Raw genomic sequence first — 46,133 nt, forward strand, 5'->3', positions numbered from 1 at the left:
AGTTGGGCGGCGTTTGAGTCGAAGTTAAGTATTTGCTCTGGCTGGGGTTGGATAAATGTGAGCGGGGGCAGCAAGGGCAAGGGGTCGCAACCGCAACTGGTATCGGGTTCGGGTACTGGGTTGAATATGGGGGTTGGTTCTGGCGTCGGTGTTGGTTGTTCGGGGGCGGGTGTTGGTTGCGGGGCGGGTGTTGGTGTTGGCGCCGGTGTTGCAGTTGGTTCCGGTTCCGGCCTGGGTATGGGCGTCGGCGTGGGTATGGGCGTCGGGGCTGGTGGCGCTGCCGGTGTGGGTGTTAGTGCCGGTGTGGGTGTTGGTTCCGGCGCGAGTGTTGGAGTGGGTGTTAGCCCGGGTATGGGCGTCGGGGCGGGTTCCGCTGCGGGTATGGGCGTCGGGGCGGGTGTTGGTGTGGGTGTTGGTTCCGGCGCGGGTGTTGGTTCCGCTGCAGGTGTTGGTGTTGGTGGTGTTGGTGTTGGCGCGGGTGTCGGCGTCGGTATCGCTTCCTTAAGGGGGATGAGAGAGACAGTGGCGACTGCCGCACTGGTGGCGCCGAGGTTATCTGTAGCGCTGTAGGTGAAGTTTGCCCCTGTGAAATTGCCGGACGCCTGGAAGAACAACTGGGTAATTTGCTCGGGTGTCAGGATTTGACCTGCCGTCACCCGCACTCCCTGGCTGGGGTCGCCCAATAACAGCGTGCCTTCATTGGCTGGTGGCAAGGTGTTTACGGTAAAGGAAACCACCGTGCCGTCGGGGTCGGTTCCTCCGAGTCCGGGGATGTTCACGATTGTTTCCAGCAACAAAGCGACGCTGGAGTTGTTGGCGACGGGCGGCTGGTCGGTGGGAGGTAATAGTGCTAGCAGGGAGGCTGTAGCGGGGGCTGGACTAATGGCGCCGCGGCTGTCTGTGGCGCTGTAGGTAAAGTTGGTGGCTGCGAATTCGCTGGTTGCTTGGAAGAATAACTGGCTGATTTGAGTTGCGCTAAGTCTTTGGCCTGCCGTGATCCGGATTCCCTGGCTGGGGTCGCCCAAGAACAGCACGCCTTGAGTTGCCGCCGGCAGGGTGTGGATAGTGAAGAATTCGATCGAGTTTTCGGGGTCTTTTGCCGTGAGATCTGTGAGGTTGACGGTGCTGTTTGGCGCCAGTGTCTTGCTGATGTTTGTGGGTACCGGCGGGTAGTTGAACGCCAGGGACACGAGAGAAACGGTGGCGGCAGGACTGCTGTCACCGAGATTGTCCTTGCTGCTGTAGGTAAAATTAGCTCCTGTGAAATTGCCGGCCGACTCGAAGAATAACTGCGTCATTTGCTCGGCTGTCAGCGTTTGACCTGCCGTGACAGCGATTCCCCCTGTTGCGGGGTCGCCCAAGAACAGGACGCCTTGATTTGCCGGCGGCAGGGTGCTGATGGTGAATGTAACCACTGTGCCGTCTGAGTCTCTGCCTCCGAGCCCGCTAATTTGGACAACGCTGTTGGGCGCGATCGCCACATTGCTGCTGTCGGCTGATGGAAGCTTGTTGGGTGTTGGCTGCGCGAGTAAAATGGCGGTGGTGACAGTGGCTCTGGACTCGGAACCGTTGTTATTTCTGGGTTCGGGGTCAAAAGTGGTCGCTCGACTCTGGGAAGTATTGCTAATGGTGCCCGTCGCTGGAACGACTACTGTTACTTCGCGGTTGATGTTGCTGCCGCTAGTCAAACTGGGAATTGTTGGGAAGGTGACAACCCCTGTCACTGGGTCGTAAGTGCCGTTATCGGATGCGCTGACTCCCGTTAAACCGGGAATGATGCTGTCTGTAATCACTACGTTTTCAGCAGCATTCGGCCCATTGTTTGCGGTAGTTATAGTATAAGTCACGGAACTACCAGCAGGAGCAGATGTGAGACCGCTTTTGGACGTAACCAGGTCGGCTACAGCATCGATCGAGGTAATGACTCGCCCCCCCGCCTGACCGGGCAATGCGACTGTCGAGCCGTCGTTGTTGGTTAAGTCCGGGTCAAAAGTGGACGCTCGACTCAAGACAATGTTGGTGATGCTCGTCAGGGTAGGCGGCGGTACAAACATCAGGGTGCGGGTGACGCTGCTGCCGCTGGCTAAAGTCGCGATCGCTGGGAAATCGATCGCCCCTGTGTCTGGATTGTAGGTTCCTTCATCGGACACGCTGACATTAGTTAAGCCGGGAATCAGGCTGTCGGTGATGACTACGTTGGTCGCGGGACTCGGTCCTAAGTTGGTAGTAGTAATTGTATAAAGTAGCGTGTCGCCCACCTTGATGCTGGCCGGAGCCGTTTTTTGGGTGACAACATCGGCCACAGCATCGATCGAGGTAATAACTTGCCCCCCCGCCTGACCGGGCAATGCGACTGTCGAGCCGTCGTTGTTGGTTAAGTCCGGGTCAAAAGTGGACGCTCGACTCAAGACAATGTTGGTGATGCTCGTCAGGGTAGGCGGCGGTACAAACATCAGGGTGCGGGTGACGCTGCTGCCGCTGGCTAAAGTCGCGATCGCTGGGAAATCGATCGTCCCTGTGTCTGGATTGTAGGTTCCTTCATCGGACACGCTGACATTAGTTAAGCCGGGAATCAGGCTGTCGGTGATGACTACGTTGGTCGCGGGACTCGGCCCTAAGTTGGTAGTAGTAATTGTATAAAGTAGCGTGTCGCCCACCTTGATGCTGGCCGGAGCCGTTTTTTGGGTGACAACATCGGCCACAGCATCGATCGAGGTGGTGACGGTGGCGTTGGGGTTTGTACCGTTGTTGTTGGCCGGAGTGGAGTCGGGAGTGATGGAGGTACTTCTGGCCGTGTTGCTAATGGAAGTTAGGCTGGGCGGTACTGTGAAGCCGATCGTCCGGGTGAGTGTCTCCGCGTTGGCGATTGCCACCGGCCCAAAGGTGACAATGCCTGTCACTGGATCGTAAACGCCACCGTTAGATGCCGTGACTCCGGTTAACCCCGGAACTATGCTGTCAGTGATGGTTACAGCTTCTGCAGGACTCGGCCCTAAGTTGACTGTAGCGATTGTATAGCTGACCAAGCTACCGGCGCGAGCATCCGTAGAGCCGGTTTTGGTGGTTGCCAGATCCGCGTTGGGCGCAATACTTGTTGTAACCGTAGAGTTAGTGGGAGTGCCGTCTTTGTTGGTTGTCGAGCCGTTGTTGTTAGTGGCGATCGGATCGAAAGTCGCCGCGCTACTCCGGGCGGTGTTGCTGATGTCGGTACGGGTGGCTGGGGCAATGAAACTGATGGTGCGGGTCGCAGTAGCCGCATTTGCCAGCGCCGTCAGTGCTGGGAAGGTGACAATGCCCGAAACAGGGTCGTAAGTGCCGCCGTCCGATACGCTGACTCCTGTTAAACCCGGAATAATGCTGTCAGTGATTGTCACATCGGCAGCGGGGTCTGGCCCCCTGTTAGTCGTAGTCAATGTGTAGGCGACGCTTGACCCTGCCGAAGTAGTCACAGGGCCACTTTTGGTAGTAACTAAATCCGCGACTGTATTGACAACTGTGGTAAAGACTACACCAGGCCCCTCGATTTGCCCAGGTGCAAGCACACCGCTGTTGTTGCTGAGGTCGGGGTCGAAAGTCGAGCTAGTGCTGAATGCAACGTTGGCAAAACTGCTACCGCTGGTTAAACCGGGCGGCAAATCAATTGTCAGTGTGTAAGTCAGAGTCTCGCCGGCATTTAGAACCGGAATTAACGGCCAGGTGACAGCCTTGGTTTGGTTCACGTAAGTGCCGTTGTTGGAGGCACTGAGAACCGGGGGCAATCCGCCCGGACGCAGCAGTTCTAAAGGTATTTCGTCTTGAATCAGAACATTTGTAGCAGGCGCTGGCCCCCTGTTTACAGTAGTAATCGTGTAGGTAATGCTGCTTCCGGGCTTGACGAACTGCGGGCCGGTCTTAATAGTGGCAACCTCTGCGGTGATACTGGGAGGATTGATAGTTTCAACTACGAGGTTTTGAAGTTCGTGAATGTTGTTGGCGGCTCCTGTGGAACTGCCAAAACCAAATTTGAAAATTGGCGGTACTCGGCCGTTTTCGGTTGCCAAGTTGGGGATATCGATCAATGTAGTTTCGTAGATGTCGTCGAAATTTTCATCGAAGGCAACGGTGAGGCGAGAGGGTTCCACCGGATCATTAGATGGATTCAGCGTAATTTGAACGGATCTTTTGGCTAAATTGCGCTCGCTCGTGAACGTATTGCTGAAATTAAAACTGCGGCCGGCAATAGGGCCACTAAAGTCAATGCTCGTAGGAATGTTATCGATGCCGAAGGGAACGATCGCATTTGTTAAAAACTGATAACCGTCTGCTTGATTTCCTCTAACAGTTACTGAATCAGGTCTGAAAGAACCAATAGAGGAGCCGGGAATCGGAGGCGGCTCTGGCCCAGAGCGCCCTTCTGTGGATGTTGAAAAATTGCCAAACTCGTCAAGCCCAATGCCTAAATAACCTCCCTCAATACCGGGTATACCCGTTCGTGGAGCGTAAGCCACAGAACCGCCATAACCCCCAGTCCTTGTTGGGCTAACAGTGCCGTCAATCAAGAAGAAACCCAGCCCGTCCCCTGGCTGAGGGCGAATATTGGGTTGCGGAGCCTCAAATTGCTCCCTTGAACCGTAAGAATAAAAATCAAACTGAACTCTGAGACCGTCGGTTGAAGGAATGGGGTTGTTGTAGATAACGAAGGCTTCCCGAAGGTTTACTGCTGGAGTTAATAGCAGAGCGCCATCGCCGGGACTTGCACCGCCCAAAGCCGGAAGTACGCCGGATACTGTGCCTCCGGTAATGCCGGGGATAAGTTGATCGGCTGCTGGAAGGTTACTGCTGGGATCGAACAGTGCCCCGTCGTTTCCCCCGTAAATCCAAGGCCCCCTAACTGTGGAGTTTTTGAAGGTTTCGTTAACTAATGTGCCGAGGGCGTAAGGGTAGGCTTCGAGCACTTCTTTTTCAATGGCGATTCTCGCCTTTATTTCCCCGGTCGCAAATTTTAATTGCCAGTCGCCGCCGAGTGCCGCACTCCCCGTCAAGTTGTCGGAAGCTGCAATATCTGCACCGACAATCAAGCTCAGCCTCCGCACGAAGGCCTCGCCGTTTTCCCCCGCTGCGACGCTGCACCCGAATAACAAGATATCTCCTCTCTCGCTGAGGACTTTTCCCCACTGCTGTAACAAATGGCTGTAGGTTTGTAAGTTGTCGTTGCAGAGTTCGATCGACCCTAGCTGCACCCCCGCTTCTCGACCGTGAGAAACTATCTGAAGGCTGTCTAAATCGCTGCAATTAGCCAGAATTCTAGTAATTTGCTCGACTCCATCCCGCGTCGAGTCCAATACAAATACCTCTGTGTCGGCTGTTGCTCCTCTTGCCAAACTGTCGAAGTTCTCTACTCTGGCATCGAGAAACAGTACATTTTTTAGAGTCCGGGCGCCCACAGACTCGGTTGATCGTAAAAATTCTCTGTGGGGATGCCCAATTCCCGCGTCGCCACCAAGTTTGTGAGACAGGAAACACTCGTCTGCTTTTACTTGTTTTATTGGTTTTTTCTGAGGATAAGTAGTTGTTGTTCGGAACTTTGTGCCAGCAATCCTTGCGGTGGAGTCACATATTTTTTTGGTTAGAAAGATTGATTTCTTGCAGATGCTTTGCATGGTCAAATTGTCTCACGGATTGTAGATGATGTACCTAGTTCAAGATGATAGTTATCACGTCTTGAAAAGAAGGTTGAATTGCAGACTAAGAGGCTCTGCTGCTTGACTTAAATCAAGAGCAAAAAGCGAATTTTACTCACCAAAAAGCAGTGCTATATTGATATTTGATAGCATTGAAAATATAGCCGGCAGAAGCGCTGATGATTGGGGGTTTAAATCCCAATAACCTTTCTATCGGGTGACATTTTGCCTTCGGCTTTTTTCTGTTATGTTAGCGAGTGTATCTGTTACACGCCTAGCTCTGACATCGCGCAGTAGATAAGAACACGAGTTCTCAAAAATTTACTTGATGAGGTTTTCTGTACCTCGTCTAATGCACTTTAGTTTGCAGATAAAACTCTCTATTTCTAGACGTATAAACCTGGTTTGAGGGACGAAAAGACTTCTTTGCAGCCCTCGCTCCCGGTAAACAACTCGGTTTCTTTGGTGTTGGTGTGCAAGCCCTGTTCACAATAGCAACCACACATTAATTAGGGAGTGATAGCCGTCACATAATTATGCCGACCGTGCCCGAAGTGTCATTCAACTGAGATCTTTTACCATTATCAATAACCCTTCTATGGGGGGGTTCTCCTGCCCAGCCCATAAGAAAATTCACTTGTTGTGGAACAGACCAGAAAGCCTATTCTTGAAAATGGTGCAACATATGAGATTCAATTGAAATCGGCATACCCTGTATCGACGAAGCGTCTTAAAAATTCATGACTTGGAGTCTGGAGATAGCAATCTAGGTTTGAGACTGTTTCGCTACGATCGCAAAAACAGATTCGTGCAGCCCACAACTAACTTCTCACACTGTCAACTTAGAGTCTTCGAGCAGGTTTCTGTTTAAGATAAATGCTCGGGACAATGTTTCGTGCAGAATTTTTCATGATGTTTTGGAGAAACTGATTTGGAGATTTGCCCCTCAGCTACTTACGATTTTTGTTGGCTAATTTTCTTAACTGCAGGAGTTACGACCAGGAGACTAGAAACCCAATTTATTCCTAGATTTCTCGCCGCCCAACCAAAATTTATCATCTAAACCTGGTTTCTGATCGTAAGTCCTCAACTAGAAAAACACCCAACGCAATTCCCCTGTTATAGCAACTGTAACCAAGCAATAATGCTCGATTAGGTTTTAACTGCTGAGTTTGGGCGTGGGTCGTCCAAAACAAGCTTCAACAATAATCCTTACACGTAAGTACATCTTAACTCATTGATTATTACATCCGCAAATAGACGTAGATACAAGCACCAATATAAGCTATATCTTTTGATCCCCAACGTCAAGTGTTCTGGCTTGGTAATACCGACAATCTTGACAGGGCCCAGAAGGATTGACAGCGCAGCGAATGTAATTTGAGCGGGCGTTATACTCGCAAGTGATATCGCCGATCGAGTAACCGAGGCTTTGTATGTAAGTGCGATCGGCAGTTGGTAGTGGAGTTCGCATGGGTCTATTCGCTACCGCAAGTCTGGCCGCTGCAATTCTGTCGCGGGCTTGGCTCTGGGCAGAGCGCATCACCCACAAAGACAGCAGCGACGGAGCTAAACCTATGAAAATAATCAGGAGAGCAGTTAGCACATTTTCAGAGCTTATGTGGAGAATATGTTTGTTGATTTAGGCGATGGCAACAGAAAATCCTCCCATAAAAGACGGTTTTAAATAAGAAAAGTTCCCGATCAATTCTCAAACTATGCCGCCCGTGTGTTAACCGTTAGCTGGCGGCTGAGTCGGGCGATCGCGCGCAGCGCCAGGGTTCAACAAAGCCAGAAGTGCTGATATGATGTGATATTATGTCAGGTCAATTATCAGCAATGAAATAGGTTTGTAGTGACGAATGCAAGTCCTGATAAAAATTAGAGGACTTGGATTAATCACTACAAACGCGAGAGCGATTATTTTACAGGAATACATATGAGAAACCGAGTCGAGTTCAAAAACAACCAAGCCAGAACATGGGGTAGCTATTGTTTGAGAAACCCGGTTGCTCTCCAAAACCAAAACGGTTAAACCTTAGCAATATCCCCCGCTAAATCCATCAACGAACCCGCGCCCTCCACCTTAGCAACATCTAACAAAGTTTTCAAAACCGAATCGGGATTCAAACTCATCGAATCAATTCCCAACTCAACCAAGAAACGAGCAAACTCCGGATAATCGCTGGGCGCTTGACCGCAAATCCCAATCTTGCGATCGTACTTCTTGGCAGCTTTAATCGCAATTGCTACCATTCGCTTGACAGCTTCATTCCGTTCGTCAAAAATGTGTGCGACTAAAGCAGAATCCCGGTCTAATCCTAATGTTAGCTGAGTTAAATCGTTAGAGCCGATCGAGAATCCGTCAAAAACTTGGGCGAATTCGTCAGCAAATATGACATTGCTCGGCAATTCGCACATCACATACACTTGCAAGCCGTTCTCGCCCTTAACTAAACCGTGTTTTGCCATCTCGGCTAACACTTTTCGCCCTTCATCTGGGGTGCGACAAAATGGAATCATCGGAATCACATTTGTCAAGCCCATTTCGTCGCGAACTCGCTTTAATGCTTTGCATTCCAAAGCGTAAGCTTCGCGGTAATTCGGGTCGTAATAACGAGAGGCGCCACGCCACCCGATCATCGGGTTTTCTTCCTTGGGTTCAAACTGCCGACCTCCCAAAAGATTAGCATATTCGTTGCTCTTGAAATCGCTCATCCGCACGATAACTGGATTTGGATAAAATGCGGCGGCAATTGTGGCAATTCCGTGGGCGAGTTTGTCGGTGAAGAAATCGGGTTTGTGTTGGTAAAGTGCTGTGAGTTCTGCAATTTCTTCCTTGACTGATTCATCCACTAATTCATCAAAGTGAATTAGTGCCAGTGGGTGTGCTTTAATGTGATTTGCAATGATGAATTCCAACCGCGCTAAGCCTACGCCGTCGCAAGGAATTGCTGATAAACCAAAGGCTTCTTCTGGGTTCCCGACATTCATTAAAATTTGAGTGCGGGTGCGGGGTAAATTCTCGATCGCAGTTTCTTGAATTTCAAAAGGAAGCAAACCGGAATAAACTTTGCCTTCGTCTCCTTCGGAACAAGAAACAGTGATTTCTTGATGATTTTTCAAGATTTGAGTGGCGTCGCCGGTGCCGACAATGGCGGGAATTCCCATTTCTCTGGCTATGATGGCGGCGTGACAAGTGCGGCCGCCGGAATTGGTGACGATCGCACTTGCTTTTTTCATAATCGGTTCCCAATCCGGGTCGGTTTTGTTGGTAACTAAAACTTCTCCTGATTGAAATTCAGCGATTTTGTGCACATCTAAAATTATGCGGGCTGGGCCTTGTCCGATTGATTCGCCAACGGCGCGTCCTTTTGCTAAAACTGCACTGCTACCTTGCAATTTGTAGTTTCGCAAAACTTTAGCAGACTTTTGAGATTGTACTGTTTCGGGTCGCGCTTGGACAATAAACAATTCGCCCGTATTGCCGTCTTTGGCCCACTCAATGTCCATCGGGGTATAAGTCCCGCGCACTTTAGAGTAGTGTTCTTCGATGACTACTGCCCATTTTGCTAGTTGCAGAATTTCATCATCTTGTATGGCAAATTTATTTTTTTCGGCTGCTATCACGGAGACGTTTTTGGTGTATTTAGAACCGCCGATGTCGTACACCATTTTGAGTGTTTTGCTGCCGAGGCGTTTGTCTAAAATCGGGCGAAAACCTTGTTTTAATGTTGGTTTAAAGACGAAGTATTCGTCGGGGTTGACGGTTCCTTGGACGACGTTTTCGCCTAATCCGTAGGCGGCGGTTACTAATACGGCGTTTTTGAATCCGGTTTCGGTGTCGATGCTGAACATGACGCCGGAGGATGCTAAGTCCGATCGCACCATTTTTTGGACACCGACTGATAGGGCGACTTCAAAGTGGTCGAAACCCCGCTGTTGGCGGTAGGAAATTGCGCGATCGGTGAATATGGAAGCAAAGCATTTGTGACAGCATTCGAGGACGCCAGCGCAAGCTTGGACGTTGAGGTAGGTTTCTTGCTGTCCCGCGAAACTGGCGTCGGGTAAGTCTTCGGCGGTGGCGGAGGAACGCACTGCTACGTCTGTACTGTCGCCGTAGCGATCACACAATTTTTCGTAAGCATCCGCGATCGCCGCTTGGAGTTCTCGCGGAAATGGTGTGTCGAGAATCAGTGCCCGCGCTTGCTTGCCTTTTTGTCGCAGGTTCTGCAGATCTTCTACGTCTAAATCGGCAAAAATTTCGCGCAATTTAGCTTCTAAACCCGCTGACTGGATAAAGTACCGATAAGCGTGTGCTGTAGTTGCAAATCCGTTGGGAACTCTGACTCCTTGGCCAGTTAATTGTTGAATCATTTCGCCCAAAGAAGCATTTTTACCGCCTACTAATGGGATGTCGGCGATGCCGACTTCATCAAATAACAATACTAAGGCTTTTTCTTTCGGAATTAAACCGGCTTTTTGTTCAATTGCTAAATTGTCGAGCATTGCTTTTTACCTCTCAACTTCCTCTCAGTTCTGCCCAAGGACAGAAAACAAAAGACAGCTTATTTTTAATTGTAATTTTGTTACCAAAATTCTCTGATTTTTTCCTAGGCTGTATCAACCGACTTTTCGATTGCCTCTATTTCAAGATTATCACTTTTTGGCTAAATAGCAAGGCCTGTTGAGATATTTTATTTGATTGCAAAAAGTAAAGAAATCGCAGTAATGAGTTTATGTAAGGTATCATAAAAGAACTGGTAAAAATATGAATAGTGAAGATAGATCCCACCGCTTTTTTGGCGTTGAGCGCTCATTGGTGCGGGGATATCGCTCGGATTGTGTTGGTAGCGGAATCCAAGGGCAAAAAAGGGTGGGGTTCGATCGCGCGATCGGCTGAACCCGCCCAAAAACCGATACTTATTTTCCGACAAGAGTCGTGAGTCGCCCAAAATTTGAGATTCTAGTTCAACCTCCCCGATTCATCGGTGGACTACATCTAAAATCTAAAATCGTGTCACAGGGGCGATCGCCCAAAAAAATACTAAGCAGCTTAGTTTCCTCCTGAAACCCAGCTTCTAAAAACCTTAAAAAATTTCCCCCTGATGGCGTTAGCCTACTTAGAGGAAAAACACAATCGCATAGATATCAGATATTGTACCATTTTCAAGAAGCCTTTTAAGGGCTGGTTAGAAGAACCCCTCCCAAGAAAATTTACTCTTGGTGAAATGGGCCGGAAAGCCCGTTCTTGAGAACCGTTCAACATCTGAGATAAAGTGCATTGTAATTGTTGAACCAAAGAGTTTTTAACTGGGAACGGCGGGATTTGTGGCTATACAATTCTTTATATGCTATAATAGTTGGCTAAACTGCCTTATGACAAAAAACAAGGTATATGATATCAGTTTTGAGCCCACCCGCAAAGCGAAACGGCTTTAAAGTTCTTCTGGTCGAAGACAATCAAGCAGAAGCCGATCTGATTGAAGAATTATTATTAGAAACAAACCTCAGTAGAGCCGAACCCCAGAGGCTATCAGTAAGTTGTACAGACCGTCTCAGCAAAGCGCAGCAACTTTTGGTCAGCGAACATTTTGATGTGATTTTACTAGATCTTTCGCTGCCCGACAGCCAAGACTTAAATACAATTGTCAAAATACAAGAATATAGCCTAAATACTCCGATTGTCGTACTGACTGCCCGCAACGATGAAGAGCTTGCCGTGCAGTCAATCCAAGCCGGAGCTCAAGATTATCTAGTCAAGCGAAAAATTGACAGCGAAGTGTTAATTAGATCGCTTCGTTATGCAGTCGAGCGACAGCACAACCAAGAAGCTTTACGAAAAAGCGAAGAAAAATATCGCTCGGTAGTCGAGAATTCTCTCGTCGGCATTGCCATTCTGGCTCCTCCGAGTTGCCCCTCAGCACCAGAAAAATGCGAGTGGTTGGAAGTAAACGATGCTTTGTGCGATTTGCTGGGATACGATCGCCAGGATTTTTGGCATGAGAATTGGGAGAGGTGGGTTTTTCCTGAAGACTTGCAGTCGAGTTTAGAGCAGTTAAATAAAATTTTGGCAGGGGAGAGTGAAGGCTATGTTTTAGACCAAAGGTGGCGCCGAAAAGACGAAAAAACAGTTTATACTAGAGTTTCCCTGCGCTGTATTCGCGCCCAAGACGGCTCGATAGACCGCCTGATTAAAGTAGTCTTGGACGTGAGCGATCGCTACCGTTACGAAGCTCAATTAAAAGCATCAGAAGAGTTTTTAAATCACACGATTAATTCGACTCCTGACCCGATTTTTGTTAAAGATGAGCAGCACAGATGGATCGTATTAAACGATGCTTTTTGCAATTTGATAGGAAAAAGGCGATCGGAACTGATTGGCAAGTCAGGATACGATTTTTTCCCCCCAGATCAAGCGGCTTTTTTTTGGCAACAAGACGAGCAAGTATTGCAAAGAAGTCTTTCTCAGGAAACAGAAGAAAATTTTACCGATCGCGGCGGAAAAGAACGCATTATATCTACCAAGAAAACAGTTTTTAACAACGCCGACGGTCGTAAAATGTTGGTCGGAACAATGCGAGATGTTACCGAATACAAACGCCAGCAAATTGCGTTGCAGGAAAGCGAAGCTCGATTTCAAATAATGACCGACAACGTGCCGGGAATGATTTATCAATATCGGCTTTATGTAGATGGTAAAATATCTTTTACTTACGTTTCTTCTGGCAGTTTGCAGATCTACAATTTAAAACCAGAACAAATAGAAGAAAATGCCACTTTGGCTTTTGCAACAGTTCACCCAGACGACATCTCAGACTTGCAGCGATCGATCGCAACTTCGGCGGCGACTCAGCAAGCTTGGCAACACCAGTGGCGGCAAGTTATGGGAGATCGAGTGAAATGGCTGCAAGGCGCGTCGAAGCCAGAAAGGCAAGCCAACGGTGATATAGTTTGGGACGGTTTGGTGATGGATGTTACCGAATTGAAACAAACCCAGCAAGACCGCGATCGATTTTTTAATCTCTCGCTGGATTTACTTTGCATTGCAGGTTTTGATGGGTATTTTAAACGATTAAACCCCGCTTGGTCAAATGTATTAGGTTATAGCAGTGATGAAATCTTAGCCAAACCTTTGATAGAATTCGTCCATCCAGAAGACCTAGAAATTACTGTAGCGGAATTAGAAAAACTTAAAAATAGCCACCCCGTTATTAGCTTAGAAAACCGCTATCTTTGCCAAGATGGTACTTATAAATGGCTGTCGTGGACAGCATCGCCGTTTGCAGAAGAAGGTTTGATTTATGCAGTTGCCCGCGACGTTACATTTAGCAAGCAAGCTGAAGCTGAATTGCGTAAGAGCGAAGCCACTAACCGCGCTCTTTTAAATGCGATACCAGACATGATATTTCGCTGTCGGGCAGACGGCACTTTTGTAGACTTCAAGCCTGCCAAAGATTTCGAGAAAATCATCCCACAAAAAACACTAATTGGCAAAAAAGCACAAGACATATTGCCGGCGGCTTTTGCTGAAAAAATCTTGTCGGGCAATCAACAAGCGATCGCCACGGGCGAGATTCAAGTTGTAGAATATCAAATGCCCGTTAATGATGAACTCTACGATTTTGAAGCGCGAATTGTTTTCTGCACGGATGACGAAATTATCGCGATCGTCCGCGACATCACCAATCGCAAACGTTTTGAGTCAAAACTCCACAGGCAAGCAGCGGCAATGGCTGCCGCTTCCGAAGGTATAGCCATAATCGATACCGACGGACTTTTGATTTATTGCAACGCAGCCCGACTAAAAATCTACGGTTACGACTCTCTCGAAGAACTGTTAGGCAAAAGTTGGAAAGTATGCTACGAAGGTGCAGAACTGCAAAGGTTTGAGCAAGAAGTTGTGCCTACTTTAGTGCAGAAAGGTTGGTACATGACCGAAGCAGTAGGATGCCGCCGCGACGGCTCGAAGGTTCCTTTAGATGTATCGCTGACAATGCTAGCCGGCGGAGAAACTATTTGCGTTGTTCGCGATATTTCCCAAAGAAAACAAGCAGAAGCAGCACTGCGAGAGAGCCAGCGATTCATTCAACAAATTGCTGGAGCAAGTCCTAATATTTTGTATGTTTGTGACTTAATTGAAAAAAAAACTATCTATGGAAACGCTTCTATCTACAACATTCTTGGCTATAGAGTAGAAGAGATTCAGGCAATGGGGCCGTGGATGATGTCAACTTTAATCCATCCCGAAGATTCAATCAAAATGCCTGATTATTTACAGCAAGTGGAAACAGGCAGCGAAGGGGATATCTTTGAAATTGAATACCGAATTAGGCACAAGGATGGTTCTTGGCGCTGGATGGTCAGCCGAGATACTGTATTTGCGAAAACAGCAGACGGTAAGTTAAAACAAATTCTCGGCACGGCAACTGATATTACAGAAAGCAAGCAAGCAGAAGATGAAATAAAGCTGTTGCTGGCAGCAACTCAAGCCATTAGTCAGTCCGCAGATTTTCACAGCGCCCTCCCACATATCCTGCGGTTGCTGTGCAATGCGATCGGCTGGAATTTTGCGGAAGCTTGGATACCGACTGCTAACGGTACTTTTTTGGAACACAGCGAAACTTGGTACGCTAGCCATCACGATTTAGATACGTTCGGCCGCGAAAGTAAAAAAATTAGATTCGCCGCCGGAGTGGCAGTACCTGGACGGATTTGGTCAACCAGAAAGGTAGAATGGATTGAAGATATTTCTCTAGCCACAAATCATCTTTTTGCCCGATCGCAAATGGCGGCATCAGTCGGATTGAAAGCTTGTTTCGGAGTGCCAATTCACGCTAGCTCAGAGGTGCTGGCAGTTTTAGTATTCTGCAAGCGCGACCGCTCAATTATGGAACCGCGTATAGTAGAGTTGGTCAAGGCTGTAGCGACTCAATTGGGCGATCATATTCAGCGCAAACAAGCCGAAGAAGAATTGCGTAAAAGTGAAGAACGCTGGCAGTTAGTTCTCAAAGGCAATCAAGACGGAATTTGGGATCTGAATCTTCAAACAAATGAAGCTTTTCGATCGGCCCGCTGGCAAGAAATTATCGGTTACACAGACGGCGACATCGACAGCAACTACAGCGCATGGATCGATCGCATCCATCCAGACGATCGCTCACGAGTCCAAGCAGCGATCCAAGGTTATCTCGATCGCCAAACCCCCAATTACGCCGCCGAATACCGCTTGCAGTGTAAAGACGGTAGCTATAAGTGGGTGCTCGCCCGCGCTCAAGCCGTTTGGGATCAAGCCGGAAACCCTCTGCGGATGGTGGGTTCGATGACGGATATTAGCGATCGCAAAGCAGCAGAATTAGCTTTACTCAAGGTCACTCAAGCCGTCGAAAGTACCAGCGATGCGATCGTGATCGCCGACTTGAAAGGGCGGTCTATTTACCACAATCAAGCCTTCATTCAGCGCTACGGCTACACAGTGGAAGAACTCAATGATATTGGCGATATGACCGCGCTTTATGTCCGGCATAAAAATTACAAACAAATCTATAAAAGCCTTCGCCAAGGTCGCTCTTGGTCTGGCGAAGCTTCCCTGCACACTAAGAGCGGCGAAGCAGTAACTGCTCTGGTGCGAGCCGACAGTATTCAAGATATTAATGGAAATTACATCGGCTTAATTGCAGTGATTACCGATATCACAAAACGCAAAGAATCAGAGCTGATTTTGCGGCAAAAGTTAAAGCGCGAACAGTTGGCAGTAGCCATGCTGGAACGCATTAGATATTCTCTCAATCTTGAAGAAATTCTTACCAAAAGTGTCGAAGAAGTGCGACATTTTTTGCAAGTAGACCGTACTATTATTTACCAATTTAATCCGGATTGGAGCGGGTTTATCGCTGTCGAGTCGGTTGCCGAAAATGTCCGACCAATTGTAGGAATGGAAATTTATGACCCCTGTTTCGGGTCAGCCTACGTTCCTCTTTACCAAGAGGGCAGAATTAGAGCCATAGAAGATGTTCAAAATGCCGGGCTGGCCGACTGCCACTTGGGTTTGTTGACTCGGCTCGATGTGAGAGCGAATCTGGTAGTGCCGATTTTGCAAGGCGAAAACTTGTGGGGGCTGTTAATTGCCCACCACTGCACGGGCCCGCGTCCCTGGCAGCAATTGGAGGGAGAGTGCCTAAAACAATTGGGGGTGCAGTTGGCGATCGCCATTCAGCAATCGATGCTCTTTGAGCAAGCACAAACCGAAATTGCCGATCGCAAACTTGCAGAAGCCGCCCTGCAATTAGCTAAAGAAGCCGCCGAATCCGCCAACCGCGCTAAAAGCGACTTTCTCGCCAACATGAGCCACGAATTGCGGACGCCTTTGAACGGGATTTTGGGATACATTCAACTGCTCAAAGTCGATAAAAACTTTACCGCCGATCAACAGGAAAGTCTTAACAACATTCACCAGTGCGGCAACCACCTGCTGATGCTGATTAATGATGTTTTAGACCTCTCAAAAATCGAAGCTAGTAAAATGGATCTGTCGCTGACAAACGTGCATTTTTCCAGTTTTTTGAAAGGTATTATTGATTTGTTCCAGATGCGCTCAGCTCAAAAAGGAATTGCTTTTAATTACGAGCAGGTTTCAGCGCTTCCAGACGGCATTTTGGCCGACGAAAAAAGGTTGCGTCAAGTTTTGATTAATTTGCTCAGCAATGCCGTTAAGTTTACGAACAGCGGCAGCGTTACATTCAAAGTCGGTTATGCAGAAAATTTCCCGGCTAATTATCCTCCAACCAACGGCAAAAAATCTAGTTTGACAGCGGAAATTGCCCCTCAAATAATCAATTTGACCGCTAATTTAGACGCGCAGCAAATGTCTAACCCGCCGCTAGGAACAACAGAAGCGCCCGAGGGGATAATAGCAGACAATACCGGCCGTACCCCTACCCCTAAAATTCGCTTTCAAATCGAAGATACCGGCATTGGCATCGGGCAGAATAAATTAGAAGAAATATTTTTGCCTTTTCATCAAGTGGGCGATCATAACAATTTCGTCGAAGGTACCGGACTGGGACTTTCCATCAGCCAAAAATTAGTCAAAATGATGGGCAGCCAAATTCGCGTCCAAAGTAGCTGCGGCAAAGGCAGCATATTTTGGTTGGATCTAGACTTGCCAGCAGTCGCCCAGTGTTCGGAACTCCCCTCCCGCCAAGAAAAAAGCCGGCTTGTAGGTTTTATCGGCTCTCAGCGGAAAGTGCTAATCGTGGACGATCACGAAGTAAATCGCGCCATGTTGCACAGGCTGCTTTTTCATTTAGGCTTTGAAATTGCAGAAGCTACAGACGGCGAAGACTGCTTGCACAAAGCACAGGAATTTCTACCGGATATAATTTTAATGGATTTGCTGATGCCGGTAATGAACGGTTGGGAAGCTACCAGGCGGCTGCGACAGTTGCCGGAATTAAAAGATACGGTTATCCTTGCTTTGTCCGCTAACGTTTACGAGACTACCAAGCAAGAGAGCATACTTGCAGGTTGCGATAATTTTCTCACCAAACCGATTCAAACTAATGAGCTTTTAGAATTATTGCGCCTGCATTTGAGACTAGAATGGGTTTACGAAGAAGGATCACAAACCAAAAAGCGGACAGATCAAACTGCAAAAGCATCTTCTGAGATTGCTGCTGCTGACTCAACGATGGTGTCTCCTGCCTCAGAGTCAGTCTTGGCGTTGTTAAGATTGGCTGCAATGGGCGATATTGAAGCTATTTTGGAAGAAACTGCTAAACTCGAACATTCTGACCCGACATTAAGGCTTTTCGTTCATCACCTGCGCCAACTTGCTAAAGGATTTCAGCTCAAGCAAATTCGAGATTTTTTGAAGCAACATTTGTCCTAAAATTGACGGTAGCTAACAGACAACTCAAAATCAGTTAAATCTCGCGCCCAGAGTACCATTCTCAATTAGGTGTTCTGGCCTCCCGCGAAGCGACAACTTAATTTGCTTGGGCGGCCCGGACTCGTAGCCGGCTCCTCAAAGGGTTATTGCAAATAGAAGCCTCTAGGAAGCAACCGGGTTTCTAGAGTCGCCAAAAATTCATTGAATCCCATTTAACCTCACAACCCACAACTCAAAAATCAAAAATTTGAATGTTTCCCTTGAATATGAACGATAAGAATTCCGAAAGAAGCATCATACTAATTGTCGATGACAACCAAACAAATCTTGACGTACTTTTCGAGTTGTTAAGGAATTACGGGTTTAAAGTATTAGTGGCTCTAGACGGCGAAAGTGCGATCGAGCAAATTGACTACATCCATCCAGACTTGATTCTTTTGGATATCATGATGCCAGGAATTGACGGTTTTGAAACTTGCCGACGTTTGAAAGCAGACCTGTCAACGCAAGATATTCCCATCATATTTATGAGCGCCCTTTCCGATACGCCGGATAAAGTAAAAGGCTTTCAGACAGGAGCCGTTGACTACATCACTAAGCCTTTCCAGCACGAAGAAGTTTTGAGCCGGATTCAAACCCACTTGACAATCCGCAGCTTGCAAAAAAAACTCGAAGAAAAAAACCTCGAACTTGCCCACCTCAACCAAAACCTGGAAAGACTTGTTGAACAAAAAACCAAGCAATTAATAAACCAGGAAAAAACAGCCATCATCGGACGTTTAACTCAGGGCATGGTTCACAATCTTAAAAGTCCGCTGCAAGTGATCCAGACTAGCGTCGATTTGATTGAAACAAAAGCCACACAACTTCAAGAAGACTCTCTGTTTAACTATACTAAATATATTTTTCAAGCAGTCACAAAAATCAATCAGATCATGGATACTCTGATGATGAAAAGCCGAAACGAGCAAAAGCAAGATTTGCACCCGGTGAATATCAACGATTTAGTGCAGCGAGAAATTCAGCTATTGGAAGGCAACCTGTATTTTAAAAATAAGATTAGAAAAAAATACTTTTATGACGAAGAAATTGCTAGTATTCCATTAATTTATTCCTATCTTTCTCAAGTATTTTATAATTTAATCAATAATGCAATGGATGCTATGTGGGAAAAGAAAAGCAGAGAAATAACTATCGTGACTCGGCAAGATGACTCGAACATATACATGGATATTGCAGATACGGGATGCGGCATATCATCTGACGATTTGCCAAAAGTTTTTGACCCTTTTTACACCTCCAAGCCGCCTAAAGGTGAGGAAAAAACCGAAGGCGAACCGACAGGAACAGGTTTAGGACTTTATACTTGTATTGAACTTTTAAAACCTTTTAACGGTGAGATTGCTATTAGCAGTAATGTCGGTCAAGGCAGCGTGTTTACAGTTGTGCTGCCCAAACCGCAGACAAATTGAGCGACTCAACTGAGTTAAATTGTGTCCGGTTAGACAACCCTAACTAAGTTGGTAATTAAATTTGTATTGAGCAATGCAAGTCTTGGTTACTTGCTCAAGAAAAAACTTGCATTGCTCAATACAAATAGGCGCTAATTGCGGGTCATTAACCGAACACAATCTCAGCTCGTATTTTGTAAATCAACGGTAATTATTGTAGCTTAGTAGTAATACCATCTTGCTATTCCCCTGCCAAAGGTTGTAAATTAAAATAGAGTTGAGTGGCAAGATTGGTAAGAGTATAATAGTTTTGGGCCACTAGGTTTGGGGCGAGGCGGAAAACTTGCAGCGAACAACTCAATTCTATAAATAAATCTGCGTGGTCTGCAAGCACACAGCCCACTCTCAAGCGTGTGGTTCAAGTTCCCCAATCATCAGCTAGGTAGCTGCATCCGCTGCTGACATTTTATAATTACTAAAAAATAGCAAAAGGATAGCAGGAAAAAAAATGCCACTGTACGCAAAAACCCAATTGCGATAGTCATCAGTCATTCCAAATCTCAAATCAAAAATATAAAATATAAAATGGTATGACATCTGTTTTTGAGTCAACTTTAACGCCTGCTTGTTTGAAAATTCTTTTAGTAGAAGACTGTGCAGAAGATGCAGAACTCATTCAAGAACTGCTGTGTGAACCCCAACTAGGAAAGTCAATTGATCTGACCAATGTAGTTCGCCTCCGGGAAGCTATAGAAATTTTAAGCGACAAAATTTTTGATGTAATTTTATTAGATCTTTCACTTCCTGACAGCCTAAAATTTAATACTTTTTTCCGACTTCAAGATTGCTGTATAAATACTCCGATCGTCATTCTGACAGCGGCCGATGACGAAGAACTAGCTGTCGAGTTAATTGCCGCCGGCGCCCAAGATTATCTGGTGAAAAGACAGGTAGACAGCCGGCTGCTGGTACGGACGCTCAGGTGCGCGATCGCCCGCCAGAAACGGCAAGCAGAATGGCAAAAAAGTCAAGAAAAATACCAGCAGGTTGTTGGCAATATCAAAGAAGTCGTTTTTGAAACAAATACTGCTGGCAATTGGACTTTTCTCAATCCGGCTTGGACGGAAATTACCGGATTTACCGTTGATGAAAGCTTAGGAACTTCCTGTTTGAGCTACATTCATTCTGAGGATCACCACCAATATTTAAATTCGTTTAAAGGTCGGAGATCCAATCAACAAATATCCTGTTGTTACCAAAGTCGATATGTTACCAAAAATGGGGAAATTCGGTGGGTGGAAGTGCAAGAATTTTTAATTTTTGGCGGGAACGGCGAGGCGCAGGGGACGACAGGAACTATTAATGATATTACAGATAAGATTTTAGCACTTTCCGAACTAGAAGCTAGTAAAAAGTTTTTGAATTATACAATCGATGCAGTTGCAGACCCACTTTTTGTCAAGGATGAACAGCACCGCTGGATACTGTTAAATGATGCTTTTTGCAAGCTGATCGGGAAGCAGCGCGAGGAACTGCTGGGCAAATCGGATTATGACTTTTTCCCAAAACAAGAAGCTGAAATTTGTTGGCATACTGACCAACAAGTCTTTAGGACGGGGAAAGAAAACGAGAGTGAGGAAATATTTACGGACGCCAACGGTGCAAAGCACATTCTTTCTACTAAAAAAACTGTCTTTGAAAATACCGATGGCAGTAAAATTCTCGTGGGAATAATTAGAGATATCACTCAGGATAGGCGCAAACAATTAGCGCAGCAAGAAAGCGAAGCTAGACTGCGGCAACTTGCTGCCAACTTGCCGGGAATAATTTATCAATTTCGTCTCTCAACAGACGGTCAAAAAAGTTTTCCTTATATTTCTTCTGGCAGCCGCTATTTATTTGAATTGGAACCAGAAAATATTCAGCAGAATCCTCAACTAATTTTTAATTTAATTCATCCAGATGATCGTCAAAAATTTGAAGAATCTATTGCTGTCTCTGCGGCAAATATGCAGCCCTGGCAGCAGGAATGGCGCGCGATTGTACCGTCGGGGAAACTTAAGTGGATGCAAGGGGTTTCCAGACCGGAACGAGTTAATTGTCCGACGGAAATAGGGCAGGAAGGGGATATAGTTTGGGAAGGCATGGTGCTGGATATTACTGATTTAAAACAGGCCGAGGCAGCTTTGCGGGAGAGTGAAGCCAGATTTCGATCGCTCGTTGAGAATATCCCAGGCGCTATCTGCCGCAGCTTGTATGATGCTGAGTGGAGGATGGTATTTATTAGTGATGAAATTGAGGTCATTAGTGGGTATCCTGCTGGGGATTTTATTGGCAACAACGGCTTGAGTTTTGCCAGCATTGTCCACGAGGCAGACAAGGAAATGGTCGATCGACAAATCAGCGCAGCAGTAGAGTCGAAACAGCCGTACAATCTAGAATACCGGATTGTTCGCGATGACGGGGCGGTGCGGTGGATGTCGGAAAGAGGTAGGCCAACTTACAATCTAGAAGGGCTTGTTTTGTGGCTCGACAGAGCGATTTTTGATATTACCGATCGCAAACAAGCCGAAATGACTCTGTGTCTGGTAACTCAAGCTGTAGACAGTGCTAGTGATGCGATCGCGATCGCAGATTTGGATGGTTATTCCGTTTATCATAATCAAGCATTTATTCAGCGCTACGGCTATACAGTTGAAGAACTAAATAATGCTGGCGGCCCAGCAGTAATGTATCCCCGATCTCAAGACTTGAGAAAGTTATTTAGGGTGCTGCGGAAAGGTTTTTCCTGGGAAAGTGAAATTGAAATTAAGAGTAAAAATGGCGCTATTATAGAAACTTTTTTGCGAGCTAACTGCATTAAAGATAGCGCTATGCAACCGATAGGAATGATAGCTATCATTGCCGATCTCACAGAAATAAAACGCACCGAGTCGGCATTAAAACTCAGTCAAGAGCGATTGCAGTTGGCAGTTTCAGGCAGCTCTTTGGGGCTGTGGGATTGGAATATAGCTACTGGCGAAACTTATTTCGACTTTTATTGGAAATCAATGCTAGGCTATGCAGAAACCGAAATTGAAAATAACCTCAAAGGTTGGGAAAGTTTGGTGCATCCAGAAGACCGAGTAAAGGTAATGGAATGTTTAAATTCCTATTTGGAAGGTGAGACTGATATCTATGAATTTGAATTTCGGATGCTCAACAAAGGGGGGAATTGGCAGTGGATTCTGGCGATGGGCAAGGTAGTCGAGTACGACGAATGGGGTGCGCCGTTGCGGATAACAGGCACTCACAAAGATATCAGTGCCCGCGTTGCAGCAGAAGCAGAAAAAACTCAGTTGATCGCATCTTTGCAACAACTTGCCGAACAGTTGCAAGCAGCGCAAAAAATAGCCCGCATCGGCAATTGGGAATTCGATAGGGAGGCAGGAGTTATTACTTGGTCGGAGGAACTGTTTCGAGTTTACGGTCGAGAATTGAATCTGCCACCGACAATGGAAGAACTTTTCGAGCAAATTCATTCCGATGACAAAGAAAGGTTTGCAGAAGTTGTAGAAAAAGCAGTGACTGAAGGGACAGCTTACGATATCGACCACCGCATCTATTTTCCATCAGGAGAAATCAGGCACGTCAACTGTAAAGGACAAGCTATTAAAAATGAGTTGGGTCAGGTGGTGCGGCTGTTTGGCACGGCAATGGACATTAGCCATCGCAAAAAAGCAGAAATTGCTTTACAAGAAAGCGAACAGCGATTTCGCGCTGTATTTGAACAAGCGGCAATTGGCATTGTTAAAGTGTGGCCAGACGGTCAATTTTTGAATGCAAATCAAGGGTTTTGCAATATTGTCGGATACTCGGAATTGGAGCTGAAATCACGAAATGTTGGGGATATTTCTCACCCCAAAGATCTAGCAGCCGATGTCGAGTCGCGCGACAGACTGTTAGCTGGGGAAATTTTTAATTATTCCCTTGAAAAACGCTTTATTCGCAAAGACAGTTCATTTGTTTGGACTAATATGACTGTATCTTTAGTGCGGGATGGGTTTGGGGAACCTAGCTATGTAATTGGTGTGATTGAAGATATTAGCACTCGCAAACTTGCTGAGGCTATATTGCGCCAGCAATTAAAGCGAGAACGCCTGGTGGTAGGAATGCTGGAACGCATTCGCTCTTCTCTCAATTTAGAAGAAATTTTGACAAAAACTGTTGCTGAAGTACGGCATTTTTTACAAACAGACCGGACAGTAATTTATCAGTTTAATCCCGATTGGAGCGGTTTTGTAAATGTCGAGTCAGTGGGCAAAAATTGGCTGGCTATTCAGGGAATAACTATTGACGATTCCTGCTTTGAAGACCGCTATGCTTCTGCTTACGAACACGGTCGTACTGTAGCTGTGGATGATATTTACCAAGCTGATCTTTCCGAGTGCTACATTAATTTATTAAGTCAATTTCAGGTGCGAGCTAATTTGGTAGTGCCAGTTTTGCAAGGCGAGAAGTTGTGGGGGCTATTGATTGCTCACGAGTGCGCGGGCCCCCGTCACTGGCAGGAAATTGAGGTCGAGTGTCTCAAACAAATTAGCGTGCAGTTGGCGATCGCGATCCAGCAATCAATGCTGTTTGAGCAAGCACAAAGTGAAATTGCCGATCGCAAACAAGCCGAGTCAGCTTTGCAGGAATCGGAAGTGCGAGAACGTTCAAAAGCGCTAGAGTTAGAAACCGCTATTAACAAACTGCGAACGACTCAAGCTCAGCTCGTTCAAAATGAAAAAATGGTGAGCTTGGGTCAGTTAGTTGCTGGCGTTGCTCACGAAATTAATAACCCTGTTAGCTTTATTCACGGCAATCTCAATCCGGCTCGCAATTACACTTTAGATTTGCTGGAATTGATTAAAGTTTACCAGCATTACTGTCCTAATCCTCCAGCCCAAGTCTTGGAGAAAATTGATCAAATAGACTTGGATTATATCGCTGAGGATTTCCCGAAATTGTTTAATTCGATGCAAGTAGGAACCGAGCGAATTGTCGAGATTGTGAAATCGTTGCGTAATTTTTCACGATTGGACGAGTCCGCAGGGAAGTCGGTTAACATTCATGAGGGCATTGATAGCACGTTGATGATTTTGCAAAATCGGTTAAAATCTCACAGCAGTCATGGAGAAATTCAGATAGTTAAAGATTACCAACTATTGCCACAAATTGAATGTTTCCCTGGCGAGTTGAATCAGGTATTTATGAATATTTTAATTAATGCGATCGATGCTTTGGAAGAACGGGACAAGCAGCGTTCGATCGAGGAGTGCGATCGACATCCCAGCACGATCGCTATTCGCAGTTATCAGGCGGCTGCCGACTTCGTAGCGGTATCTATTGCGGATAACGGGCGAGGGATACCGGAGTCGGTGCGATCGAGGCTGTTTGACCCGTTTTTCACGACTAAACCTGTGGGCAAGGGTACGGGTTTGGGATTGTCGATTTCTCACTCAATTATCGTCGATCGCCACGGTGGCAGATTGAGCTGTATTTCGACACCGGGAGAGGGAGCGGAGTTTTTGATTGAAATTCCAGTCCGACCGAATTTAACAACTACAAATTCAAATTTGGGGCAATAAATTAGCAATTGGCAATTGAAATTTGGAAGCGAAAATGGGTAATATCTCACATCTGGCACCCTTCTCAAAAACAGGCAATATGCCTGTTAAACACCGAGTAAATTTTCTGGTGGAACAGGCATATTGCCTGTTCCTCAACAAGTAATTGAGAAGGCTGCAACATCTCAGTAATATCAAATACCGTAATATCTGAATTATACCCTGCAAGTGAGCATTCTCCTTACTCCATGTCACTCGATTGCATCCCACGGGCAGTGCACTCAGAAAATAATTATTCTGATGCAAAGGTCAACAATATGAGTTAGGAGTTGTGAATTAAAAATTAAACACGATATTACAAATTACAAATTACCTTCAACTTTTACATAAAAATCGGGGAAGATTCCGAGTTACTGCTGGCGTGACAAATGCGATTTTTGCCTTCGGTTTTGGCTTGAAAAAGGGCGCTGTCAGCGCTGCGAATTAGGGTGTTGGGAGATTCCTGGGCAGAAGGAATCGCTGTCGCAATGCCGCAACTGAGGGTAACGTAGGGGCCGATCGACGATCGCGCGTGGGGCAGTTTCAAGCTGGCGATGCCGTCGCAAATTTTCCGGGCGACAGCGTTTGCCCCTTCGGCGCTAGTGTTGGGCAGCACTAGGGCAAATTCTTCGCCACCGTAGCGGGCAGTCAAATCCCCAGCCCGCTTGGTGGCGCTGGCGATCGCCCCGGCAACTTGGCGCAAACAATCGTCCCCGCCGAGGTGCCCATAAAACTCGTTGTAAAGTTTAAAAAAGTCGATGTCCAACATAATTAAAGACAGCGACAGTTTCTCTCTTGCCAATCTGCGCCACTCTAAGTTCAAAACCCGATCGAACTGGCGGCGATTGGCAATGCCAGTCAGTCCGTCAGTAGTTGCCAGTTGCTGCAATTTTTGATTGGCTATTGCTAGCTTGCGGTAAAGTTGAGATTGTTCGATCGCGATCGCCACTTGATTTGCCAAGTGCTGTAAAAAATCTATTTCCCACTGCTGCCATTCCCTGACACCGCAGCAATTGTATGCTGTCAACATTCCCCACAAACTATTGCCATTTTCTGCGATCGAATCCGGCAAATTTTTACTGTGCGCCTGCGGTTTTCCACTCGCGTGGTGCCAGATATAATTTTCCGCTGCATCTTGATTGTTCTCGACTTCCCAAACAGTGGCTTCTGGTGTTTCTTTTGCCGTTTCCCAGTCGCCTGATTGCCAAATTGGTACGCTTATAACTGCTGCAATTTCACAATCTGTCAACAATTCTTTGCAACTGCCAGCCAAGGGGGCAGTGCTGACATCTGCTATTGCTTGTACCGACTGGGATTCGACTAAAATAAAGCATGACACCGCCAAAGCAGCACTAATATTTTGGTTTTCAATATAACCTTCTGGCAAACCGTCACCTGCGACGATCGCACCTTTTTGCTCTTCCCCGTCCAATTGAGACACCCAATCCTGACAGCGATAAATTAAAACGCGGTCTGTTTGGAGAAATTGGCGCACTTCTGCAACGGTACTTTGGAGAATGCTTGCCGGATCTATTGACGATCGAATATGTTCGATCATTTTGCCCAACAGCCGCTGTCGAAGAGCCTGCTGCCGCAATTGTTCTTCGATTTGCTGGCGTTCGATCGCGTAATGGATTGCCCGCACCAGCAGAGTTCTGTGAAATCTTCCCTTTACCAAACAATCTTGAGCGCCCCAGCGCAATACCGACCGGGCAATATTTTCATCGCTGATATCTGTCAGCACCACAATTGGCAATGTGGGCCATCGCCCTTTCAAAACTGCGATCGCCTCGCTTCCCCTCAAGCTGTCTGACACTGACAAATCTAATAATACGGCGTCAAACTTTTCTACTTCCAGACACCCGACTCCTCTCTCCAGAGAGGTAACAGTTTGGAGGAGAAATAGAGACTCGCTGAATGACCCTAGAAGGTCTTCGATCATTGTCGGAGCTCCGAGGTCATCCTCAACCAACAAAATTTTCAGACATTGGTGACGTGTTAACACAACTATAGCGTTCGGAGCGCGTCGAAGGCAACTTTTTTGTTTTGAGAGCGATACTTGCGATAAGCCAATATTTCGGCTTATTAAATTCACTATACACTCAAACTAGGCATTTAGCGCTCCATTAATGCTTACATATCCGGCGGGAGTGAAACGATTTCAAACCAATACTCACATAAAGTCTTCATTACTTCAAGCAAGCCTTCAAAAGTGACTGGTTTGGATATGAAAGAATTGGCTCCCAAGCGGTAGCAAAGCAAAATATCTCCTCTGCGGTGGGAAGTTGTGAGCATTACAACTGGAATTTGTTGCAAATGGGGGTCAGATCTGATCAAAGTTAGTGTTTCTCGCCCGTCCAGCCTCGGCATATTCAGATCCAAAAGTATCAAGTCTGGCTGATGCCAATTGCTGCTACCAAGATATTGACCGCGACGGTACAAGTAGTCTAGCACTTGTTCTCCATTTTCCACAAATTCGCTCGTAATTGCTAATCGAACTTCTCTCAGTGCTTCCTTCACCAAAAAGCGCGTGTCCTCGTCATCGTTTGCTATTAAAAGAGTAAAATTTTTCTTTTGATAATTCACGGCTTTGCCTCACTACCAAATTCTTTTGTGAGGTTACGGGACTTTGAGCCGTGTCTGACTACCTGCAAAGAATCTCTTGCCATCATCCGGTAAATCTGGCTGAGAACACTGAAATTGTGTTGCTGTAATTTACCGTTTTTCTCCATTTGCAAAGGTTTGCGAATCATGCTTGTTTCACTTGGCAGCCTGTCCGAGAACCGGCCAACTGCAAACACATCACAAATCCTTCTGGGCGAACTACTAGGGAAAGTATTGCATCCCAAAGCAAGATGCTCTGGATACAGTTGAAAAAAATTAACAAGTCTTGCGCGCACCGCTGATTTATAAGTTGTATAAGGATAGAGCTACTAGATTTATAGTGATAGATTAATCGCTCGATGTCATCAGTGAATATGCTACAGTTTATAAGCATTTTTGTAAAGAAAAGATAAAGCTATTTAAAGCTTAAGTAAAGGACGGGTGACAATCAAGCAATTTGGTGACAAGCGCCCGGATTCATCCGTGGAACGAGAAAAAAGCTCCCAATCCTCATCACAAGCCCCCGGATTTATCAGTAAGGTCGCTTTCTTCAATTCTAAAATCTAAATTCTAAAATCTAAAAATGATTGACTGCTTCAGGCGAACTGCTGACTTCACTTTGGTATAGGAATAGAAAAATAAAAAGTCGAGCCTCGATTGGGTTCTGATTCTACCCACAGGCTGCCACCGTGCCGATCGACAATTCTTTGACAAATCGCTAGACCGATACCAGTTCCCGAATACTGTTTTTGGGTGTGCAAGCGCTGAAAAATCTGAAAAATTCGCGGATGGTACTGTGAGGCAATCCCAATACCATTATCCTGCACTGAAAACACCCAGCTATCCCCCTGATGCGAAGCGTCCACCTGCACCACCGGCGCCTCACTGCTGCGGTACTTAATGGCGTTACCAATTAAATTTTGAAACAGTTGCAGCAGTTGAAAAGAGTCACCTTTTATCCTTGGCAAATTCCCCCTAGTCACTGAAGCTTGATTCTCGCGGATGGCCAAATGCAAATTAGCACAAGCATCCTCAAAAACCCGATTGCAATCTATCATCTCAAAAGGTTTCTGACTGCGACCGACCCGCGAATACTCCAGCAAGTCATCAATCAGCGCCTGCATCCGCTCGCAAGAATGAACAATATTGCGGATAAATTTATTCCCTTGGGCATCAAGTTGGTTGGGAAAGCGTTTTTCTAATAGTTGAGCGTAGCCAGCAATCGTGCTCAAAGGCGCTTGCAAATCGTGAGAAGCCACGTAAGCAAACTGTTCTAGTTCGGCATTAGAACGAGTTAATTCTTGAGCGTAGCGGGTTTGAGTGTCTAAACTCTCTTGCAGTAATTCTTGTACCAGCTTGCGTTCGGAAATATCCTCGATCGCACAAATCAAATACTGCAGCGTCCCCTTGACATCGCGCATTGCCGAAACAGTAACATTTGCCCAGCGCACTGCCTCATCTTTGCATAGCAAACGCTTTTCGACAGAAAAAGTTTGAATCTGCCCGGATAACAGCGAGCGCAGGTATTCTCTGTCCGCTTCTCTGTCATCTGGGTGAGTAATTGCCTCCCAATTTTGCTGTAACAATTCGGATTGTCCATAACGGACAATTTGACAAAAGCCGGGATTTACCCGCATAAATTTACCACAAAGCGCGGTTTTAGCTATGCCGACCGCAGCTTGCTCGAATATCGCGCGGAAGCGTTCTTCGCTGTCTCGTAGGGCAATTTCTGCTCGTTTGCGCTCGCTAATGTTACGAAATGTTACTGCCAGACCATCATTTAATTTGACCGCCACAATGTGCAGCCAAACAATTGTATCTCCCTCCTGTTCGTAATAAAATTCTTGGTCTACAGTTTCTCCTGTTTCTACTACAGAAACATACAAATCAAATAACCTTTTATTGCTAACCTGGGAAACTTTGGCTAACAAATTCTTGCCAACTATCTCATGTAATAGCAGACCATAAAATTTCTCAGCGGCAGGGTTGATTAAGAGCCACTGGAAATCTACAATATTTTCCTCACTGTTGCGGACAGCAGAATAAGCCACCACACAGTCTAAGGAACTATTTAATATGCTAGCAAGCAGCGACTGTGACTGTTGCAGTTGATAATTTTGTTCTTTTAATTGCTGTTGCAGTTTTTGCAATCGGACTTGCTTGTCGATGCGCGCTAAAACTTCTTCTACTTGAAATGGTTTAGTAATATAATCGGCGCCTCCTACTCGAAAAGCTTGTAGTTTATCGTTCATTTCATCTAATACGCTTAAAAAAATTACCGGAATTTGTTCAGTTTCTGGTGTCGCTTTCAGTCTCCGACAAACTTCATAACCGTTCATTTCCGGCATTCTAATGTCGAGCAAAATTAAATCGGGGCAATGGGTGCTCGCAACATTCAACGCCAGTTGACCGCAAATAGCTCGATAAACTTGATACCCCTGGGAGGTTAGCAGTTTGGATAAGAACCGCAGATTGCTTGGTTGGTCATCAACCACCAATACTTTAATTTCGCTATTATCCATTTATTTTAAACTCGATTGAGTTAAATCCATTATCTTGTCGAGTCGGTAATCGGCAAGCAAATCTTTTAAAGCCTCAGCTAAAGTTGGATGACTTTCCCAGATGCGATCGACAAGTTGAATCGCCAGCTCTTCATTAACATCATTAGCTGCGTCATAGAGTTCCTTCACCCAGCTTTGAGGCATCTGATCCAGCAGCCCTCCGAAAAATGAATCGGGTTTTTCGTTCACAGAATAACGCCGTAAAGCCCCGATAGGGAGTCGGGGCAACTCTTGATAAAGATAGCGCACTCCCAAGTAGCAAGCCATCTTATCAAAAAGGATTTGTTCTTGAAAAGGTTTCCGCACAAAATCGTCGCAACCTGCGGCGATAATTTCGCCTTTTTTTTCCTCAAAAGTGCTAGCAGTCAGAGCAATAATTATAGTTCGCCACTGAGTTTGTTTCTCTTTCGCTCTAATTTTTCGGACAGCTTCAAAACCGTCCATTACTGGCATTCGCGTATCCAGCCAAATTAAATGAGGCTGCCAAGTTTCCCAAAGTTCAACCGCTTGGTAGCCATTTTCCGCTTCTCGGACTTCAAAACCAATTGGTTGCAACATTTTAACCAGCAGCAGCCGATTTTCTTGATTGTCGTCAACTGCTAAAATCCGATAAACCGGTTGATCTGCTTCTAGTCCGATCACCCGCTGCAATGTCGCCATTGTTATTTCAGACGAAATAGCGGCAAATACTCGGATATTAAATTTAAAACTGGTTCCCTCACCTAAAACACTTTTAACCCAAATATCCCCACCCATTATCTGCACATATTTTTTAGTAATTGTCAAACCCAATCCCGTACCATCAGCAGCTTTTCTCCCGACTTGTGTTTGCACGAAAGCATCAAATAAAGTATCAATTTCTGCTGTTGCTATGCCAACACCCGTATCTTCAACTTCAAACAAAATTAACAATGGCTCGACTGAGGTAGAGTTAGGATGAATTTCCGATTCTGCAGGCTGTGACTGGTTGCTTTCCACGCTCACGCGCAGCCAAATACGGCCCCCGTCGTGAGTGAATTTCATGGCATTTGCCAGCAGGTTAATTAAGCAAACGCGCAGCTTTTTTTCGTCAGTTTTTATATATTGGGGAACATTTGCCTGGACGGAAAATCTCAGTTGCAGTTTTTTTGTTTCAGCTTTGATTTGAAACATTTCTTCGAGAGTGTCGAGGAGTTGATAAAGGTCAAAGCTGCGTTGATCTAAGCCAATTATCCCTGCTTCTATTTTCGACAAGTCTAAAACATCGTTAATTAGTTCCAGCAAATGTTGACCGCTGCGATTAATAATTCGGAGATTTTCGAGATTTTCGTGGCTGAGCAAAGAGTCGCGGCTCATGACTTGGGTAAAACCCAGGATGGCGTTCAGGGGAGTCCGCAATTCGTGGCTCATGTTGGCAACGAATTGACTTTTTGCTAGCGAAGCAGCGGCCGCTGCTTCTTCGGCTTTTTTGCGTTCTATTATTTCTTCTTGCAGTTCTTTATTGCGATCGAGCAATTGTTTTTTCAGTCTCTGGATAGTCAGTTGGTGTTCGATTCGCGCTAAAACTTCTGCTACATGAAACGGTTTTGTGACATAATCAACCCCTCCCACTTGAAAGGCGGTTAGTTTGTCCAATACTTCATCTAAAGCGCTGATAAAAATAACGGGAATGTCGGATGTCTTCGGATCTTCCTTGAGCTGTGTGCAGACTTCGTAGCCGTCCATTTCGGGCATTTTGATGTCGAGCAAAATCAAATCGGGAGAACCAGAGCGCGCGGCCCTGATTGCCATTTTGCCGTTAATTACGCCGCGGACTTTGTAGCCCCGATCGGACAGCGTTGCTGATAAAACTTGCAAATTTTCTGGAGTATCGTCAACAATTAATATGTTGCCTTTATTTTCTTCTATTTGATTGTTGGTCATCGAGCGCTATTTTGTGTTGATTTAAGAAGTGGTGAAATTATGAAAACTGGTTAAATCATCATTATAGCACTCCCTCCTCAATCAACTCCTTTTATATTTACAGAACTTATCCTAGTTAAGATTTGAGATTTGACCTTAAAGAATGAGGAATGACTGATGATTACGAAGGTGTGGAGCTGGCCTACAAGTAAATTAGTCTATCGGCCGCAGGCGAGTTTAGAAATAGGCGATCGACCTACATCATCAATAATCCTGAACCTGCCCCTATTATCCCTTGTTATTTCATCCTTCAACAATTTCTAAACTCGTCAATCAAATCGAGAATCCGATCGCACCGGAAGTTATTCGCCAAATCGGCGATCGCGCTGCGGAAACTCGCATTAATAGGAGGAATCGACAACAGCCGAAAAATCTCCTCGTTATCAACCGCATCCGCCGCAGAATACAATTCATCAATCCATTCAGCAGGCATAGCTTCCAAAAATGAAGTATTGAGCGTAAAAGCCAAATCAGCCGTTTCAGTTGCCGTGGAAACCTCGGCGGACACCGCAGCATCAGAAGTTAGCGAAGCTTCTCGATCGTAAACATAGCGGACTCCCAGATACTTAGCCATCTTTTCCAGAATCACTTGCTCCCGAAAAGGCTTCGCTACAAAATCATCGCAACCAGCAGACAAAATCAGCGATCGCTCCTCATCAAAAGCACTTGCAGTCAGAGCAATAATCACCGTTGCTTGACCTTTCAAATGCGCTTTAATCTGTTTAGTAGCTTCGTAACCGTCCATCACCGGCATCCGCATATCCATCCAAATCAAATGAGGTTCCCAACTCGACCACATTTCCACAGCTTGAACGCCATTTTCAGCTTCCTGCACCGCAAAGCCGAGCGATGTCAGCATTCTGACCAACAGCAAGCGGCTTTCCAGGCGATCGTCAACAGCTAAAATCCGGTATTCTGGCTGTCCGGGTTCCAGACCCACCACTCGGCGAGCTGTTTGAGCCACCTGAATTTCCACTGCATTAGGGAGCCAAACTTTAACATCAAACCTAAAAATGCTGCCGCGACCGAGGGTGCTTGTTACCGTCATCTTCCCTCCCATTAACTTAACGAACTGCTTGCTGATTGGCAAGCCCAAACCTGTTCCTTCTTGAGCTTTTTTCCCGCTTTCTGTTTGTGCGAAAGGTTTAAACAAATTATCCATTTCTTCCGCAGAAATTCCTGAACCAGTGTCTTCCACTTCAAATAGCAAACAGCAACTTTCATTTGGAGGAAATTCGGGGGAATTTTTGTTACTTAGCAGCTCATGTTTGAGTCTCACATTAACACCCCCTTCCGCAGTAAATTTAATAGCATTCCCTACAACATTGATCAAGACTTGTCGCAATTTGCTTTCGTCACTTTCTATATATTGAGGTAGATCTGGGGGGCAATCAAAAATTAACTGCAACCCTTTTTTCTCGGCTTGCAGCTTCAGCATATTTTCAGTATTAGTTAGCATTTTGTGCAAGTCGAAGGTGCTGTTATTAAGTGTCACCAGCCCGACTTCAATTTTTGACATTTGCAGAATATTGTTGATCAAAACGAGCAAATGTTCCCCGCTCTGGGTAATAATTCCTAAGTATTGCTGTTGGTCGGCATCGAGGTCTGGGTCGCGGGCTAGCAGTTGGCTAAAACCGAGAATTGCGTTGAGGGGAGTTCGCAATTCGTGGCTCATATTCGAGAGAAATTCGCTTTTTGCCCTGTTCGCTCTGTCGGCTTCTTCTTTAGCTTTTTGCAGGACTATTTCAGCTTGTTTGCGTTCGGTAATATCGCTAGCAGTGCCTGTGGTGCCGATGATGTTTCCTTCAGCGTCCATGCGCGCGATCGCCTTGGTATTTACATCAATCTTTCTGCCGTCTTTTCCTAATACTATATTTTCGTACTGAAACACAGTTTTCCCCGTCAGCAAGCGCTGCTGAAGTTCCCATTTCCAGTCTATTTCTCCTGGGGCTAAGAAATCGCTAAAAGAACAGCCGAGCATTTCTTCAGGCTCGTAACCGTATATTTGTTTAACTGCTTGGTTGACAAAAGTAATGTGTCCTTGAGCATTGCAAGACCAGATAATATCTTGGGAAGTTTCAACTAAATGACGGTATTTTTCTTCGCTCTCTGCAAGGGCTATTTCTGCCAGCTTGCGTGGGGTAATGTCCATCAAAGTTGTGAAAAGTTTTGTCACTTGACCTTGTTGGTTGACAACTACTTCTCCTCTGGCTTCAATGTAGCGGATGAAGCCGGCTTCACTTATTTGTGACGGGCAATTATCTGCAGCAATTTTCGGTTCCGGGCGCAGAATTCGATATTCCAAACTGTAAGATTGCCCGCTAGCAATAGCAGTGTGGATCGTTGTTTGCCACTTTTGTCGATCGTCGGGATGCACGTATTGCGAAAACTCAGTGAGTGTTGGCGCAGGCTGGGTTGGATCGAGCCCAAAAATCCGAGATAATTCTTCCGACCAAGTAGTTGTGTTGGCCGATAAATCGCATTCCCAATTACCGACACGGGCGATTCTTTGCGCTGCTGCTAAAGAAGCCGCTACAGCTCGGAGTTTTTCTTCGGCTAATTTGCGCTCGCTAATATCTTGAATCACAGAAATCACGCAGGTTTCGCCATGAATGTCAATGATTTCTGCTGACAGCAGCCCGGTTCTGATTTCCCCTGTTTTAGTGCGAAAATCCAATTCGTAGTTGAGAATAATTTGTTTTTCATCTAACATTTTAAACAACTCGGCGCGGGCTTGTATATTTTCCCAAAGATTCAAATCAAGCGCCGTGCGATCGATAATTTCTGCAGCCGAATAACCGATTGTCTGGCAAAAAGCCTCATTAATTTCTAAATAACGACCGTCATTAAATCTGGTAATAGTAATCGGATTGGGAGAAGAACGAAAAGCTTTAGCAAACTTTTCCTCAGACAATCGCAGTTGTGCAGTCCGCTCCTCGACTAAAGTTTCCAGTTCTTGATTTAGCTTTTGGAGTTGAGCATTTTGTTGCGCTAATTGCTTCTCCCTAAAATAGCTGTTAATCGCTTCTTTTACCGTCAACTTCAAATCTTCTGACTGCCAAGGCTTCGATATATATCGGTACAATTTAGCATATTTAATAGTATTCGCCACTGCTTCTAGGTCTGCTTGCCCAGTCAGCATAATTTTGATAGTTTTTGGCGAAATTATGTGAATCTGCTTGAGCAATTCGTCCCCTTTGATATTCGGCATCAGATAGTCGGAAATCACTGCTACGATTTCGCACCCCTCTGCCAGTAATTCCTCGATTAACTCTAAAGCATCTTCGCCACCTTCAGCGGTTTCTAATAAGTGTTCTTCGCCCAGGGTTTTTTTTAACTCAATTTTCAAACTTTCAAGAATTATTGGTTCGTCATCCACACAAATAATCACAGGTTTATTGTTCATATTTTTGTCAAACCAGATTTTATAGTTTCTACTAATTCTTTGCGTTCCCACGGCTTGTACAAACAACGGTGCAAGTTTGCTTGCTCTTTCACCCGTGCTATTGCTACTTCGTCTGCTTGCCCGGTCAGCATAACTTTCACAATTTTAGGATATTTGTGGTGAACCATAATCAAAAAATCATCTCCTTTAATCCCTGGCATTAACCAGTCAGATACTATGACTAAAATATCACTCTCATCTTCGTTTTGAATTTCCTCCATAATTTCCAGAGCTTCCTCTGCATTTTCTGCTACTTCATAGAGGTAAGCATCCCCAAATTCTTTTTTAAGTTGAATTTTTAAACTATTTAAGACCACAACTTCATCGTCAACGCACAAAATTACTGGTTTAGACATAAAACTTTACTGCTATTAAATTTTATAAATAGGGGCATTTTCCTCTTTTTTTTATTGCTATCAAGGGATTCCGACGGGCAAGGATATAGTAAATTTTGTTTGGCCAGGCACGCTTTCTACTTGCAGTTCACCTTGGTGTTTTTCCAGAATTTTTTGAACTATATCTAATCCCAAACCGCTGCCTTCCCCTGGAGGTTTAGTTGTGAAAAACGGCTCAAAAATTCTCGGCATAATCTCTGGAGGGATGCCGGGACCACTGTCGGTAATACTGACTGATATTGCGTTCGCTTGGTGTTTGACATCAATTTTTAACACGCCTTTGTTGCCCATCGCTTGTAAAGCATTGTGAACCAAATTTGTCCAAACTTGATTGAGTTCATCAGGATAGCATAGCACAGAGGGCAAATTAGTACCATAGTTTCTGACTACTTCCACACCGTGTTTGATTTGGTAGTGGTAAAGCGTTAAAACAGTATCAATACCGTCGGTAATATTAGCGATTACTTTGGAACCCGACTGGTCATAACGAGAGTAGCTTTTTAAAGCAAAAACGATTTTGGCGGCCCTATCTGTAGCAGTAGCAATATTTTTAGTGCTTTTTTGTACCGTAGCAAATTGGTAGGCGGTTTGTACAATGTTTCGACTTTGGTTGTCTTTCAATAAAGGTAAAAAAGGTTCTATATTATTACCGATGCCGATATCTAATAAAGTACAGGCAAGACTGGCGGCGTCGTCAATTTTTTCTGATTCTAATTGCCCCTGCAAAAGTTTTTTTAACTGACGTTTTTCTTTACTAGATAATGTATCTGTTTCTTGGCTAGACTTGTGTAGCAAAGCAAAGAAATCCTGCCGCCGTTCCGGGGATAGTTGTTGAAAAAATATCGGCAACTGCTGCAACTGTTCCGTCCAGAAATCGGCGATGTTCTGCACAGAAGAGCGAATCGCCCCTAAAGGAGAATTGATTTCATGAGCAACTCCGGCAATTAACTGTCCGAGGGCTGCCATTTTTTCAGATTGAATAAGTTCTTTTTGAGTCCGCTTCAGTTCTTCTAAGGTATGAGATAACTCTGCATTTTTTTGGCAGAGAGCTGACTCGGCTATTTTGCGGGCGTTGATGTTGCGGGCAACCCAAATGACTGCATCTTTTGAGAATAGAGAAATGCAGGCAGAAAACCAAATTTCGCGATCACAAACTGTTAAGCTGTAGTCAAAATTGATAGTTTGTTCGGTCTCTAAAACTTGCTGAACTAACACCCACCAATCATCCGGGTTGTTATCGTCAAGAAAATGTTCTATAGTCAAGCTGACTATATCGCAATCAGGCTCAGACACCGCTGCCACATTCGTTGGCAAAATTTCTATGTTCCGCTGACTGTCTAGCACGAGAACTATGTCGGTCATTGCTTCAAAAACGGCGCGGACTTTCCTTTCAGAAAAGTGCAATTTTTCTTCTAGCAGTTTCCGACCACTAACTTGTTGCTGCAATTCTTCGTTACTGGCTGCTAGTTGAACCGTGCGGTCTAGAACTCGCTGTTCGAGTTCGGTGTTGAGGCGGCGAACTTCAGCTTCAGCCGTGGTGCGGTCTTGTATTTCCTTTTTTAACTGACTGTTGGCATTAATTAATTCTAAAGTTCGCTGTTTTATTTGTTCTTCCAAATTATCATTTAAAATTCGCAATTTTTCTTCGACTTCTGTTCTCCGCAACGCTTCTTTTTGCAATTCTTCGTTCATTTTGTTCAACTCCTGAATTTTGTCGGCAACTGTTTCCTGCAAAAGCTCGACATTTGCGTGCATTTCTACCGGATCTAAAGCCTGCAGCAGGCTAATTTCAGTCACAATTCCGGCTAAAAATCCTTCCTCGTCCACCACCACTAAGCGCCGGATGCTGTGCTGCTGCATTAACTGGTGAGCCTGCCACAAGGTGGCTTTTACCTGCAACGGTATCAGCGGAAAACTCATCCTGGCGGTGATGGGAGTACGTGCAAAATCTAGTCCAGAAGCTTGGAATTTAACAATGTCGCGTTCTGTAATTATGCCCACAGGTTTCTGATTTTTGTTGTCGCTGTCAGTGCAAATGACTATGCAGCTTTTGCGCTGGCTTCTCATCTGTTTTGCGACTTCTAAAACTGAGGCGCTGCTTGAAGTAACTATTACTTGTGTGGTCATAATTTCTTCGGCGCGCCACATTTTCAGCAAGTCGGCCGGTTTGAGGATTTGACGGATGCTTTCGCAGGTGATAGCGCCTAGCAAGTTGCCACCTTCGTCTAGGAGGGGTAAATGACGGATTCTTTTCGATCGCAATATGCTCAATACCTTGAAGATATTTCCCGCTTGATCGAGGGAAATAGCGATCGGGTTTTCAGTCATCACCTCAGAAATTGCCACCCCTGCTAGCGGTATTTCGCTAGCAGTTATTTTCACAACATCGCGTTCTGTAAAAATTCCGAGCAATTGCTGCTCAAACGCGATTAAAATGCAACTGGCACTCGCCTGAGTCATGGCAGCAATTGCGACTTTCAAGGGTGTGTCTGGAGGTAGCACCGGTGGTTTGGGGTCGATCGCCTGTTCTAGCAAGCTTTGGGTATCAGAAACTGTTGTTGACATGGGCAAATCAAGGGGAATATATGCAGGCGGAACCGCCACTTAATAACATTTTAGATTTCAAATTTTACACTCGCGGTACGCTCACCGCAATCGATAATTGACATCGGTCTAAAGTTGCATTGTAGTCGCGCATTGGTAGGATTTTTAGTGCAATCCCGCTAAACGGCGATCGGAATTAACACCATACACGTCCTTTGACCGATAACTGATGTTACTTCTATTTTACCCGAATGTTTTTCCACACTTTTTTTAACAATCTCCCGTCCCCAGTCCCTGCCTTCGTCGGCGGGTTTTGTGGTAAAGAACGGAGCACATATTTGTGGCCAAATTCCCGGGTAATTCACTTGCCACTGACGAGCAGGCTCTGATTTTCTGCTCTCACCTCTACTTTTAAAAGTCGGCAATTCTCTATCGCTTATAAACCAATACTCCGGACAGTTTTTGGAACGATACTACAAGCCTTACAGGGCAAGCATCATAAAAAAGTCGAATTAAATGCAAGTCACGGGTATAGGTGACATTGATTTAATTATCCACGCTCGCCTCAAAGTCAAGCGAGAATAAGCCATTGGGCCATAGAAAAAGTGTCCAGACTATTGATAAACCATTCTGCATCATATTTAGGGAAACTTGTTTGAGTTCGTCTGGATTACACAACAATTTAGGCAGTGTAGCTTGAGAATTTCTGACAACTCTTACTCTGGTTTTAGTTTTTTTAATCAAAAGTTAATAGATTTTTAAGGGGGTCATTAATAGTGGCACTTACTTTTATACCATACAGTTATATTGAGAATATTTGTGAAATTAAAAATTACTTGTGTGTCTCTCCCTAGCAAATTATCTTATTGATAATCTGTAAATAAATGACAGAGACTATCTGGCTGAATCAGCCATTTAATCACGCTTTGATGAAATCGGTGATTGCCGTGCAATTTTCGTGATTTTTTCTGTTTAAAAAGCAGGTTGATAGATTCAGAAATTTCGCGTTTTATTTCTGTAAGTTATTGTCCTAAAAAATAGAAATATTGCGTTTTTTGGCACCAGAACCGACAACTTCAAACTCAGCATTTTTGATAATAATTTAATAGCTTTCTCGGAACATGGGCCTGCTTTCCCTGAGATGAAACTTGCTGTGAGCGATACAAGCTGCTACTAAATATAATATCCTGCCTCAGAGGCTGTTGGCATTGAACATCGATAACTGTAGCTATGTGTTGCAGTAACTAGCAGCCCAGAAAATCACAGTGCCCGCAATTGTAAATAATAACCCTGCCTTTGCGCGCAAGCATTCAAGGCAGGGTTATTATTGAGTATTCCGAGTTCTCAAGGGTGAAGCGAGGGCGCTGCTGCCGACTTCGGCTGCCCAGCAATGCACTACTCGCCCAATCGAGTGATTTTAGCGCTGCGTTCGGCCAACATCAGCACTACATAAATAGTCATTACATAGCCGGCGGCCAGAATGGGAATAATTAGAGGAATATCGCGATAAATCATAGTTAGAACCAAAAGTCAAGGACGAGGAGGAGCAGGACAAGTTCAAGACCTACTACATTAAGTCAGCACGCAAGACCATGCCTTGGTTCTGAAGGCTGTTTTTCCATATCAAGCCTACGGGAACATTTAGGCGTTCCCGGTCATCAATAATGATTTACTGCTTTACAGATGCTTAAACAGCCTAAAACCATCCACTTTAGCTGCTTTGAGCTACCGTGCACATAAGATGCGCTACTCTTAACTTCTGAAAACTTTTAGCCGCGAGGAACTAAAAATCTGTCCCAGAAATTTTGGCTGCGATCGACTAACAAGGCTGGCTCTACGAAACTCTTACAGGCACCTACAAGCTACCTGCCAGTCTGGCTGTACTTAATGTATAGAATTGTTTAAATCCTTAATACCCATAATAACACAGGGTTTCTGGGATTTAGAGATTTTTTGGCAGTGTCCTTAACAATTCGATACAATAGGGGCAACCCCTCTGGCAGCCGGCTACTCGCCTGTGGCAGGCGGGTGACTTCCATCGGGTGGCAGATGACAAATAACTGCCGATCGCCTAGATTTTTCTTTTCTATTGCAGAGAATTACCTTAAAATAAAGATATGATTTGTAAAATTTTGTTACTTTACGGCTTGAGTCGGCGTATCCATGATCTCTAGCACTCTCCTATTTTCCTCGGTTGAAGAAGACCTGCGACTGTTGACAGAAAACTTAAAACAGTTAGTGGGTGCCCGTCATCCCATCTTGTACGCGGCTGCAGAATACTTATTCGGCACAAAGGGAAAACGAGTGAGACCCGCAATCGTTCTGTTGATGGCCAAGGCGACTATGCCCGATCGGGAAATCACGGAAAAACACCGCCGCCTCGCTGAAATCACGGAAATGATCCACACAGCTAGTCTCGTACACGACGACGTGGTGGACGAGTCGGATCTGCGGCGGGGAGTGCCGACGGTTCACAGTCGGTTTAACAACCGAGTGGCAGTATTGGCGGGAGACTTTCTGTTTGCTCAATCTTCCTGGCATTTGGCAAATCTCGACAACCTGCCAGTAGTCAAACTGCTTTCAGAAGTGATTATGGATTTAGCTGAGGGGGAAATTCAACAGGGACTCAATGGATTTGACACCAGCTTGTCGATCGAAGCGTACCTGGAAAAAAGTTATTACAAAACAGCGTCTTTAATTGCCAACAGTTCCAAAGCAGCGGGCTGTTTGAGCGAGGTTTCAGCGGAAATAGCAGACGATTTGTACAACTACGGTCGGAACATTGGTTTGGCATTCCAAATAGTAGATGATATATTAGATTTCACCGCTTCAACGGAAACTTTGGGGAAACCTGCAGGCTCGGATCTCAGAAGCGGTAATCTGACAGCACCCGCACTATTCGCCCTAGAAGAAAAACCTTACTTGGAAGTTCTCATAGAACGCGAATTTGCCCAAGAAGGAGATATAGAGCAGGCCCTGGCACTGGTAGAAGATTCTAAAGGCATAGAGCGATCGCGAGAACTAGCCACAAATCACGCACAGAAAGCCGTCGAATATTTAGCTGCGCTGCCCCATTCAGAGTCCCGTCAAGCTTTGATTGATTTGGCTGAATACGTTTTGAGCAGACTTTATTAGAGGTTAAAAAGTTACACTTTATTGGTAATGGGGAATTGGTAATGGGTAATTCCCAATGCCTAATGCCCTGTTACCAATTAATAGAAAATTCAGTTGTTTAGGCAATATCCGGCGGTGGAGCCGATCGATACTGTTGCAAGTAAACGTTAATTAAACTCTGTACTTGCTCGCGAGGGATTTCCGTCCCGACTTCCTGATTGCCGGGACTTTCAAAAAAAACAATGCTGTCAAGACCTTCCAGAGCTATCATCTGAAATAAAATGTGAGTGACAGGCAAAAGCACGGGTCTGAGGCGATCGCCCCCAGCCGCCGCAGCCTGCGACGCATCTTTAAGATTATTCCAAGCATAAATCACCCTCTTCTCCCGTCCCGGTTGCTTGAGATTGCTCAAAACCACGATCGCCCAACTTTGGTCTACCGCTTGCAGGATCGAGTATTCGAGGTGCTGTAGCTGTTGGGCAATTAACACCAGTGCCGGGGTGATCGCCTTTAAGATTTGTGGCGTCGAACCGTCGGGCGGAGCTTTTTCGATCAATGCTTGAATCTGTTGATCTAAATCCATCAGTCAATTCTTTGATATCTAAAATTAAAAATTTCAGGTTAGCAGGTCCGCATCCAAGTATATATTACCCAGCACTGCCCTATTAAAGATAAGCTGACACCCATCTAAATTTAATATTTAGCACCCTAGAGTCCTTGTAGCGAGCATTTGGGCAAAAAAATTAAGTGCGTAACACCTTACACAATGTCATCCAAAAAGTCTAACCATAGGGTGCTGAGCGCTAGCGCTGTCAAGGTTTGTTAAATCTGATCCCGATAAAAAGCCGAAAACGGTTATTTCACGTTCGGATTTTGCACACTTAAAGCTATAAAAACTGCTTGGGGGAGTTTGGTTTCAAAATAAAAGCGCCCAAAGTTAGTAACCTCATGAGCTGGCTGGGTGTTTATGACGCACCTTACCCCAGATGGCGGCTCAAAGAATTTGTTGGCCCTACTCCTATATATCTATTGTTCATATTTATAGTTGGTCGATCGTCCTTGACGCTACCCTACCTGCCGCAGTACCTCGGCCTCATCAGCTACACCCCTAACTTTTTCGTTGTTAACAGACCCACATTTACCTCAAATGTAACGAAATATTACAAGATGACGCTAAAGCTGCATAGAGGCTTGACAGCAAAGAATTAAGCGGCTAATCTGATATACATACCCGGGTAAGTCAATTCACTGTCATATGCAAGAAAAGCAAAAAGTTACATTGTATCTTCCACCAGAACTGCATCGCCAGCTCAAAATCCGAGCCGCAGTCGAAACTGAACCGATGTCATCAATTGCAGAAAGGGCAATTGTCTTCTACCTAGGAAATCCCGAACTGGTTGACGAAGTAGAAGCCTCCTACGGACAAACCCATCGGGTATACAACTGTCCAGAATGCACGGGTTCAGTAGTAATGCGAGATGGAGAACTGGCCTCCGTAACAAGTCAGCCGAGCGTATTGGCTGAACAGGATCTTCCAGTAAAGCAGGTGTCGGGCGTCAGTGCCAGCACGGCCAAACCGGGAGAGGAAGAATTGGTTCCCTGCTAAGAATGCCTTGCTTCCCCAAAAAGCTAAAACTGAAATTTTCAGTAACAGGGCCCAGGGCAGCAGTGAGATTCAGCAAAGATAGCACCGTCTCTAGTGGGTCGAGGACTATGCAAGAAGAGATCAGTATTCTAATCCAAGCTCAATATCCTCTGATCTACCTCGTGACATCCGAGGAAGAGCGGTGTGAGCAAGCAATTTCGACAATAGCTCAAGCAAAACCACAGCGACGAGTATTTATCTGGACTGTAACTCACGGCATTGTGGAGTATGGTCAACCCCGCACCACCACCCAACACAACACCGTCTCGCCAGAGGCAGCAATTGAATGGGTGATCAGGCAGCGAGAACCCAACAGTAACGCTAGCATCTACATTTTCAAAGATTTACATCCTTTTATAGATTCTCCTCCGGTAACGAGGTGGTTGCGCGATGCGATCGCCAACTTCAAAGGAACGCAAAAGACAATTATACTGATGTCTCCTTTGCAGCAAATTCCGATCGAGCTAGAAAAGGAAGTAGTGGTATTAGACTTCGCGTTGCCAGACATGAAGGAACTAAACCAAGTATTGTCTGGTCAGTTGGAGCAAACGAAATCGCGACGCATTACCACAGAAGCGCGAGAAAAACTTTTAAAAGCAGCCTTGGGATTGACCAAGGACGAAGCTGAAAAAGTTTATCGCAAAGCCCAAGTTTCGACTGGGCGCCTCACAGAAGAAGAAGTAGACATAGTTCTTTCGGAGAAAAAGCAATTAATTCGGCGCAACGGCATTCTAGAGTTCATTGAAGAAGACGAAACCCTGGATGCAGTCGGCGGTTTAGAAGAGCTGAAGCGGTGGCTGAGACAGCGTTCCAACGCCTTTACAGAGAGGGCAAGAGAATACGGTCTGCCCCAACCAAAAGGGATGTTAATTCTTGGCGTACCGGGATGCGGAAAATCGCTGATTGCCAAGACCACCTCCCGCCTGTGGGGACTGCCCCTGCTGAGGCTAGATATGGGTAGAGTCTACGACGGTTCGATGGTGGGTCGATCGGAAGCCAACCTCCGCAATGCCCTCAAAACCGCAGAATCCATCTCTCCAGCCCTCCTTTTCATCGACGAACTAGACAAAGCCTTTGCAGGAGGCACTGGTTCGGCCGACTCAGACGGAGGCACCTCCAGCCGGATTTTCGGTTCCTTCCTCACTTGGATGCAAGAAAAGACTTCCCCAGTCTTCGTAATGGCAACAGCCAACCGAATCGAGCGGTTGCCGGGAGAATTCTTGAGGAAAGGCCGATTCGACGAACTCTTCTTTGTTGATCTGCCTACCAAAGAAGAACGCCAAGATATATTTAAGATTCACCTGTCAAAGCGGCGTCGGGAAATTACTCGCTTCGATTTAGAGCAACTTTCCAATGTTTCCGAGGGCTTTTCAGGTGCAGAGATTGAGCAAGCGCTAGTAGCCGCAATGTACGAAGCCTTCGCTCAAGATCGAGAGTTTACGCAGCTAGACATCATCGCGGCCATTAAATCTACAATGCCACTGTCTAAAACAATGACCGAACAGGTCACCGCCCTTCGAGATTGGGCTAGACAGCGTGCACGGCCCGCTGCGTCTTCCGTCGCTGAATACCAGCGAATGGAATTCTAAAAGCTTTCTCCTGGTCCAAACAGGAGCAAAGGCTAGCAACAGCTAGCAGTTCGATTGAAGAGCCGCCCAGCGGCACCGTTAAATCCAGACCGTTGTTGTTTCTCTCTCAGTTTTATTAGGAGGAAATCCAATGTCTCACTTTAGCACTCTGCGTACCAAAATCACCGATGCCGAAATCCTGAAAGCTTCACTGCGCGACTTGGGCATTTCAGTCAAGTCAGAAGCTGATGTTCGTGGCTATAACGGTCAGCGCGTTCGCTCCGACATCGTGGCGATTCTCGAAGGCGAATATGACCTAGGTTGGTCTCGCAATAGCGATGGTTCCTTTGACCTGATTGCCGACCTCTGGGGCGTCGCCAAAAAACACAATCAAACTGAGTTAATCAACTCCATCAACCAGAAGTACGCAGTTAACAAGACCTTGGCCGCAGTCAAGCAGCGCGGTTTGCAAAATGCCAACGTTAAGCTGGTAGTGCAAAACTAATTGATCTGCAGGTTTCCAAGCTCGCGGGTTAACCACACAAACGGGTTAACCCGTTTTTCGATAGCTAGGAGGTAGAGGGGGGTCTTTGAACCGCCACATACTTTTTTAGCACCCCCAAGCAGCAGCTTTCAGGTTGAAAGCTGCTGCTTTTTGCTTTAATGGTCGGCTACCTAATGCTTCGAGCAATCGTCGATCGTTTGTTGATAAATTTCAAGTATTCGATCGACTTTGCGTTCCCAATCAAAATGCTGCTGGACTCGTTCCCGTCCCGCACAACCCCTACTCTGCAGCAATTCTGGTGAAGGAGCGAGCTTGAGCATCGCATCTGTCGATCCCTTGACAAATCCTTATTTAGGGCTTGCTGAATAAGCGATCGCAAACTAGCCCTGTCAAGGTGACTGCCGAGCCTGGTCTAAAAGCCTTGCTGTAGAAAGATGACGATGACGTGAGTTCACAATTCCCCGGGGGTTTCTTCTTTTTGGGGGAGCGTGGCTGCTTCAGGAAAGACTTCAAATTCACTCGGGTAGCCAACCAAATCCAACAAAAAATCAGCTAATTGAGATAGAGACCAAGCCTGGATAAATGACCAATGATCAGGTTCACAGGCTATAGTCATTCCTCGATAAGTGCCTTGAATTTCATCAACCAAGTATAATTCTGAAAGACTCGACTCAATTTTACCGACACCATGTACACTGCCGAGAGTTCTTCGGACAACAGCTAAAATATTGTAAGAAACCAAAGCGAGGCAAAAATAAAATAAAGCAGCTTTCAGATAACCCAAGGTTTGAATTTCGCCCTCAAAGTTCTTAGTTACGATTTTAAATAGAGTTTCAACACTCCAACGTCCTCGATATATAGTCATTTCAAATAAATGTGAGACAAATGCAAGATGATGTAAAATCAAGAAAAATTGTTAACTCGGAGCCGAAAAATGGCATACAGTCTAGATTTGAGAAAAAGAGTAGTGAATTCTGTGGAAAATGGAGGGGGTATAACCAAAGCCGCCGCCCTGTTTAAAGTAGGAAGAGCAACAATATACAGAGGGCTAGGGAGGGAAGACCGGGAGCGTGTCACTTTTGCGATGAGTATAAATACTCGTGGACCCCAGAATGACTTTTTTACCGATCATCAGTATAATAGGCGATAATTATCATCTCTTCCCACTTGATATATAATC

23 protein-coding genes and 1 pseudogene are annotated in these 46,133 nt (G+C 45.6%); 9 read left to right on the forward strand and 15 right to left on the reverse strand.

The features are described from left to right. From QUA25_RS22650 to ppsA, 3 genes are all read right to left on the reverse strand, one after another. The coding region (locus QUA25_RS22650) for a DUF4347 domain-containing protein (RefSeq protein WP_333041384.1) at positions 1-5,639 on the reverse strand (5,639 nt) is incomplete at its 3' end. Positions 5,640-6,945: 1,306 nt separating this feature from the next. Then, positions 6,946-7,266 (reverse strand): DUF6464 family protein, encoded by a 321-nt coding sequence (locus tag QUA25_RS22655; protein ID WP_333041385.1) that lies wholly within the window; start codon positions 7,264-7,266, stop codon positions 6,946-6,948. Between the two features lie 425 nt (positions 7,267-7,691). After that, the gene (ppsA, locus tag QUA25_RS22660; protein ID WP_333041386.1) at positions 7,692-10,169 is read right to left on the reverse strand and encodes a phosphoenolpyruvate synthase; all 2,478 of its coding nucleotides are present in this window, start codon (positions 10,167-10,169) and stop codon (positions 7,692-7,694) included. A gap of 269 nt (positions 10,170-10,438) precedes the next feature. Between ppsA and QUA25_RS22665 the strand changes: the two genes are divergently transcribed. The 4 genes from QUA25_RS22665 (at position 10,439) to QUA25_RS22680 (ending at position 24,613) form a co-directional block, all read left to right on the forward strand. Continuing rightward, the gene (locus QUA25_RS22665) at positions 10,439-10,606 is read left to right on the forward strand and encodes a hypothetical protein (protein WP_333041387.1); all 168 of its coding nucleotides are present in this window, start codon (positions 10,439-10,441) and stop codon (positions 10,604-10,606) included. Between the two features lie 452 nt (positions 10,607-11,058). Continuing rightward, positions 11,059-17,550 (forward strand): PAS domain S-box protein, encoded by a 6,492-nt coding sequence (locus tag QUA25_RS22670; protein WP_333041388.1) that lies wholly within the window; start codon positions 11,059-11,061, stop codon positions 17,548-17,550. Positions 17,551-17,801: 251 nt separating this feature from the next. Further along, positions 17,802-19,022, forward strand: coding sequence for a hybrid sensor histidine kinase/response regulator (locus QUA25_RS22675; protein ID WP_333041389.1), 1,221 nt, complete (start codon positions 17,802-17,804; stop codon positions 19,020-19,022). A gap of 569 nt (positions 19,023-19,591) precedes the next feature. Next, positions 19,592-24,613 carry a PAS domain S-box protein gene (locus tag QUA25_RS22680; protein WP_333041390.1) on the forward strand — a complete coding sequence of 1,674 codons (5,022 nt, stop codon included), beginning with the start codon at positions 19,592-19,594 and terminating at the stop codon, positions 24,611-24,613. Between the two features lie 361 nt (positions 24,614-24,974). Here the strand turns inward: QUA25_RS22680 and QUA25_RS22685 are convergent, their stop codons facing one another. From QUA25_RS22685 to QUA25_RS22725, 9 genes are all read right to left on the reverse strand, one after another. Further along, a complete protein-coding gene (locus QUA25_RS22685; protein ID WP_333041391.1) occupies positions 24,975-26,726 on the reverse strand; it encodes a diguanylate cyclase domain-containing protein in 1,752 nt (583 codons plus the stop codon). Between the two features lie 38 nt (positions 26,727-26,764). Continuing rightward, positions 26,765-27,217: a response regulator gene (locus QUA25_RS22690; RefSeq protein WP_333041392.1), complete on the reverse strand. Its 453-nt coding sequence runs from the start codon at positions 27,215-27,217 to the stop codon at positions 26,765-26,767. Continuing rightward, entirely contained in the window at positions 27,214-27,384 is a 171-nt protein-coding gene (locus tag QUA25_RS22695) for a hypothetical protein (RefSeq protein WP_333041393.1), read from the reverse strand. The genes QUA25_RS22690 and QUA25_RS22695 overlap by 4 nt, the downstream gene beginning before the upstream one ends. A 465-nt stretch (positions 27,385-27,849) precedes the next feature. Continuing rightward, a complete protein-coding gene (locus QUA25_RS22700; protein WP_333041394.1) occupies positions 27,850-29,757 on the reverse strand; it encodes a PAS domain S-box protein in 1,908 nt (635 codons plus the stop codon). Continuing rightward, positions 29,758-31,698, reverse strand: a complete 1,941-nt coding sequence (locus QUA25_RS22705) for a response regulator (protein WP_333041395.1) — start codon at positions 31,696-31,698, stop codon at positions 29,758-29,760. Positions 31,699-31,987: 289 nt separating this feature from the next. Beyond that, positions 31,988-35,143 carry a PAS domain S-box protein gene (locus tag QUA25_RS22710; RefSeq protein WP_333041396.1) on the reverse strand — a complete coding sequence of 1,052 codons (3,156 nt, stop codon included), beginning with the start codon at positions 35,141-35,143 and terminating at the stop codon, positions 31,988-31,990. Further along, on the reverse strand, positions 35,140-35,538 hold the full coding sequence (locus QUA25_RS22715) for a response regulator (protein ID WP_333041397.1): 399 nt from the start codon (positions 35,536-35,538) through the stop codon (positions 35,140-35,142). The genes QUA25_RS22710 and QUA25_RS22715 overlap by 4 nt, the downstream gene beginning before the upstream one ends. A 60-nt stretch (positions 35,539-35,598) precedes the next feature. Continuing rightward, positions 35,599-38,142 (reverse strand): CBS domain-containing protein, encoded by a 2,544-nt coding sequence (locus QUA25_RS22720; protein WP_333041398.1) that lies wholly within the window; start codon positions 38,140-38,142, stop codon positions 35,599-35,601. Between the two features lie 158 nt (positions 38,143-38,300). Further along, positions 38,301-38,486, reverse strand: coding sequence for a hypothetical protein (locus QUA25_RS22725; RefSeq protein WP_333041399.1), 186 nt, complete (start codon positions 38,484-38,486; stop codon positions 38,301-38,303). 1,798 nt (positions 38,487-40,284) lie between these two features. On the opposite strand from QUA25_RS22725, the gene sds reads away from it, so the two are divergent. Then, on the forward strand, positions 40,285-41,256 hold the full coding sequence (gene sds, locus QUA25_RS22730) for a solanesyl diphosphate synthase (protein WP_190658411.1): 972 nt from the start codon (positions 40,285-40,287) through the stop codon (positions 41,254-41,256). Between the two features lie 97 nt (positions 41,257-41,353). On the opposite strand, the gene QUA25_RS22735 is transcribed toward sds, so the two are convergent. Then, entirely contained in the window at positions 41,354-41,818 is a 465-nt protein-coding gene (locus tag QUA25_RS22735; RefSeq protein ID WP_333041400.1) for a hypothetical protein, read from the reverse strand. Between the two features lie 672 nt (positions 41,819-42,490). Here QUA25_RS22735 and QUA25_RS22740 point away from each other — a divergent pair. The 3 genes from QUA25_RS22740 (at position 42,491) to QUA25_RS22750 (ending at position 44,953) form a co-directional block, all read left to right on the forward strand. Further along, on the forward strand, positions 42,491-42,841 hold the full coding sequence (locus tag QUA25_RS22740; protein ID WP_006635783.1) for a hypothetical protein: 351 nt from the start codon (positions 42,491-42,493) through the stop codon (positions 42,839-42,841). A 107-nt stretch (positions 42,842-42,948) separates the two neighbouring features. Continuing rightward, complete coding sequence (gene ycf46 / locus QUA25_RS22745; protein WP_006635782.1) at positions 42,949-44,469, forward strand: stress-responsive protein Ycf46; 1,521 nt, start codon at positions 42,949-42,951, stop codon at positions 44,467-44,469. Between the two features lie 130 nt (positions 44,470-44,599). Next, entirely contained in the window at positions 44,600-44,953 is a 354-nt protein-coding gene (locus tag QUA25_RS22750; RefSeq protein ID WP_006635781.1) for a DUF1257 domain-containing protein, read from the forward strand. A gap of 170 nt (positions 44,954-45,123) precedes the next feature. Here QUA25_RS22750 and QUA25_RS22755 read toward each other — a convergent pair whose 3' ends face one another. Together QUA25_RS22755 and QUA25_RS22760 are read right to left on the reverse strand one after the other, a co-directional pair. Continuing rightward, positions 45,124-45,273, reverse strand: coding sequence for a hypothetical protein (locus tag QUA25_RS22755; RefSeq protein ID WP_333041401.1), 150 nt, complete (start codon positions 45,271-45,273; stop codon positions 45,124-45,126). Positions 45,274-45,404: 131 nt separating this feature from the next. Further along, positions 45,405-45,818 (reverse strand): hypothetical protein, encoded by a 414-nt coding sequence (locus QUA25_RS22760; RefSeq protein ID WP_333041402.1) that lies wholly within the window; start codon positions 45,816-45,818, stop codon positions 45,405-45,407. A 69-nt stretch (positions 45,819-45,887) separates the two neighbouring features. Between QUA25_RS22760 and QUA25_RS22765 the strand changes: the two are divergent. Next, positions 45,888-46,022 (forward strand): annotated as a pseudogene (locus QUA25_RS22765) (IS630 transposase-related protein); the annotation flags it as partial. Positions 46,023-46,133: the final 111 nt, after the last annotated feature.

It is taken from the genome of Microcoleus sp. Pol17C6, from assembly GCF_036701145.1.
Taxonomy (GTDB): domain Bacteria; phylum Cyanobacteriota; class Cyanobacteriia; order Cyanobacteriales; family Microcoleaceae; genus Microcoleus.

Coding starts and splice junctions, on each gene's coding strand:
- QUA25_RS22740 (WP_006635783.1), top strand. CDS start 42,491: ATGCAAGAAAAGCAAAAAGTTACATTGTATCTTCCACCAGAACTGCAT.
- ppsA (WP_333041386.1), bottom strand. CDS start 10,169: ATGCTCGACAATTTAGCAATTGAACAAAAAGCCGGTTTAATTCCGAAA.
- sds (WP_190658411.1), top strand. CDS start 40,285: ATGATCTCTAGCACTCTCCTATTTTCCTCGGTTGAAGAAGACCTGCGA.
- QUA25_RS22735 (WP_333041400.1), bottom strand. CDS start 41,818: ATGGATTTAGATCAACAGATTCAAGCATTGATCGAAAAAGCTCCGCCC.
- ycf46 (WP_006635782.1), top strand. CDS start 42,949: ATGCAAGAAGAGATCAGTATTCTAATCCAAGCTCAATATCCTCTGATC.
- QUA25_RS22695 (WP_333041393.1), bottom strand. CDS start 27,384: ATGATTCGCAAACCTTTGCAAATGGAGAAAAACGGTAAATTACAGCAA.
- QUA25_RS22700 (WP_333041394.1), bottom strand. CDS start 29,757: ATGGATAATAGCGAAATTAAAGTATTGGTGGTTGATGACCAACCAAGC.
- QUA25_RS22720 (WP_333041398.1), bottom strand. CDS start 38,142: ATGTCAACAACAGTTTCTGATACCCAAAGCTTGCTAGAACAGGCGATC.
- QUA25_RS22755 (WP_333041401.1), bottom strand. CDS start 45,273: ATGCTCAAGCTCGCTCCTTCACCAGAATTGCTGCAGAGTAGGGGTTGT.
- QUA25_RS22680 (WP_333041390.1), top strand. CDS start 19,592: ATGACATCTGTTTTTGAGTCAACTTTAACGCCTGCTTGTTTGAAAATT.
- QUA25_RS22675 (WP_333041389.1), top strand. CDS start 17,802: ATGTTTCCCTTGAATATGAACGATAAGAATTCCGAAAGAAGCATCATA.
- QUA25_RS22715 (WP_333041397.1), bottom strand. CDS start 35,538: ATGTCTAAACCAGTAATTTTGTGCGTTGACGATGAAGTTGTGGTCTTA.
- QUA25_RS22670 (WP_333041388.1), top strand. CDS start 11,059: ATGATATCAGTTTTGAGCCCACCCGCAAAGCGAAACGGCTTTAAAGTT.
- QUA25_RS22710 (WP_333041396.1), bottom strand. CDS start 35,143: ATGAACAATAAACCTGTGATTATTTGTGTGGATGACGAACCAATAATT.
- QUA25_RS22705 (WP_333041395.1), bottom strand. CDS start 31,698: ATGACCAACAATCAAATAGAAGAAAATAAAGGCAACATATTAATTGTT.
- QUA25_RS22750 (WP_006635781.1), top strand. CDS start 44,600: ATGTCTCACTTTAGCACTCTGCGTACCAAAATCACCGATGCCGAAATC.
- QUA25_RS22760 (WP_333041402.1), bottom strand. CDS start 45,818: ATGACTATATATCGAGGACGTTGGAGTGTTGAAACTCTATTTAAAATC.